This window comes from Proteocatella sp. QWL-06 (assembly GCF_058684135.1).
Genome location: NZ_CM178755.1, coordinates 519,042 through 576,712, shown reverse-complemented (window position 1 = coordinate 576,712; position 57,671 = coordinate 519,042). Strand labels below are relative to the sequence as shown.

The window sequence follows — 57,671 nt, the reverse complement described above, 5'->3', positions numbered from 1 at the left end:
CGATTGCAGGAAAACCATTTTCCAGCGTCCTTCTCATTGAGCATGCATTTCAGCTGCTGTAAAATCATCTCATTTGCAGAATTTTCCGGAGCGATGGCTCCCATATCAATTATATTGTCAGCATCTGTAAGCAGGTGATCCCTTGTAAGGGCGTCATATGCTACCAAGGTTCCGCTTCCTGCAGTCGCACTTATCAGACCCTTGAGTTCACATAATTTAAATGCCTTTGACACAGTGCTCAAATTAAGATCAAGAAAATCCGCGAGCTCTCTCTGGGGCGGCAATTTTGTCCCCGGCATAAGGATCCCGTTTTTGATATCACTTTCCAGTTTTGCAGCCAGGCTGCGATACAGCGCTTTGTCACTTTTGTTTATTTCCGGCTTCCATGACATATAATAACCTTCAAAAGAATTCACAGACATAAGCCTCACCTCCATACCATACAATTATAGAATTGCATGGTAAATATGTCAAGATTTTCAGAATGCTTATTTTCTAAAGGCTCCTGATTATTTTTAAAACTGCTTCATCTTCGCTTTCATCATTTTGGATTTCCATGTCTGAATAATCCTCATAGAGCTGGTGGCGTTCTTCATAGAGGATGTATACCCGTTCCCTTCCTTCTGCCAGCAGAGGCCTGTTTTCAATTTCTATGTCTCCTGCTATAGCTTCTATCGGTCTGTTGATGTATATTATCACCGAATTCTTCCTCAGGATTTCTATATTCCTGTAGTCCTTTACGATGCCTCCACCTGTTGAAATCACCCTTGGAGCCTCAGCAGAGACTTCCTCGAGCGCGCGGGTCTCTATCTGCCTGAAGTGAGCTTCCCCCTTTTCGAATATCTGTGGGATGCTCATATTCCATTTTTCCTCGATGTAAAAATCCAGATCGCAAAATTCAAGCTTCAAAATCTCTGCAAGTTTTTTTCCTATCGAGCTTTTTCCGCATCCGGGCATGCCTATAAGCACTATATTTTTATCAATTCTTTCCATAATATCTCCTATATAAGCTCACTGGTGCTCATGAATATGCTTTCTGTGACATCGTCATTTATTCTGATGTTATTCCATATTTCCTGTGACTTCACTGCCTGTCCTACGAGCATATAAAGCCCATTAACTGCCTTTATTCCGCTTTCATCCGCGTATCTGAGAAACAGGGTTTCTTTTGGATTGTATATGAGATCCACTGCCGATTTGAACCTGCTTACTACTTCCTTTTCCACTGGCGATGCCTCTGTCCTTGGATACATTCCTGAGGGAGTGCAGTTTATTATTATGTCTCCTGCTTCAATCTGCCTGAGCTCTTCATAGGATATGATGCAGCTGTCCCCAAAGCCAGTTATCTGCCTCGAGGAATCTCTGCTTACTACTTTGATTTCTCTGGCTCCGCTGTCTGCAAGATACTGCCAGACTGCCTTTGCCGATCCGCCGCTTCCCAGTATGACCGCTGATCTGCCCTCGGTCTCTATCCCATTTCGCTTCAGGAGCATCCCAAATCCGTGATAATCCGTGTTGTAGCCTTTCATCTTTCCATCTTCAAAAAATATCGTGTTAACGGCTGATATCTTTGCCGCCTCAGGTGATATCTCATCAAGATATTCCATCACTGCAATCTTATATGGTATCGTGACATTTATTCCTCTTATTCCAAGAGCCCTGAATCCATACATCGCGTCCTTCAGGTCGCTCTTTTCCACTTCAAAGAGATTATAGCCAGCATCGATGCCCAGCTCTTCAAAAATCATCTTATGAATAGAAGGCGAAAGGCTGTGTCCAAGCTTTTCTCCAAGCAACCCATACATTGTTCTTCCCATATGTCTTCTCCTAGTCTATCTGTGTCTTCTGTAATTCCCAAGTATCTTGAAATAGGTGGTCCTGCTCCTTATCTCATCCATTATCCTGCTGACATGAGGGTCCTGCAGGTTGCCTTCAAAATCCAGATGGAAGAAGTACTCCCAGGATTTATCCATGATCGGCCTGGATTCGATCTTCAGGAGATTCAGACCCTCCTGCGAAAAGAGGCTGAGGACGTCGCACAGAGATCCTGCCTTGTGCTTGACCGTAAGCACCACGCTTATCTTGTCAGAGCTTTCATCAAGCTCCAGGTCCTTGCCTACGATTACGAAGCGCGTATAGTTTTTGCTGTTGAAGTTCAGGTTTTCCTTAAGTATATCGAGTCCATAGATGGCGGCGGCTCTTTCACTTGCGACAGCTGCCCTGGAAATGTCTCCAGCCTCGCTTACAAGTTTTGCGCCAAGAGCGGTGTTGTGATAGGGAATGAGCTTCCATGAGGGATGCTCTTTGAAAAATTCTGCAGATTGCTGAAATCCCTGGCTGTGGGAATATACCTCTTTTATGTCTTCCATGCTCGCGCCTTTTACTCCAAGCAGGTTCTGCTTCACCTTGAGCACTATCTCTCCATTTATATGGCATCCGTATTTTCTGAGCAGGTCATAGACTTCGTTCACGCTTCCTGTGGATGAGTTCTCAACAGGCAGTATCCCGTAATCCACGTATCCTCTGTCTATCGCCATGAAAACGTCCTCAAAAAACCTGAAGGAGGATGTCATGGCCTCTTTGCCGAAATAATTCAGGAGCGCCTCTTCGCTGAATGAGCCTTCGACTCCCTGAAATCCAACTTTGAGATTTTTTGCTTTTTTGCCTCCCAAAGCATTGCCGCCCGAAACATCGCTGCCAGAAGCTTCACCGCTGCCTCTTTTTTGAGAGACTAGCTTTTCATCGATATATCTGCTCTGATATTCCCTGCTTATCGCCATAAGGTCATTGAAGAATATCTCCATCTCCCTTCTGAGGGATTTATCTCTGAGGCTTTCAAGCGCTCTCTCTATTACCTGCTTTTCTCTTTCGCTGTTGAGTATCGGTATGTCATTTTCTATCTTGTATTCTGCCACCAGCGCCACCAGCTCCATCCTTTTTTCAAAAAGCTGAGCAAGGCTCTGGTCCACTTCATTTATTGATTCTCTTATTTCACTCAGGTCATTTGTCTTTATCATCTTGCCTCCATCATCAGGTCGAGCAGCCCTATCGCCGCAACCGCCTCTACTACCGGCACCGCTCTCTGCACTATGCACGGATCGTGTCTTCCCTTTATCTCAAGCTTTGCATTATCCATTTTTTGAATATCTACGGTCCTCTGCTTCCTGGATATGGATGCTGTAGGCTTTAGAGCGGTCCTGAAAACTACCGGCATACCATTTGTTATCCCTCCGAGGATTCCTCCGTTGTTGTTTGTATATGTCCTTATATTTCCGTCTTCGATATACATCTCATCGTTTGCCTGGGAGCCGTTCATCTCAGAAATGCCAAAGCCCAGGCCGAATTCAACTCCTTTTACTCCCGGTATGGAAAATAGAAGTCCCGCAAGCGTGCTTTCGACAGAATCAAAGAACGGAGACCCTATGCCCGGCTCAAGATTTATTATCGCCGTCTCGATCACTCCTCCTACAGAATCCTGTTTTTCCCTGGCCTCGAGTATCAGTGCCTTCATTAGTTCGCCCTTTTCCTGGGAGATCACAGGAAAATCCATGTGGCTCAGCCTGTTCAGAGTATCTTCTTCTATATTTGTGAGGCTGAAGCCTTCTTCCTTTACTTTGCCTGTGCTGATTATATGGCTTCCAATAGAAACTCCTTTTGATTTAAGTATCTGCCTTGCCAGCGCACCTGCAAATACGAGAGGCGCTGTCATTCTTCCCGAAAAATGTCCTCCCCCTCTGTAGTCATTAAATCCTCCGTATCTTACGTTTCCTGTATAGTCTGCATGGGACGGCCTCATCCTGCTCTTTATCTCAAGATAATCCTTTGAGTGCTCATCCCTGTTTCTGATGATTGCAGCAAGCGGTGTTCCTGTAGTCCTGTCATTGAAGTATCCGCTGAGTATCTCGAATTCATCTTTTTCAGACCTCTGCGTCGAAAGCTCGCTTTTTCCCGGAGCTCTTCTGCCCATCTCTCTCCTTACTTCATCCAGGTCTATCTCAAATCCCGGAGGAAGCCCGTCAATTGTTATCCCTATGGCCGGTCCGTGTGATTCTCCAAATATTGAAATCCTGATGTTCTTACCCCATATTCCACTCATGAATTTTTCCTCCCAAGCTCTCAAAGTCTTTCCAGAATCCCGGATATGATTTATTTACCGAACTGCTGTTTCTTATTGTTACCGGACCTTCGCATCTAGTGGATGCTACTGCCAGCGCCATTGCTATCCTGTGATCATTCCAGCTGTCTACCTCTGCGCCCCTCAGCTTTTCGACTCCGTTTATTATGAGCCCGTCCTCAAGCTCCTCTATGTCAGCTCCAAGCTTTCTGAGCTCCTCAGATATGGCCCTCAGCCTGTCTGATTCTTTGATCCTCACCCTCGCTGCGTTTATTATCCGGGTTTGCCCATAGCTCACCGATGCCAGCACCGCGAGCACAGGCACAAGGTCCGGACACTGCGAGGCGTCTATAACGGTTCCTCTGGTGTCAGATTTAAGTACGCTAAGAGCGTCTCCTTTTGCTTCAAATCTGCCTCCCATCTTCCTGACTATGTCAAGAATGACTCTGTCTCCCTGAAGAGACTCCAGATTGAGGTTATTGCACTCAAGGCCATTTCCGATTGTTGCTGCTACGATCCAGAATGCAGCCTGCGAAAAATCACCTTCAACGCGATAATCAGTTCTTGAGTATTTCTGATTTCCTTTTATCATGAATTCCCGGTAATCCCTGTTTTCAATCTCTATTCCATATCTTCTCAGCATATCGAGCGTGAGATCCACATACCCCTTTGACTCGAGCTCCGTGGTTACAATTATCCTTGAATCCCCGTCGAGAAGCGGAAGCGCGAACATCAGCCCTGTTATGAACTGTGAGCTTATATTGCCCTCAAGCTCATACTCTCCGCTTTTCAGCATCCCTTCTACCGTAAGCGGCAGGGTGTCATTTTCATGTGTATATTTTATGCCCTGAGCATCAAATATCTTCTTGTATATCCCCAGGGGCCTTGTTTTCAGCTTTCCTCTTCCGTCAAAGGTAATCCTTCCCCTGTCAAGGAGGGCCAGAGGTATCAGAAACCTTATAGTGGATCCCGATTCTATGCAGTCTATATGATCTCCTGTCTTTCTGTAGCCCCCTTTTATTTTCAGCCTGGAATTACCCTGCTGCATATCTGACTGCTCTTCAATACTCGCTCCGAGAACCCTCATCCCGCCTATCGTAGCTACCATGTCCTCAGACATCACGAAATCCTCTATGACGCTCTCTCCCTCACTCAGGCAGGCGCATATTATGGCCCTGTGGCAAAGGCTCTTCGATGGTGGTATTTTTATATTTCCTTTCAGATCAGATGGATCCAGCTTTACATATTTCATTAGTCAAATCCTTTCTCATGAATCACAGATATCTCAAGATCTCCTCTTTTTTTATCTTCTTTAAAAAAGCATTTCCAATCTCGCTCAGCACTACTATATTCAGTTCATCCCCATCACTTTTCTTATCGAGGGCTATGCTGGCAAGAAGCTCATTCTTGTCAGCAGCCTCTGCATTTAGAGGGAGACTGTATTTATTAAGGAGCTTACTTATGCGCTCCGAAGTGCCTTTTTCCGTAAGGCCTTCTTCCTCAGTTTTTAGAGTCATCATGTGCATTCCTGCTGCAACCGCTTCTCCGTGGCTGAATTTTTCATAGCCGTGATATGTTTCGATCGCATGTCCTATGGTATGCCCAAAGTTCAGGAGCATTCTGTCTCCTTTATCCCTCTCATCCCTTTTAACGATTTCGCTCTTTATTCTGCAGCAGGTATATATTATGTCTTCCATTTCATTCATGAGGCTCTGGCTGCAATCTGCCTCTGAAAGCCTTTCAAAAAGATCCCGGCTGCTTATGCATGCGTATTTTATGACCTCTGCAAGGCCATCGCTGAAAAATCGCGTTTCAAGAGTCTTGAGAAGCTCCGGATCTATGAATACGGCCTGAGGATGGTAGAAGCTCCCAAGTAGATTCTTTCCCCTCGGATGGTCTATTGCCACCTTGCCCCCAACACTGCTGTCCACCTGTGCCAGGAGCGATGTCGGAACCTGAACATATTTTATTCCCCTCATAAGCGTAGATGCTGCAAATCCCGTAAGGTCTCCCGTAACGCCGCCTCCAAATGCGACTATGAGGTCTGATCTGGTTATCCCAAAATCCATAAGCTCATCACATAACCTCGAATACTGCTCTACGCACTTGCTCTGCTCTCCGGCTTTTATTACAATCAGTCTTGCCTCAAAACCGCTGCCAGTAAGGCTTTTTATCAGAGCTTCCCCATAAATCAGGGCCAGGTTTTCATCTGTAACTGCCGCGATTTTCTTTCCTTTGTGGATGGCTGAGATTTCCTTTCCGAGCCTTCCAAAAAGTCCTTTTTCTATATATATCGGATATCTTTTGTCCGAAAGTTCTACAAACAGCTCTTTCAATCTACAGAATCTCCTTCCTTCTCATGCTTGCCTGCTGAAACTGTTTCTCAAGCAGTTCTGAGTCATCATTTCTTATCGCAGCTTTTATGTTTCTTATATTCTCTTCAAACAGCTCAATCTGATCTATCACATTCTCCTTGTTTGAAATGAGAAGCTGCGGCCAGAGCTCACAGTTTATGAGCGCTACCCTTGAGGCGTCCTTGAAGCTTCCTCCGATGAACAGCTTTGTGTCCACGTCGAGCATGTTGCTGTTTACCAGCGATACCGCAATTATGTGAGTCAGGTGGCTTGTAAGCGCTATTATCCTGTCATGTTTTTCAGGAGTCACTCTTATAACATTTTTGAACCCTATCTTTTTCATAAGAGTGCTTATGAGCTCGATGCTCTCTTCCTTGTTTTCTTCCAGTGGCGTTATTATATAATTTGCATTTCGAAACATCTCTCCGTCAGCATGCTGTATCCCTTTGTGTTCATTTCCTGCCATGGGATGCCCGCTTATGAATTCGAAATTTCTTCCTTCGATACTGCTTATTTCTCTTACTATTTCCGATTTTATTCCTGCTATATCTGTAATTATAGCACCCTTTTTAAAGAAATTCAGATTGTCTTTTATATATTTGACAATTTGATCAGGATAAAGGCATATGATCACTATATCAGCCTGCCTTAGCGCAGTTTCTGAGTCAGTGTGTCCACTGTCTATTATACCTGATTTCAGTGCAAATTCTATTGCCGTCTCATCGCAGTCTATTCCTGACAGATTCCCCGGTCCAAGAGCTCTGAGCGCCATTGCCATCGACCCTCCAAGAAGCCCGAGGCCCACGATTGTTATGTTAAAGTCACTGATGTCCAAGCTTTCACCCCCTGTCTAAATATCTCTTCCGACTGCAAGCGCTATATCCTTAAGTGATTTCATGAGATTGCTGAATTTTTCAGGCTTTATTGACTGAGCTCCGTCACACAGCGCATTCGCAGGGTCATTGTGAACCTCTATTATGAGTCCGTCTGCTCCTGCCGCTACGGCTGCCCTTGAAAGGGATTCTACCATCCACCATGCTCCCGTGGCATGGCTTGGATCCACTATCACAGGAAGATGGCTCAGCTTCTTGATCACAGGTATTGCGCTCAGATCCAGAGTGTTCCTTGTGCTGGTTTCAAATGTCCTGATTCCTCTTTCGCAAAGGATGACTTCATTGTTTCCCCCGGCCATGATGTATTCAGCTGACATCAGCCATTCCTCGACAGTTGCCGACTGGCCTCGCTTGAGAAGTATCGGCTTTCTTATTCTGCCTATTTCCTTGAGCAGGTCGAAATTCTGCATGTTCCTTGCCCCGATCTGTATTATATCTACTTCCTCTATGAATTTTTCGAGCATGTCAGCAGACATCAGCTCGCTCACAACCGGAAGCCCGGTCCTTGCTCTTGCCTTAGAAAGAAGATCCAGTCCGCTCTCACCAAGTCCCTGGAAGGAGTATGGAGAGGTTCTCGGCTTGAAGGCACCTCCTCTTAGGAATTCCGCACCAGCGCCTGATATGTCCTCTGCTATCCCCACTATCTGTGCCTCGCTCTCAACTGAACACGGTCCCGCGATGACCGCAATCTTTTTGCCGCCTATGAGCCTGCCATTGACGTCAACTACTGTATTTTCAGGATGCATGAGCCTGTTTGCTTTTTTATACGGCTGCATTATGGTCAATACGTCGTCCACTCCCGGAAGTGCCTTCACTGCGTCTATGCCTATTCCCTTCGTGTCCCCGACTATGCAGAGCACCGTCCTGCTTGTTCCCCTTGTTATGTCTACGCCCAAGCCCTTTGATTCGAGCTTTGCCTTTGCCGCTTCAATGGTTTCCTGAGATGTTCCATCTTTGATTATTGCTATCATCTGACTTCCTCCTGAATTTAAGTAATAAAAAAGCAGGCTCATACAATGAGCCTGCCAGTATACAGATAATCTACATGTTCCGGGTAAAACGATACACGTATCTTATTTCCTCATCATAAAGGGATTCCTATTTTTTTGTAGAACAAAAAGCCGTAGCTATAAAAGTAAAAGCTAAAGCTAAAATAAAAGTTAAATTGTTCTACGAATCTCTTTATTGTAAGGTTGTGCATGATACGTCTCCTTTCCCCGGATATTTCTCTGTTTTTGTGTTAAGGCATATTTTATACCAGTTTTTTAAGTGTGTCAACATAAATTTTTAATTTTCTGAATAAATTTTTTATTGATTCCAAATTAATTCCTGCTGAAAACGTTTCCTGGAAATAATTCAGGGTTAATTTTAATGCTCCAAATAAGCCGGTATGTTCTTGCCATAACGAAATGGTATTGCTACTTTTTTATTGAAAAACGCAATAATCGGCCCCATGAACAACGCGGTTATCACTGTACCTATTCCAACTGTTGCGCCCAGGAAAAAACCAGTCAGGGTACAAATCAAATCCGTTCCCATTCGGCAATACTGAAATTTTGCGACCTTCTTCTCTTCCATGATCAATGCAACAGCATCATAAGTTGAAACGCCCATATCTCCTGTGAAGTACATGGCCGATCCAAAGCAGATTATAACGATTCCTATGATCAGCGCAATGCTTCGAATTATCAGCGAAGGCCCCGGTATAAGGACGTTGAACATCCATGACGAGAATTGAACCACATATCCAAGCAGAAAAATATTGATAAGAGTACCCAGGCCTATCTTTGATTTATCAATGAAGAATATCCCTATCAGCATCAATAAATTTATAATAGTATAAAAAGTACCATATCCCATAGGCGTATGCATCCAGATTCCATGAGCAAACACTTGGAATGGATCCATTCCAAATAGAGCTAGATTAAAAATCCCAACACTGAATCCAGAAATCAAAACCCCGGAAACTGTCATAAAAATTCGTCTTTGTTTCTCATTCATATACTTTTCTCCTTTGAAATTACTCTATTGCCATTGGCATTATTGAACATGCAAATGACTATTCTGCATCAAAATCGATAAAATACTTTTTGTCTGGCGCATATATCGTAAGTGTTGCCAGATTAATGTTGTCCTCTAAAATATCCACTCTGTATTCGAACATGATGTCGTCATCCTGCTTCTTCATGAATAAGTAGCTTCCCTCTTCCTGACTCTCAGCCTCGTCACTTATTTCATCGTAGATTTTTTCGCCACTGATATCTCCGGGATATCCTGATTTTCTTATCTTTTCTTCTATTGCCTTAAAAAACTGTTCCATATTTTCATCTCTTTCCTTTTATTCTAAAGTATACTTTCGTCCGGGAATGTAAGTAAGACTGTCGAGAAGCCACTGATCAAGACCTCTTAAATTTGTGAACTACCCACCACTTAAGAAGTGGGGGCTTCCTGGTCAATGCTTCTGATGAAGCAAGATTCTCCAGGCTCTAAGGGCGGTACCCTCCCCGACTGACAATGCATCTTGTATTTACATTGTCAGTTTCAGCAAGTTCAGACTTGCATTGTAATCTCTGTCTATCTCAAGACCGCACTCTGGACAGACATATACTCTGCAGGCAAGGTCCTTTGTCTGACTCGACCTGTTACCACAATCAGAGCAAAGCTGCGAACTAGGGTAGTCCGGTGGGGCAATTATGAGCTCCCTGCCATACCACCTGGACTTGTAATCCAGCATTTCCCTGAACCTGCTCCACGAAACCTCGGCAATGGACTTCGCAAGATTATGGTTTTTCATGAGATTCTTCACTTTCAGGTCTTCGATAACTATTGCTTGGTTTTTGCGTATTATCTCTGTACTCTTTTTGTGAAGAAAGTCCATTCGCTGGTTGGCTATTTTCTCATGGAGCTTCGCTACCTTGATTCTTGCCTTGTTGCGATTGCTGCTTCCTATCTGCTTTCTTGAAAGGTCTCTTTGAAGTTTGGCAAGTCTCTTCTCGGATTTCCTGAGATGTTTCGGATTTTTGTATGCCTCTCCATTTGAAAGTACGGCAAAATCTTTGATCCCGACATCTATGCCGACTCGCATGTCCGATGCTGGGAGTTTCTGTATTTCAGTTTCAACCAGAATGGATATGTGATACTTACCGGATGGGGCTTTTGAAATTGTGCATGACTTTATTACTCCTTCAAAGCTTCTGTGCTGCCTGATCTTTACAGGTGACTTCAGTTTTGGGAGTTTTATGTATCCGTTTTCAACATATACCGTTCCTTTCTGGTTGTTGGTGGTATAGCTGAAATTATTGTTTTTTTTGCTTTTGAATTTTGGAAATCCATTGGACTTGTCTCTGAAGAAGTTTCTGTATGCTGTATTGAGATTCATCTGAGCATTGGCGAGAGCCAGGCTGTCAACCTCCTTTAGCCAGGTGAATTCTGATTTGTACTGGGCAGGAGTGTTATTCAGGCTTTTTCCCGTGAGATTGTAGTGCTCTATCCTGTCTGAAAGCATCCGGTTGTAGACAAAGCGCACACATCCAAAGCATTTTGCAAAGAACTGCATCTGCTCTGCATCTGGATATATTCTGTACTTGTATGCTTTCAGCATAATGTTCACCTCACTTTTTCACCCTGCGTCTCGATGTAATCTCTGATTATATCTACAGAAGACTCTCCTGTGGTGATAAGAAAAAAACTCTGAGACCAGAATGCTTCTTTCCATAATTTTTCTCTTATGCATGGAAATTCTTTCTTAATAAGTCGGCTGCTTGCGCTTTTATATGCATTTATGAATTTGCTGATTTCACTGTTTGGATGTGCTTTGAAGAGTATATGGACATGATCCATATCGTGGTTCCATTCCAGCAGTGTAATATTATACTTTGGACAAATGTATTCAAATATGTTCTTAGCTCTGTCTGAAATATTTGAATCAAACACTTTTCTCCGGTATTTAGTAACCATAACCAGATGATAGTATAAGGAAAATACTGAATGTGCATTATTATCGAATCTATACATATTATAAGTATCCTTTCTTATTACGACTGATTATATTATACCCCTACAAAAGTATTATAAACACTCATAAACCGATTCATCCCACCGCCTTCACTCTCGTTAATACGAGCAAGGTAGTTTAGAGGAGGGGGAATTCTCGGTACATGTATTAAATTTTTAAATTTTCAATTTCCTGTGAAGTCAGATTTCTCCATTCCCCGGTATTTAATCCCTCAAGAGTCAGGTCCATGATTTTAACACGCTTCAAATTAATTACTTTATATTCAAGAGCTGTGCACATCCTTCTGATCTGACGGTTAAGTCCCTGCGATAAAATTATTTTAAATGTCCTGTCATTGATTTTAGATACGTCACATTTTTTGGTTACAGTATATTCATTTCTCACGGGATTGTAGATTTCTACCCCCTCAGACATCGACCTTATAAAATTTGATGTTATTGATTTATTAACAGTTACTATATACTCTTTTTTCTTGTCGTTTCCTTCACGCAAAATCTTATTCACAATATCTCCATCATTTGTTAATATGATCAGGCCTTCAGAATCTTTATCCAGTCTTCCCACAGGAAATATTCTTTCAGTATGATTTACAAAGTCAATTATATTTCCCTCTATGTGACGCTCCGTTGTACAAGTAATTCCTCTTGGTTTATTTAAGATAATATATACATTATTCTCATTTATTTCCAGTGGCTTTCCATCTACATATACCTTATCATTTTCATTTACATCCTGACCTATTATTCCGGTTTCTCCGTTGACGCTCACTCTTTTATCTTTAATCAGTTCATCTGCTTTTCGCCTTGAATACAGTCCTGTAGAACTGATAAATTTATTTAATCTCATTACATTCTCCCTAAAGTGATAATATATTGTTACTTCTCCTGATCTGCTGAACTAACTATTCAAACATGATCAACTCTTCTCCTTGTCTTGGCATAAGTGGTGGAATAATCTCTGCATCCACTGAGCCCTCACCAAAATGCTAATGCTTTTTAACCTCAAATCTTTCTGCCAGCATTTTCCAGTCACTGAAATCTGCCTTGTACTCTGTTTTAATATTGACAACCAGCATCTGGCGCTCCTCCTCCATATTGCATATCTACTATAAGCAATGCAGTTTCATTCTTATTTAACATTCTTAAGTCTCTTTTTATTTTGACTCCTTTTATTTTTTATTTTCTTCTCACCTGTATTATAAACTAACTATATGATTTTTAACATATCTTTTTGACTTTTATTCTCTTTTCTTCCCTCTGTGAAAGCATTTTTGACAGGTATTCTAAAAAAAATCTCCAACCACATAGGATACATATGGTTGAAGATTTTAAATTTATATTTACATATCAGCTTCCTGGCCCGATTGCGCAGGTTTTGGCGCTTCCATTTTTCTTCTCAATGTTTTTACAAACATCATTGCAAGAAGAAGTATTCCTACATAACCATTTATAACATATACCACATTCACCAGTTTATTGAATGGAACCTTAAGTCCTACAAATACTCCAATTATTGCAAGAACTACGGTAAGAATCTTAAACTTAGTAGATTTTTCATCCAGGAATCTTGCAGAAACAGACCATAAAAGAGGGACTGCTGTAGTATATATTCCAGCTACTATTATTACCGAAAATGCAGTTGCCAGTAACGGGTGTATATTAGCTGCAAGATAAAGTGAAGGAATCATTGTTCCTGCAACCTGCTCTATATTAGCCATTAGCCCCAGCGCCACTATTATTACCGCAAGTGAAAATCCCGTTGCCCCATATATCGCTCCCAGTTTTGCTTCTTTTTTGCTGTTCGCGGTAGCTCCCATTGCTGCCATAAATGATGCCAGCCAGAGCATACAGAATCCCACATAAGAGCCTGCAGCAAAAAACCAGTTGCTTGAAGCCTTCATGAGATCAAGCTGCGGTATAATATTGTTTGCCTCTGCCAGTCCTTGCGGATTTTTCAAAATCGAAGCTATTCCAAGAAATATTGACATAACTACTATTGCCGGTCCAATTTTTCCTATTACATCTACGATTTTTCCAAGTCCAAAGATTACGGTACCTGCTGCAAGTACTCCCATGAGGATTCCTCCTACTGATACACTGAGTCCATACTGCTGGTTTATGGTCGCTCCCGCTCCTGCTATCATTACTACAAAAGACATGTATATAAATACTATTGAAAAATAATCAAAGAATGTCCCAAGTGATTTTCCACAGTAGTATCTGAATATATCACTGCTTCTGGGAAATTTTTGTTCCTGTCCTACAGTTATAAAGTCAATTCCTACATACAGAAATAGTACAAACACTACTAATGCCCCTGCTATACCCAGGTATCCATATGATGTGAAATATTGAAGGACTTCCTGGCCGGTAGCAAATCCCGAACCTATAAGGAATGCTATAAAGGCTCCGGCAAAAGACATTACTTTACTTCTCGATACTGTCTGCTTTTCCATATAAATCTCCCCATGGTTTCTTATTCAAAAACAGTCTGTTCTTCAATTTCAGTCTGAAGCGCTCTAAGAGCTCTTTCAACCAGTTTCCTTCTTATTTTGTAACTTGCTTCTTCTCCAAGAGTTGGATCTCCAAGAGGATATGGAATTCCTATTGCCGGGATTATTCTATTTGCTCCTATGGTAAGCGATATTGGCACTACTGTACACATATGAACTACTGGTATTCCTGCTCTTTCAATTTCTTTAACCATCGTTGCGCCGCAACGAGTACAGGTACCTCATGTAGATGTAAGGATTACTGCATCGACTTTATCTTCCAAAAGTTTTTTAGTGAATCTTTCGCCAAAGCCTTTTGCATTCCCCGTTGATGTTCCAGTTCCAGTTGTTGATATAAAGTAATCTGCAAGTTCCCCTATCTCACCTTTTTTCTCCATATCTCTCAGTACGTCCAAAGGAACAACCAGGTTTGGATTTTTGAGCACGAAAGCTCTGTCATAGCCTCCATGTATTGTCATAAAGTCTTCAGGACTCATTGTATCCATGCCTTCTATGCTGTACTCCCCATATTTTGTAGCACTTGATGACTCTATTCTGTCAGGATTTCCCTGAGGAACTATTCCCCCTGATGTGACTACTGCTATTTTTGCTTTTGTGATATCCTTAATTGCCTTGTTTGGTGCAACCCTGTCAAATACAGGCATCGGATACTCTGTTGTGTACTCATCTCCAGCCATTTTTTTAAGAAGCATGTCCACGGCTCTTTCTGAACCTCTTTTTTCGTTGAAATAATTTACCCTGATTCCTCTTTCGATGTATCCTTCTTCTGAAGGTGAGAGTATTTCTTCATTTTTAGCCATTTTTTTTGCAAGTTCTGATATTTTAGCTATAGCATTTCTCATATCGGCTGCCGATATTGCAGTTTCAACTATATGAATATCTTTTCTATACATATCAACTCCCGGATTTTCCGGATACATTCCTGTTATTACAGGAATCCCCAGTTCGTCTTCAACGGCTTTTGAAATGGCCCCACATGCAACACCGTATCTTCCGGCATTAAATGCAGGTCCAGCTATGAATAAATCCGGCTCATAGCTTTTTATCATTTCGATGAGGGCAGCTTTGGCATCTGCAAGATTTTCTCCAAAATAACTGTCCCCGCATACAGCTGTTGCCACAACTTCATATTCATCCCCCAAATGCTTCTGGAGAGATATTCCCGGACCAATTACTCCAGGTTTGATTTCAGGCTTTATGTGAGCCATCTCTTCGCCCCCAATACCCGCAAAGAAGTTATTTATATAGTGTACAACTCTAATTTTTTCCATTGTAATTTCTCCTCTCTTAGTATCCTCTTGCAGCAAGTTTATTGTATCCATTCGCAATGGTTGATGCTATTATTATCTGCAGCTCGGCTTCTATGCTTCCATCCGGCTTGAGACTTCCTTCATATCCACCTATCATTGTTTCTACAAATTCGAGCGTTCCTATTACTTTATCCATTTTAGGAAAATTCACTATTATATTTCCCTGTCCGCATGAAACGAGAGCATCCCCTTCTGGAACAGCATCTGCAAGTGATTGGGATTTTCCGTCTCTTCCAGGGAATTCATCCGTGATAAGAACTACCTTAGTTCCTGCGTCTGTTACTTTTTTGCAGTTCATCATAAGATCTGTATCCGGATTTCCGTAACCCTCTTCTGTTATGATGACACCGTCAAGTCCAAGAAACTCGGCCATTTTTGCAACCATATCTGATGATCTTTCTTTATCCATCAGGAATACATTTTCATTCGTAAGTATTACTGTAACGAAATTCAAATCTTTTCCATGGCGTTTAAAGAGATCTTCTATTACCGGATTATTAAGATGATGGAATGTCGTAACCTTATCACAAGGCGCAACACAGTTGCCGCTTATAATTGCTCCATCCATGATTTCAGTCGGATACATTAATGTAGGCACCATCTGTTTTGCATCTACACCATAGTAGTATGTATCATGCAAAAGTCCCTGTGACTGAAGCATATGAACATATCCCACCTTAGGAAGATTCGGAAATTCTTTTATCTGATCAAGCAATGGTTTTGTCTCATAGGTAACAATTTCATCTGGTTCAATATTTCTTGCTGCTTCACCTATAAACGTAGCCACCTTTAGTCCCAGCATTCTTCCAGCCTGTTCATAGTCATGTGTTTCAAGACCCTCTTCCGGCTCCATAACTACACATATATTATTAGTTTCTGAGAAAGGCGTGTATTTTGCGGTTTCTCCCGACATATCTATAATGCCTTCCTGGAATCCTACAATTTTACCTACAGTCACAACTGCTGCCCCTACAAGAGCATGTGTTCTTCCGCTTCCTACACCCTTGACTTTTCCCATTACTCCCGGAAAAATACATCCAGGGCCTGATACCTTGACTCTCGGCTCTATAACGTCTTTTACCGGAGCAATTCTAATTGATTCACCCGGCCTTGCAAGTTCTATTGTCGCACTCTTAATTCTGTCATCTGATGCAGCAAGCTCCTCAAGCTCTGCTTTGTTCACAAAAAGAACGCTATTTTTAACCTCCGTCTTATCACCGAACTGAATGTCCTTAATGTAAATTTTACCTAATTCAAGTTTCATTCTTTATTCCTCCTTTTTTTCTGCCTGTTTTAACTGATTAAAAACATCGGCTTGTTAACAACTCCATCAATGAGAGACATATCAACCGTCCTGAAGTCATCTGTGATTTTATCATCCCAGTCTGGAATTTTTTTAAATTTTAAAAATTTCTCTGCACTTTCTACTGCACGTTCAATCATCAGAACACTTTCCATGTCAAGACCGCTTTCAGTTTTCTGAAGCATTATGCTTCGAAACTTTGTCTGATTTGGTTTCAGGCTGCTGCTCATCGGATGTGTAAGCAGTCTGTATCCTTTATGTATCAGATTTCTTGCTTCAATGAGGATATCAATATATCCCCTGTCTTCCATGAATTCAATTTCAAATCTGCATTTGTATTTTGCATGTACTTTGCTGTTATTTGTAAGTATTATGGCATTCATAGGCTTCACCTCCTTGATCTTATATTATTGCAAATTTCATGCCAAAAAAATAACACAATATTAGTTTTCTTTATTGACTTTATAAAAAATAGTGATTATAATACTTTTAAAGGTAAAATTAATCTAATAATTATATTTTTACTTCCATAACCAGTCATTGCCTTTTAGAATAACCGGGAAATTTTTTTCACAGTCAGGAAATGGTTTTCACGCTTATATGTAGACTGTTGCTGTTTGTTGTTAAAATGCTGTCTAAAAATATGATCATATTTGCTATTCTGTCCAAAAAGAAAGGGAAATTATGAAAAATATGAATATCAATATTGAAAAGCAAGGTTCTCTTGATATTTCAAGTAAAGCTGATATGTTTGACAAATTTTTTCTGAAAAGTAAAAGCCCTGCTTTCAACAAGTGCCTCTCTGACTGCGAAAAGGTTGCCAAATCGAGTGTTAATGTGCTTCTTGTGGGAGAATCAGGAACCGGTAAAGATGTGGCTGCTAATTACATACACCTGTGCAGCTCCCGTTGTGATAAAAACATGGTTGCAGTTAACTGCAGTTCCTATACAGAATCTCTTCTGGAATCGGAGCTCTTCGGCTATAACGAAGGTGCCTTCACTGGTGCTACAAAATCCAAAGAAGGCAAAATTGAGCTTTCCGACAAAGGAACTCTTTTTCTTGACGAAATAGGAGACTCAAGCCTGGTTACTCAGCTCAAGCTTCTTCGTGCAATAGAAACCAGGAAGATTGAAAGAATTGGTTCAAATATGTCACGCTCCCTGGATTTCCGACTCATATGCGCTACTAACAGAGATCTGAAAGAAGATATACTTAATAATCTTTTCCGTGAGGACTTTTTTTATCGAATTAGTTCAATAGTAATTAAAGTTCCTTCTTTGAAAGAAAGAAAGGAAGATTTGCCTGACATGATTGATTTTTTTCTAAAAAAAGCATGTTCCTCATGTAATGTAGAGATCAATAAAATAGAGGAAGATGTTCTTGATTTTTTAAATAACTATGATTATCCTGGTAACATAAGAGAGCTTAAGAATATAATCGAAAGGCTTGTGGTGCTTTCGGAAAATGGTATTATAACCAAAAAAGAGCTTCCTGTAATTTATAATATCAACAAAAATATTAAAAGTGATCTGGCACCTGAATCCGAACCTTTTGATCAGATTATGACCTTACGCGAGTTTAAGGCAAGACAAGAGAGCTCGTATCTTCAGTGGGTACTGAACCAATTTGGAGGAAACGTAGCTGCTGCAGCCCGAAAACTTGATATAACCCCTCGCCAGCTTTTTAATAAAATAAATGACTATAGCCTCAAAAAATAAAAAGGTAAGAGGTTGGCCATGAATAAATTAATATCCATAACCAACCTCTTAAAAATCATATGTCATTTAACTTGATTAAATTGTCTAATTGCCGTTCTTATTTGTGGTAGGGTTCTCCATTAATTATCCTGAATCCTCTGTATATCTGCTCGACAAGCATCACCCTGAAAAGCTGATGCGGGAATGTCATCTTTGAAAAGCAGAGCTTGTAGTCCGCTCTTGAAAGGACTTCCTGCGATATGCCGAGGCTCCCTCCTATTATGAAGGTCAGGTCCGGCCTTCCCATGACTGCCTTTTCCGATATGAACTGGGCAAATTCTTCTGATGTAAGGTGTTTTCCCTTAAGATCAAGAGCTATTACGTATTCATTATCCTTTATTTTTGAAAGTATGTTTCTCCCTTCTTTTTCTCTTACTATTTCTTCTTCCTTTTCTGATGCATTTTCGCTGGTCTTTTCATCTGGAAGCTCAATTATATCCAGCCTGCAGTATCTACTGAGGCGCTTTGAGTATTCTGCGATCGCATCCTTGAGGTATTTTTCCTTCAGCTTTCCTACGGTTATTATCTTTATGTTCATATCTTCTTTTCTCCTGTGTTTAATTGATATCATTATATCAAAAAAACTGATCTTCCAGCGATAATTTAAATAAAAATATGGTATAATTACAAGTATTATATTTAAAAAACGCATTTATCTCGCTTTAAACAGCAAAAAAGCGAGAACATCATTTGTTCTCGCTAGAGCTTAACTTTGCCACCCACTACTGTTGATAAAGAGCCTAAATTCCATGAGATAGGCGTTCATTAAAATTTTAATTTATCAAATTTAGCTTTGACATTGGACTTGAATTCTTCAATTTTGGCTTGACGTTCGGCCTTGCGCTCTGCTTTCATTTGTGCACGTGCTTGATTGTAAAGATCAGCTTGGACTTTGAGAGCAGCTTCGACTTCAGCCGTTACAGTTGCAACATCCCAGCGAACGATCTCAGTGTCATATTTAGTGAAATAACCATCAATGACTTCTTCGTTAGTTTCTTGAACAAGAGCGATAATTGCTGTTTCACCTGCCACTAACTTGCGTGACACGACATCAATCAATCCTGATTCGGTTGTATCAACCGTATCACCAACAACTAACCCATAAAGACCGCCTGCTGCGCTACCATAGAGTGCACCAAGTGGACCAGCAATAAGTCCAACAAAACCACCAATAAGACCCCCTGTCAGTGTTGCATCAGTAGTTGAATCATCAAAGTCAAAACGCTCTTTTTCAACAATACGACCTTCTTGATTTTCAACAAGAGCAATCTGAGCAACTTTTGTATTTTCAGTTTGTCTAAAGGCTTTTAACTCAGCAAAAGCTTGATATGCTTGACTTTCAGTTTTAAAAATTGAAACAACTAGATTTTCCATAAGGTTGCACCTCTTTCTTTAGTATAATCTAAGTTTACGCTAATATTGGACCATTTTCAAGAAATAGCATGCGACAAATATTCAATTTTGTCGCAGATTGGTCTTGAAGTTTTGCCTTGCCTGCTGGTATAAGGTGGTCATATCTTTAGCTACCGATTCCTGTTGCTAAGGCCTGACGGGCAATCTTAGTATATCAAATTATATTTTGTTCGTCAACTGCTGGGGGAAAATAATCCTGTTTTCTAAGAGGCCACGCTTAATCTTGTTTTCTTCTTTCTTCGATGTAGGCTCTCATGGCTTCCACATAGGGGATCTTACGGTTTTCCATACGGGGGAAGGCCCGGATTAGTCTTCTTTCTGCAAAATTGAGGCTGGTTAGTTTTTTGTAAAAGGCCTTGTAGACGTCCTCAACGGTTTCAAACTCTGGCCTGGAGGGTTTCTTGCCTCTGAGGCTTTTGGCCTTGGCAGTGACCGCTTCTAGGCTCAGGCCCCGGGCTATCTCAGCGGACCGCATGGCCAAATCTATTTTTAATTCTTCTAGGGTGCGGAGTTTGTTGTTGAGTCCCAGTATGGTGTAGACCGCGTGGCTAAAGTCTGCAGCAAATAAGATACTAAAACCCATAGCCAAAATATTGAGGTTATTGGGATTGGCTGAAGTCACTAGGTTTTCTACAAAGGGGTGGATAAAAAAGTGAAGCACCACCACCAGCAGGCCAAACAAGAGAGAGTTTTGAAGGCATACCCGGCCGTTGATATTAAATGGGTAGGTGCTATAATCCCACCAATGGGTGTCAAAGGCCAGCTCTAGTAAATAGCTGCTTATGTATTCCAGTAGACTGGTAATCAGGATACCGGCTATAAAAATAGTAAAATAATCATCCGTAAAGGGGGTGAGAAACTTCAAGATGGCTAGGGCGCCAAAGCCATAGATGGGACAAAAGGGACTGGTTAGAAAGCCCCGATTGGTGATTTTTTGGTCTAGGACTGAGCAGTAGATCGATTCGCATACCCAGCCCAAAAAACTATAGATGATAAAATAGATATATATGTTTAGGTATTCAGTCATGATAAGCTCCTTCTAAGGTGAATGGTATGGATTATTATACCCTAAATTCCACGTGTGTTTTTTATTAGCTTCAAAAATCACTATTTCACGAAGAATTTAGACTGCTTCTCACACATTGTAACATTATTTACAACCACCTTTCAATCATTTTTGATAAATCATTGATTTCATCTTTGCTGCAATGATACTTAATAAACTCTGCAAGTTATCCACAGAGCAACACTCAATTTTATTGATGATATTCTTATTATACCAGACATTTTTCATACACTCCCTTGTACGGATAGTTTTCCGACAACTTCATGATTACATATCTTGCGGTTTTGATTATTTTTGCTGCAAGAAATACATACTTCAAACGAAAGGTCTTTATTTGCTGTCTGTATTCTGAAGAGTCCAAGGAATCAAACTTGAACAACAAAAATAGGTTATATGAAAGCATCATCATTTGAAACACGGCTTCATTCGCCCAAAATGACTTTAGCAAGAGATGACCCACCGCCATGTCGTATTTGGCTTCTTTGATATAGTTTTCAGCATTACCACGCTTTTCATAGTATATAACTACTTTTTCAGAAAGCAAGGTAGTATTTGTTACAAAGAAAAAGTAGTCGTATTCGGAACCTTCTAAAAGTGATAATTGTGCTCTTTCTTTTTCTGGTTTCAGTACGCGAGATACGACAAATCTTCTGTCTTTTTCCCATTTAACTAATTTTGTATACAGTTCTGTAGTTTCTCTACCTTCTTCTCCTTTAACGAATACAATTGATGAATTCGTTGCTTGTGAGGTGAGTGTAGAATAACTTTTGGCTTTAATTAAATATTTGCATCCAAGAGATTCTATCGTTTCGATAATTTTTTCATCAAAGTAGCCACTATCCATTCGAAATAAAATTTCTAAATCGTCTGATTTGATGTTAGCAACAATTTCTTTGATCATTTCCGCAGCACCGTTTGCAGTGTAAGTATTGCCACTTCTTACAAATCCGGTAACATATGCTTTTAATTCGTCGCAAAATGCAAATTGGATATTGTAGCATCGGTTTCCCAGTTTCTTAGGATTATATCCTTTTGACGCACCTTCTTGATGACCTTCTACGTTAATTACACTACTATCAATATCAATCGTAATGGATGTCAATTTACTTTTAGTGAGCAGTTTTTTAAAGACTTTAAAATTAATGTCTCTAAACATTTGGGTTGTCTTGAAGTTGAAGTTTCCTAGAAACCGTGACACTGTTTCAGGTTCTTTTACGGAAATATCAAACTCGTTGACGAGGGGATCATTTTGAAGTAGCTTTAGACGTTCTAACTTATCAATGCCAATGAAGTGACCGCAGAGCATGGTCTTTATATGATTCATCTTGATTTTATTTGTTGAGTCATTATCAAATACGAGGTCATTTTCAATAAAATCAAAAATCCCATTGCTTTTTGCATTCTCAAGGAGCAGAAAAAGACCTGCATTTGATGTTAGATTCTTAGCTTTGAAATCAATTTTATTAATCATAATTAGAACCCCTTTTTACTACTTTTCTTACTATTACGCAGAAGCTATGTACAACCACAGATACGAAGTGTAAAAATAATATATTTAACAAAGCAGAAAAACGCCTCCAGTATCCTTAAGATACCGGAGGTGTTTTTGTTAATTAAATCGCACTGTCAGCATCATCTGCTGTAGTAAATCACAGAGTGAATGGAGCACAGCGAAGAAAAGGGATTTAAATATGCATGATCCCTGTCGGCACTGAACTTTATCGAATCTCCTGCGCTCAGGTGGTACAGCTGGCCTTCAATATCCAGATTGAGTTCACCGCAGCATACATAGATGTACTCCTCAACTCCAGTTCCATGAGCCTCAGACCTGTGTATGCAGCCTGGCTCAAGGTCCACTATGAGAACCTCAAAATTCTTTCTGGAATCATACTTGAATGTTGGATATATTGTGTATCCTTCGTTTGGATCGGCAATGTGCTGCAGATCCTCCTTCTTTATTATCACGAGCTCCTCTGACTTTTCCTCGAAAAGAGAGGTTGAAGATATATGGAGCCCGTTGGCAATCTTCCAGAGCGTAGACACCGAAGGGTTTGTCTCTCCACGCTCAATCTGACCTATCATACCCTTGCTGACACCGGTCATCTCAGCGACCTTGTCCAGACTCAGCCCCATGCTTCTTCGGTATCTGTTGAGATTGCTGCCGATTATCCTGTTAATATTGTCCAAATTAGCCCCCGCTCCTTTATGTAACATATTGATCCATAGATATTATATATAGATACTGTTTAATAATTTTATCACAAATATTAACACTGCTCAATACATGATTTTTACGGATATTGATAAAAAATGTCCGTAATTAAGCTGGAATAAAAAAATGTTGTACAGTGTACAAACACATGTTATAATATACAACGTTGTTAGTACATAATAATGTACATAAAAAGCAATATATTAGATATCATGAAGGAGAATTATTTATGGAAGCAACCGTATCGAAAGGAAGAAGCGCACAAGCTTCAGTTCAGGCTTCAGGCGAACTCAAAAAGACACTGGGTCTTGTACCTGCGCTGGCAATAGTTGTCGGAATGGTAATAGGATCAGGAGTATTCTTCAAGCCAACAGCGGTATTTACAGCAACAGGAGCTCCAGGACTCGGACTTATAGCATGGATCATAGGTGGAATTATAACCTAAATTCCACGTGCATTTTTTATTAGCTTAAAAGAACACTATTTCACGAAGAATTTAAACTGATACTCCCACATTGTAACATTATTTACCACCACCTTTCAATCTTTTTCAATAAATTATTGATTGCAACTTTTGAGTAAAGATACTTATTAAACCCTGCAAGTTATCCACAGAGCAACACTCGATTTTCAAGATGATATCTTTATTATACCAGACATTTTTCATACACTTCCTTGTACGGATAGTTTTCTGACAAATTCATAATTACAGTTCTTGCGGTTTTAATGATTTTGGCTGCAAGAAATACATACTTCAAACGAAAGGTCTTTATTTGCTGTCTGTATTCTGAAGGCTCTAAGGAATCAATCTTGAACAACAAAAACAGGTTATATGAAAGCATCATCATTTGAAACACCGCTTCATTTGCCCAAAATGATTTAAGTAAAAGATGACCCACCGCCATGTCGTATTTGGCTTCTTTAATATAGTTCTCAGCATTGCCACGTTTTTCATAGGATATAACTACTTTTTCAGAAAGCAATGTAGTGTTTGTCACAAAGAAAAAGTATTCGTACTCAGAGACTTCTAAAAGTGATATTTGTGCTCTTTCTTTTTCTGGTTTCAGTACCCGAGACACAACAAACCTTCTGTCTTTCTCCCAGTTATCTAATTTTGTAAACAGTTCTGTAGTTTCTCTGCCTTCTTCACCTTTAACGAATACAACCGATGAATTCGTTGCTTGGGATGCAAGCGTAGAATAACTTTTGGCTTTAATTAAATATTTGCAACCAAGAGATTCTATCGTTTCAATAATTTTTTCATCAAAGTAGCCACTATCCATTCGAAATAAAATCTCTAAATCATCTGTTTTGATGTTGGCTACTATTTCTTTGATCATTTCAGATGCACCGTTAGCTGTGTAAGTATTGCCACTTCTTACAAATCCGGTGACGTAGGCTTTTAATTCGTCGCAAAATGCAAACTGGATATTGTAGCATCGGTTTCCTAGTTTCTTGGGATTATATCCTTTTGATGCACCTTCTTGATGACCTTCTACGTTGATTACACTACTATCAATATCAATCGTAATGGATGTCAATTTACTTTTAGTGAGCAGTTTTTTAAAGACTTTAAAATTAATGTCTCTAAACATTTGTGTTGTCTTAAAGGTGAAGTTTCCTAAAAATCGTGACACTGTTTCAGGTTCTTTTACGGAAATATCAAATTCATTAACGAGTGGATCATTTTGAAGGAGCTTTAGACGTTCTAGCTTGTCTATACCAATAAAGTGACCACAGATCATCGTCTTTATATGATTCATCTTGATTTTATTTGTGGAGTCATTATCAAATACGAGGTCATCTTCAACTAGATCAAAAATCTCATTACTTTTTGCGTTCTCAAGGAGAAGAAAAAGACCTGCATTTGATGTTAGATTCTTAGCTGTGAAATCAATTTTATTAATCATAATTTAAACCCCTTTTTCTGCTTTTGTTACTATTATTGTACCATATATCGACTCATAAAAGCTGATAATTCAACACATTTTTGAGCATTTTTCTTTCACCCAATGGGTGAAAGCTGAATTTTGAAGGAACGTATATTTATCAATGCTTTGAGGGTGGTTTATAAAGTACTGACGTAGAATCTCAGTATTATTTTACCATATATCGAGTCATAAAAGCTGATAATTTAACATATTTTTGAGCACTTTTCTTTCACCCAATGGGTGAAAGCTGAATTTCGAAGGAACGCATATTTATCAAGGCTTTGATTATGCTTTTTGAAGTACTGACGTAGAATCTAGGTTATAAATATCAGTGAACTCAGACAGGAAGGGACAATCAGATGATTCCTTACAGGATATATTCGTTTTTAAAAATTATTTTGTTCATTTTAACTTCACATAGCCTCCTTACAAGAAAAAAACCAATCCGGTTCTGTATTGCCGCTTTTATATTAAACAGCTCATTCGTTTTCTTGAGCGGAATCTATCTTTTGGATTATATACATAATGAGGGAATATATAAAATTATAATGTATCTTGTTACATTTTCTTATATTATATATTTTAGTCTGGTTTTCAAGGAATCTCTGTCGAAAAAAGTTTTTACATTCTTCAGCATCCTCATGTTTTCTACGATAACGCTCTTTATAGCGTCTCCGGCTGCTGAGCTGATTTCCCGAATTAATGGTGTCAGCTATACTCAAGATCTCATATATATTTTCAGGAATATCATTAACTTTTTCTTTCTGCTGACAGCTTATTTCTGGGCAGGCAGGCATTACAAAAACATTCTGAATCTCGTGTCCGATAAAACAATCAGGTATATGGCGCTGTATCCGGCGCTTGCCTTTCTGCTCCTTGTCACCAACTTTACGACCCCTGCCCGTATCTCACAACTGGATAATTTCAATACTATATATCATATGATATTGTTTCTTCTGTTCATTGTAGTGGGTTATATACTTGTACTACTTGGAATAGCTTCGGCATCCAAGATAGTTTCCATGCAGTACAGCATGGAAAAGCTTGAGATAATTTCAAAAACAGACTCACTGACTGGTCTGTATAATAGAAGATATATTATTGAAAAGCTTGAAAATGAACTGATGAATTATAATGATACCGGAAATAAATTTTCAGTTATACTTGCAGATATCGACTATTTCAAGAATATAAACGACAGTTTTGGACATGACTGCGGAGACCAGGTTTTGAAAAGGGTATCACAGAATTTAAGAGATACGGTTCAGGAAAAGGGCGTTTTATCAAGATGGGGAGGAGAAGAGTTCCTCATACTGCTGCCTGAAACTGAACTCGATGATGCCATGAGACTGGCCTATGAAATGAGAAGGATCTGCGAAGAAAAAACCATTGATTATTACGAGCTCCAGATACCTGTTACCCTTACCTTTGGAGTGACTTCCAACGGAGATAACGAAACCATCGATGATACAATCAAAAAGGCAGACTATGCACTGTATGAAGGAAAAAACAGGGGCAGGAATTGTGTTTTCTCGTCATGATCATTCATAAAAAGCAATTTTAAATCGAAAAGGCCTTCCAGAAGTAAGACTTGTGGAAGGCCGGTTTTCAATTGGCAAAATTCAGTTGTTTATACTTATAAAAGAGACTTATCAGGCGTCACAAGTATCTTTACGTGATTTTTCTTATCCGGTCCTGTGAGCGATCCAAATCCTTCTTTCACAATGTCATCCAGGCTTATTTTCTTTGTGATGTAGCCTTCTGCCTTTATTCTTCCGTCATTCATAAGTGCCATAGTAGCCGGGAATTCATTTCTGTATGCGATTGTACCCACTATTGTTTTTTCAGAGAATATGAATGTATTCGGATTTATGCTGACCTCATTTTCCCATATGCTTGTCACTACCATTGTTCCATTGTGTCTTATGCTCTCCATTCCTGCATCAAAGCCTGCTTTTGACCCTGTAGTCTCAAATGATATGTCTGCTCCGACTCCTCCTGTGAGGCGCTTTACTTCTTCTGCCACATTTACTTCATTTGGATCTATCACTATATCTGCTCCGGCTCTGAGCGCATAATCCTGTCTTACTGACTTTCTCTGCATTACTATCACAAGGCTTGCTCCGGCAGCTTTGAGAGCTTCTATCGTTGCAAGTCCTATAGGGCCTGCTCCAAGCACAAGCGCACTCTGACCTGTCATGAATTTTCCAGTTCTGAGTGAATGGACTGCTACTGCTATGGGCTCTATAAGCGCCGCCTTTTCATATGAAAGTCCATCTGGAATCTTGTGAACGAATTTTGCAGGGAATACCGTGTATTCTGCAAATCCTCCTCCGCCTCCGCATAGTCCATGAAAACCAAGGCTGCTGCAGAGATTGTACTTTCCTTCCAGGCAGGCTGCACAGGTTCCGCATGCCACTATAGGTTCTACTGCAACTCTGTCTCCGATTTCAAGCCCTGCAACTCCCTCGCCCACTTCTGTTATCTCTCCTGAAAACTCATGACCAAGCACCACAGGAGCCACGCATCCGCTTATAGGATGCGGGGTTCCCTGTGGTATGAATATCGGTCCTCCCAGATATTCATGAAGGTCTGAACCACATATTCCGCACCATTTCACTTTTATCTTCACGCTTCCGGCAGTTACCTCTGGCTCTTTGATATCCTCTAATCTTACATCTTCTCTTCCATACCATAATGCAGCTTTCATATTATTCCTCCATATCGTATTTGTTTATAAATTATCAACTCATCCAATATAAGAGCAAAATCCGTTCCAATGCTGTGCTGCTACATATGATTTTCTTAAAAACCGCCTTATAAGCCCCGGAATCTGAAGCTTCTATATTTGTATTAACCTCCGGCCAGGCTACGGTAAAAGTTGGGTATATTCATATTTTCTCAAAAACGATATGAAAACAGTCTCGAAAATGAGAAATTTCCTTGGCTCCAGTGAAGCGATTCGGAAAATCAGCGACAAACTCTGCCTAGAGAACGGACTCTCGATTATCGAAGCTCCAAAGCAGGGACCGTCTCATTACGGCAAGTGGCTGGGCGACAAAAAACCGCTATCCTGGCAGGAGAAGCTGAGACAAATCATCGATGCTGTCATGGCGCAAAAGCCAGCAGATTTTGATGCTTTCCTGAAGTTAATGGCGGAGAATGGTGTTTTTTGCAAGCATAAATTCCTCACTTTTGCTAAAAGTTTTTCCTCAGGCATCGGTGAGGAATTTTTATGTCAATCTTATCAAAGAATTTTTCATTCTTTCACTGTCACCCTTAAATATCAGCAGGTAACAATGATGGAGTAGTCTATCAAGAAGTGCATTTGTCATCTGCTCATCATAAAGCACTGTTGCCCACCTTGAAAATTCGATATTTGTCGTTACAATGATGCTTTTTTTCTCATAGCATTCTGATATTATTTCAAAAAGAAGGCGAGAGCCGTCCCGATCGAGAGGGACATAACCCCACTCGTCTAGAATAATGAGGTCAGCCTTTTGTATCTGTTTCATAAAAATACTAAGGTCTCTGGATTTTTTTGCTTCAGAGAGCTTGTTTACAAGCGCTGCAGTCCTGTAGAATTTTACATTCATACCTTTTTTACACGCTTCAAGCCCAATAGCTTGAGCTAAGTGCGTCTTTCCTGTACCAGTATTTCCATAGAATACAAAGTTTCTTTTTTCCTCTATGAATTCACATGAACTCAAATACCTTGAGTCTATGCCTGACGGCATGTTTATATCATCAAACATGAAGTTGTCAAAACTCTTCATTGAATAGAATCCCGCATTTTTAATCAATCTTTGAATTCGCGTATTTTCTCTATGTTCCACCTCAAGTTGCAGAAGATTCAAAAAATACTGCTGTTCATTAAGAGATCCTAGATTCATGCTGTTATCAACCATATTTTGGCTGAATCTTAGAATTTTTATATATTCAGCTATCTGATCTCTAATCATTATGTCCACCGTTTAAACCCTTTAAAATTCGGTCGTAGGCATCGATATTAAGCTTTATTGGCGGCAAATCTGGAACACATTCCGGAATATATTGTGAAAGTTTAAAGTCAGGCATAAGGATTCTATTATGAATTGCAAGTAAACTATCTTTATCCAGTGCACCAATTACTTCTGCATCTGAAAAAGCTTTTACTGCCGAGTCAAAACTGTCCTTTTTTGTCATTTCAGAAAGCGTTTTAAGGATAATTCCTCTCTCGCTTCTATCACATTTTTCTAAGTGATTTTTCAAAGGATCAGGCAACATCTGATATATTCCAGTATATTTAAGTGCCGCAGGCCTGTATGAGAGTTGTTCTAAATATGGAATCCATAGCATGCTCTCTTTTTTTGTATTTCCATATAGTCTCTTATGCTCGACTACTGTCCTTAGACTTTCGTCTAAAACAATTACGGAAAAAGCAGTTATGCAGATCTGCACTGTACTCTTTGCATATTTTGGTGATGTCGAATACTGGTGAATACCTTGATTAAGCTTAAATTTGCCATACGCGTCAGTCTTTACAAATTCATATCTTGAGGCCTCGAAATTCACATTTGGTAAAACCAATAAAGCCTGCATATCCTCTTTAAATAGCTCTGATATATATGTTTCTTTCTTGTAATGTCCCCGTAAAGCATCTTTTTCACACTCTCCCAGCAGTTCTTTATTGAATTTATGAATATCCAGGAATTGAGGTACAGGAACAAGCAGATTTCTTCTTAAATAACCAACTTTATTTTCAACAGCTCCCTTTTCCTGACCTTTTGCAGCATTACAAAAAGCTGCTTCAAATCCAAAGTGGTTTTTAAATCTTATGAAACCTTCGGTGAGAGTACGTTCTCCATCCTTAAGTATTGTTGATACCATCGAAGATGCATTGTCAAACCACATTCTTTTTGGAACTCCACCGATATGATTGAATATGTTGATAAGTCCCTGCATAAGACATTCCAAGGTTTCTCCATGAAAAAGCTGCAGATACCCCATATTGCTGTGTGGAAAATCAACACTTAGATATTTACCAGTAATTCTGGTTCCGTTTTCAAAAAACTCCGCTTCACCAAAATCAACTTGAGCCTCTCCTGCAATATGTTCCAGAGGAAGTGAAGCTACGCTTTTAGAAAAAATCTGTTTTTTTCTTTCTGCCACATAGCTTGCAACAGTTCTGTAGCTACAATCGAAATCAGTTTTAAATTTCTCACACAACCTTACATAAACTCTTTTTGCAGTATGCCTCTGTTTTTTCTTGAACTTTTTGTCCTCTTCAAGCCAGGAATCGATAGTACTTTTAAAAGGATCAAGTTTTGATTCCCTGTATTCTTCCTTTTTAACCTCCGGTTTAGGAGACCAGTCATCTATTTCAATATATTTTCTTATTGTTTTCCTGTCATTACCAGTAATTTTAGAGATCTGACTGATATTATTGCCTTGTTCAAAATACAATTTTCTGATATCATTTTGTTGAGTCATTGAAAGCATTCTCCGTTTCCTCCCTGCAATTGATGTGGTGTTAATTACAAGGATAATATGAAATTGTGATGCCATCAATGACTTTTTGCAATTTTGAGGAAAAGCTATATGCACAACTGGGGAATTTCGTTCTGCAATATTGGGTAATTATATCTTACAACAAACAGAGAATGGTTATGAAGTGAAACAAGGGCAGTATCTGGCTTTCAAAACCAGTGGTCAGCAAAAATTCACCAGATTACGATCCCTGGGTGAAGGATATTCTGAAGATGAGCTAAGATCTGCAATTTTAGGAAAGACCGTCCACACTCCAAAAGTCAAAAGACCTTATCGAAAAAATCCGGACAAAATTAATCTCCTTGTGGATATCCAGGCCAAGCTTCAAGCAGGAAAAGGTCCTGGTTATGAGCGCTGGGCGAAGGTGTTCAATCTGAAACAGATGGCTCAGACCATCAACTTTCTGACGGAGAATAACATCACGGACTATGAAACCCTGGTTGAAAAAACAAAAGCTGCAACGGATCGTTATCACGAGCTGTCACAGCAGATCAAGGAAATTGAAAAACGTATGTATGAAATTACTGAGTTGAAGAAACATATCATCAACTATGCGAAAACGAAGGAGATATATATCGCATATCGAGAATCCGGATATTCAGGAAGGTTTTACGATGCAAACACAGAGGATATTTTGCTTCATCAATCTGCGAAACAAGCATTCAGTTTGCTCTCAGCAAAGCAAATACCTTCCATGAAAAATCTTCAATTAGAATACCAGGAGTGCTCGAGCGCGAAAAAATCGCTATCTGCAGACTATAGTTCTGTGAAGAGCATTATGAAACAATCTGTAATCATAAAAAACAATGTCGATCTTATTATGGGAACCTCGGATTCAAAAGTCATAGAAATAGACTACCTACAAGAAAAGGCTCGTTAACAGAATTGTTACACAAAATTTCAATTGGAATCAGTAGCCATACAACTCCATTTGTAACAAGACAAAACTCAATTAGGTGCATTTAGCTTTCTTGCAAGGTATTCGTGTATAAGTAATTAGTTTTTTACTAACTATCCGTCATTGGTCCATTATCACCGTTCCATAGCTTATTACCATCTAATTTTGACCATCGTATGTGCTCATAGTTTTTTTTCAACATATAATTATCGCAGCTTTGAAATGAATCAAACTGGAAAAATCCCATTTTTAAACCTTCGGAGGACAATTCGATATCCCTATGAATTCGATAATATTTTGCTCCTTTAAGTAACGCTGCTTGCCAGTACTCTTCATCAGTATCAATTTCCAGATTCTCCTCCGGAATGGAAACAGCAACTACAGTCAGTAGTCTACACCCAGAATTCAAATAATCGTTTGACCAACACCTCGACCCAAATTCAAGAGCAACTAATGGATCATCCGTCAAATAAACATACCCAAGTCTTGTCTTTGCATGACCCTCAGAAGGGAAGTGAGACAAGTCATCTGATGTTACTTTTAATTTACCCGTTGCTTTTACAGATATATACCGGTTATAGGTCGTACCATGATACAGAATAATATTCATATATTCTCCTTGTATAATGAAAACATAGTAAATTCTAAGTTTCCATTTCTTTTTTTATTTACTATAATTTAACTAGATGCTATGGATTAGTGTGATCTCCTACAGCAGCTTCGCTGACTGGTTCGTAAAGGCTCTAACCATGGCTCTATGTTTAATTGTTGATTAGTTAGATAACGCATAGACGTTTTATATTGAGCAAGGATACATTTAACATAGAGTTCGTGGAACGTAGTATCAAATCTATTATAAATGAGTTGTTTTCTATGTTATTCGTAGGTATCGATGTCGCTAAAAACAAACATGATTGCTGTATTCTAGGATCTGATGGCGTAGTCCATAATGATTCTTTACGTATTGAAAACTCAAAGATAGGTTTTGATTCTCTAATTGAATCTATCTATTTGGCGTTGGATTCAAAAGACATTTCTAACGTAAAAATAGGACTTGAATCAACAGGTCATTACAGCACAAATATCACTAACTTTCTGATTTCTAAAGGTTTCCAAGTCACAACCTTGAATCCTTTATCAACCAATCTTTTTCGTAAAGCCCATACTCTTCGAAAAACCAAAACGGACAAAACAGATGCGAAAGTGATTGCTTCTATGCTTTTTACTGATGATTCTAAATCCTATTCACCAGTATCATACCAAATTTCTGAGCTAAAGTCACTAACTAGACACCGTTTTCGTATGGTTGGATATCGCTCACGCTTAAAAATTTCAATTACTCGTTTGGTTGATATTATTTTTCCTGAATTACCTTCATTAGTTTGGTCTATTCATCAAGCTTCTTCCTATGCTGTGCTTTTAGAGCTGCCATCTCCAACTGATATTTCAAGTTGCCATCTCACAAAGCTCACCAACCTTCTGTCAAAGTCGTCAAAAGGCAAATATGGTAAAGAAAAGGCGATTGCTTTTCGAAATATTGCTGCTAATTCAATTGGTTCTTCAAGTCGTTCAGTTAGCTTCGAACTTCAACAAACAATACGATTAGTTAAGTCTATCCAGGCTGAAATTGATGCCCTTGATGCTCAAATCAAGATAGTTATGCAAGAACTCAATTCTCCTATTATGTCAATACCTGGTATATCGTTTACTTTAGGAGCTATTATATTAGCTGAAATCGGCGACATTCAGCGATTCTCTAATCCATCTAAATTGCTAGCTTTTGCAGGTATGGAACCTTCCACTTACCAATCTGGTAAGTTTAATGCTTCACATACGCCTATGGTAAAGAGAGGATCAACCTATTTACGTTGGGCAATTTTGCAAGCTGTCCGTCTTGTTGCGATGAGAGATATTACATTTAAGAACTATCTTTCTAACAAACAAACTCAAGGCAAGCATTATTATGTTGCTATAAGTCACACTGGAAAAAAGCTAATTAGATTGATACATTCTTTATTGAAAAATAATCGTTCCTATTTACCACAATATTAATTGATTCATTCTAATTTTGAGCAACTACGTTGTTCTGTTTGCCATGCTCATATTTCTAATCAAAATTCTTTTTTGATTAAAACTAAATTTTTGCTATTTTTTTCTTGACTTCATATAGTTAGTCTTTTCAGGATTGCCACAAGTGCTTCGCCTTTTTCGTTCAACCGATCCCAATATTTTCTACACTATTTGTTAGGGTAGTTGTGATGATTTAAAAAAGTTGATTTTTTGTATAATATTTACTACACTAATAGGGATGTTATAATTGTAACACCGCATATGTTTTTTTCAATGCAAATCCAAAGGGATGCTACAAAAGGAGTTCTTATGTCACTTACTTCAAACCTATAAATTAAAAAAATAACTAAAGAAAGTATCCAAACTGCATTAATACTACTTCTAAAAGAAAAAAATGGGAAGACATTACAATCAATAATATTGTAGAAAAAGCCGGCGTCTCACGTATGGCTTATTACCGTAATTACAAGTCTAAAGATGATATACTAACGGATATTTTTGATGATTTTATGACAAAGCTCACTGAAATATCTCTCCCTTATATGCAGACAAAACAGTGGTATGATTATTGGAAAGTTCTATTTGATTTTTTTCTGAGCATATAGAAAGTATCCGGCTATTATTCGCCTGTAACTATAAGTTATTCATCCTGAATTATTTAAATAATTTTTACATTAATAGCATAAAAACACCTTCACTCCCAGACCGTTATCGCATTTACGGCCGAGTTGGCTTGTTCTTTAATATGCTTGTTGAATGGATTGAAAACGATATGCCAATTAGTTCTGAAGAATTAGCTAAGGTGTGCTTTGAGTCAATTAATTTTTAACGTTTTTTCTCAAGGCATATATTTTTACCTTATCCATTAACGACTCAAAACCACGCACTTGCCGGATTTTTTCCAGTTCTCCCAGGCTAGATCTTATGCGAACTCACCTTTCAGTGATTATCAAAAGCAGACTGCATATTTTTCCCTACTGCTTTTAGCAGTTCTTTAGGTAGCCTTTCTATCTGTTCGCCGATCATTACTCCATGGGGCTCTCTGTAGCCTTCATTCCATACGAAATTAAAGATTTTTTCATTTGTATTGTTGCTTTTTCCCATTTGGAACGCATAGATTTCTACATTTTTAGATAGTAATTCTTGCACAGCTTCTTTTGCTGCTCCCGGAAAACTTGATGCACCATCTGTAATTTCAAAGACTATCTTTATTAGTTTTCCTTTTTTAAGTTCGCTTTCCTGCATGGACGTAATTCTATCAGATATTTCTCTAAGGCAACTTGCATCATCTGTCGCTCCATCTGTTGCATCTAACTTTACAATTGAGCGAATTATGTCGCTTTTTTCTTTTTCTTTCACATTTTTATCGTTAAATTCTTTAACATTATAAAACTTACTGCCAAAAAACCACGTTTCGCTTAAAACTTCAACTTTTTGATTCAGTTGTTCTGCATTGCTTTTTAAATATCGATTAAAATCATCAATTGACAACAATGTCACTGCCAAAGCTTTTCTTGCTGCTTCAATTTTTGACGCATTCATTGAGCCTGAATTGTCTATCACAAATGAAATCTCTATTCTTTCAGGCAAAATATCTGTTTGAGGCTCTAATAAGTACCTATTAAAAATTGGGAGATTTTTGTAATTTCCATTTTTTTCAGCTTCTATAAAATCCGGGTAGGAGTTAATGAAACTGTCAACATCCATTTTTCCCTTTAATTGACAATCCCTTTTTACACTTAACTCCTTCTTTGCATTCCCTATCAGCTTTTTCCAAAATTGACGCATTTGTTCTCTTTCCGATTTCATTTTATTTGAATAAAATTGAAACAATTGTTGATCTGTCTGGCTGATCCCATAGCGCTCTAAATCAACCTTGCCTTGTATTGTGTCTTGTATGTTTGAGGTTATTTGGTCCTGTTGCTCCAACATTTCTTCCAAAATCTTTTTTTCTTCTTCCTGGGTAGATTCCAATGAATCTGCTATCTCATATGCTTTAGATTGCTCAAAAGGATTTTCACTTCCATTTACCTGCTCTTTTGTTTGTCCTTCTGATTTATAAAATTTCATTTCATTAATTTCTTTTTTCCACAATTGCTCAAAAATCGGAAATATAAAGGAACGAATGAATGGATCTCTTTCTATAATTCCTTGATTACTATTTATCTGTCTAACTAATTGATAATGAATAAAATCAAAAAAAGGTTGATTGAAAATTTTTATGTCAAAAGGATTCTCAATACATTCTTCGATTTCAGGCTTTATTTTATATAATTCAATAATCAAGAAACTATTCGCAAAAGCTCTATGTTTAGGCATTTCAGAAATTGATTCAATAGTTTTACCTGTTTGTTTCATATATGATACAATTTTCTCGAAATTTTCTTTATCCCTGTATATAGGGCACATCTGCAAAACTCTCAGAAATGAAGCCTGTTTATCCATTAGAAATAACATATTAAGAATTTCTTTTCTTACATAATTTGAAATAATTCCGGGTTGATAAGCTATGTCTTTTTCCAAACCTTCTTTTTTTATCCTGTTTAAAATATAGCTTGTCATGTGATCAATTTCTTTTTGCCAATCTTTTTTTCTGTTCAAATATTTTTTAGTTTGCTTTTTCCAATCAGGGTATAGGGCTAACTCATAGTAAATATGCCACATAATTTGGTTGTCATCTAATTTTTCATCTAAAAAGCTTTGAAGGGGCAAGTATAATACTCCCTTGGAAGGATCTAACAGAAATCTTTCCAATTTTGGATCAGGAATATACATCAAACCAAGATCTCCTGTAAATGTGGCTAATGAGCGTTGTTCTTTTTGCAAAAATTCTTCGCAGTGTTTTTTAGATTCTTCAATTAGAGTTTGTGCATCAATATTAAACATACTCATCCCTCCTATTGATACAGTGAAAGATCCCACAGGTATTTTGGTGTGTCAATCCGATCAATGTCCAGCAGATTTAATTTACCTTCTACATCCATAAGCAAATATTTTGAAATACCTAATTTTAGGACATTTGTAAAAAAGATATCTTTGATATCCACCTCATCATTTAGATACCAATTTCCAAAATTTTCTTCAAGTAGGTATATGATTCCATCCTCACTTAAAACTACAGCAGTGCCTTTTTTAGATTGAACGTCAAACAAATTACCCTTTAAATCATTCAATTCTATTCTTACAGGTTTTGAGTCTTCTAATGAAAGTATCTTAAGATGCCCATTATTGCCTAGAACTATAATTGAACTCTTGCTGCCATTTTCATCCTGAAGGCATCTAATTCCCCTTATTTCATCATTCAAACATTTTATTTTTTCCGTAATAGTAAGTTGCTTGTTCTCGTATTTGATAAAATATAATTCTCCCATTTTTGTTCCAACTGCAAAATAATCTTCATTTACCTTCTCAAATGCAGTCCAATTTTGAATAGTGATATATATATCTTTATGAAAAACGATATCATATTCATCTTTCTCTTTTATTACTTCAAATAAACTAAACTTTTCGTCTCCATTTTCCACTACAAATAAACCTTCATTAATTTCCAGGCATCCTCCAAATCCATTAAAATCATGATCTGATTGAATACTTTTAATCTTAATCTGTCCGTTGACGTCTGGCATTTGGCTAAAATTATTGCATGAAAGAAGATAACATCCCCCTCTGACTCCAAAGAGCATAATTTCTTTATCACTCAATTTATATATATACGAAACCCTTTCCTTTATTTCTTTAATAGGAGGGCTCCACTCTCCCTCAATTTGATTACGATAAGAAAAATTATCAGCAACGTCTATATATAAAAATTGAACCTTTCCGCCTATACTGCTTGTAATAAAAAGATTTTCATTTATTCTCAATGCAGTTTGTAAGAAACTATCAAACCTAAATGCTCCCAATTGTTTTAAAGGTTTTATTTGCATTGAAGTTTTTTTTATACTATTTGCATAAACCCTGTAATAAGGAATTAATTCAGCCAATAACTCTTCTTCTATTTGTGAAAGTTTATTTAATTGTTCTTCAAAACCATCATCCAAAACCCCATTTGTTTGGCATTCATTTAGCTTCTTTCTTAAATCTATAACCTGATTCTTGAAATTCTTTCCGTCTACTGACAAATTCAGTTTCATTTTTCTCCTTCATTATCCTCCAGGTATTCAAGCAGCTCCTTTGAATGTTCTAAATGGGATAATTGCTGGTCTAGTTTCTGATATTTTTTCACATCAATCCGCAGTGAATCATCAATATCAATTTCAAAAATTTCTTTTAGTCCCTTTGTCAAAACTCTCCTTAGAGTTCCTTTTCCAAATACCAGATGAACTACATCTAAACAGCTTAAAGTTTCTATTGATGGGCGGACATAGTGATATGGGCGGGTACGAATTTCTTCGTATGTTGCCGCTGCTTCTCCTATGCCTTTTATCTCAATATTCCATCCCTCTCCTGTAGGGAAAAATCCAAAACGCACCGCTTGTGAGAGAATATAATTTTGATCGTCAGGATAAGTGATTGAACTAATAAAACCATCCCACAAGGCTTTACTCAAGTCTTTTTCTTCGCCTAGATTCCAATTATCTAAAACGTGCAAAATATTACGGATTGATAATACAGACTCTCTAAGCTCAGGTTCATCCATTCCAGAATCTTTTAGGATTTCATTATCTTTCCACTTACCCATAAAAACATTCTGAGTAACCCTACACAGTTGAGAAAAGCGGAACAATTCTTCTAATGTCCTTTTGGAATCAGGAATGTGAATATTTCCATTTTTGTCAGCCAATTGTGCTATTATTATTCTGAAAAGTTCGTTTTTTTCTGGGAACTCCTGATCTTCCAGGGAACCGGTTATTTTTTGAGGTACATAATTGTATTCAATTGTTACGAAACGTGATTTAAAGGCTGGATTCAGCTCATTTGTCCCTTCATAATTAACCATTTGAGTTGATAGATTCCCTGTACCGATAAATCCAAATCCAGGGTTAATCAAAACAGGGCCAACTCCTGTAATATAAGCTGTACTTCCTACATGACGCTGCAATATATCATTCAAAGCTATTAAGTTTTGCATGGCAATTGTATTTAATTCATCTACGATTACAGTGCGGCCTTCCTTTACTGCAATCAAAATTTCTCTTTCTACTTTTTTTATTACAGTACCAAAGCTACTATTACTTGCTACCAGTAAATCAGAAAAGCTCTTCCATATTTGAATCTTAAGCTGCAGCTGCTCTTCATCAGTCATCTGCTCCAGTCTTTCTTTGTGCTCATCCATCCACTTATAAAAATCTCCTATAATCATATTAAGGTAATCCGTATATGATCCCTGGGAGAAACTATGTGTAAGAGACAAGGTTTTTTCCACGAACATATCTTCATAGGTTAAATTATGTGAACCGGATATAAATAGCGGCTGCAGGGACTCTATTTCCCCTTTACTTCCATTGGTTAATATATTTTTATAATAAAGCTTTCTTTCTTCATTAAGTTCTTTAAATACTTGAATAGCATCTTTTTCTTTCGCATTTGGATTTTTAGAAAACCATTCCTCCATTTTATTTTCTAATTCACTTTGTATTTTATTTTGAATATTAAAATCCATGGCTGCTTCAGTTGCTAATTGTGTTTTCCCGCTTCCTAAATGTCCTACAATATATACAGGGACACCTAAATTCAACGAATCTATTACTTTTTGCTTTGCATTAACTACATAGGGGACAGCTACCAAACGTTGCTCGTGCTGGGTTTCTATATCGCTTATCAATTGACGTTTATAATAAAATTCCCATGCTTCAGGAGAGCTTTCCAGGATCTTCTTCAATTCCTTTTCCAATCCTCTTATGCAGTCAACGCGATATCTTGTAGCTGAATTACTACCAAAGTGGCTGTAATTATTAGTCTCGCTGCTTATCCTCCTTTCAAAGCGAAGAAAAAACCTTTCATATTCAATTAAATTCTCAATTTCCTGTATCTTTTTACCCTGGTTTGCTGTTTCCTCTTCTACATAAGCTTTATATTTTTCGTAAAAAACATTATCTTCTTTAGAATAGACAGGAATTTTATCATCTCTTTCTTCAAATTTTCGAAAAGCTTTAAAAAATGATTCTTGTCCTTCTATCTCTCTATTATATTCATATTCCAATGACCTTGAGGCTTCCCTGCGCAAATCATCTTCATACCGGCTTTGCATTTCTTCTATGGCAGGAATATAAGCTTGCTTAATGTTTTTTTGTTCTTTCACAGAAGTCTCCTCCATTTTATGATGTTTATTTAATAAGGGCTTTGCCCATCATTATAATAATTGAATATAATTGACTCATACTTCGCACTTCAAAAAGTGCCTATGGACCTTGAAAATTCAATAATATTTGACAAATAAAAAGCATGAAAGCCCCGTTTTTGGTATAATTGAGTTATCAGAAACAATAAATCAAAACCGGAGGTTCATGCTATGAAAATAATAACACAAAAATACGAAATTGATAATACAGTTTCTTCAAGAATATCCAATTTTTTTAAGACTTACAGGGTGGGTTCCATACTGAAAGCTTCCAATGGCTGTAAATCCAAGGGGGTTGCTTCAGTAGCAATTTTTCAGTACATCTTTTCTCTTGTCTTCTTCAACAGAAGCATGTATATGGAGATGATGTCCGAAAAACGTGTAAATGGCTTCGCTAAGGATTCCGTATATAGATTTGTAAAATCGGCCAACATAAACTGGCTCCGCTTTACGACAATGCTTTCATCAAGGATTGTAAGCACAACTATCGAGAAGCTTACAGATGAAGAACGCATTAATGTTCTGATCGTTGATGACACTATGTTTGAAAGAAACAAGTCCAAGCATGTTGAACTTCTTTCGAAAGTATATGATCATGCAAATTCAAAATTCAGAAAAGGCTTCCGCCTTCTCACGCTTGGCTGGTCTGACGGCAATACATTTCTTCCCGTAAACAGCTGCCTGCTTTCTTCTGAAAATATGAAAAACAGGTTTAACGAAGCTGAAACGATGGACAAGAGGACCTCAGGTCATAAGCGGAGAGCTCTTGCTCAGACAAAAGCTACACTAGTTATGCTTGAGCTGATTAAAGAATCCATGCAGCATGAAATCTCTGCAAAGCATGTGCTTTTTGATACATGGTTCTGTTCGCCGTCATCCCTGACTTCAATTAAAGGCATGGGACTTGACTCTATAGCAATGACCAAAAAGACACCCAAAATGCATTATCAATACAACGGTGAGATGCTTCCGGTCACTGAGATATACAAAAGGAATCGCAAACGCAGGGGGCTTTCAAAGTACCTGCTTTCAGTAGATGTCAATGTAGTCAAAGACGAAGTCTCTATTCCGGCAAAGCTTGTATTTGTAAGGAACCGAAATAAGAAGAAAGACTATCTTGCAATAATTTCTACAGACATAACCCTGGATGAAAATGAAATCATCAGAATATATGGCAAAAGATGGGACATAGAAGTATTTTTCAAGATCTGCAAGTCATATCTGAAACTGACTAAGGAATGTCGATCTTTGTCTTATGATGCAATGACAGCTCATGTAGCTGTTGTATTTACAAGGTATATGATGCTTGCTGTTGAAAACAGGGCATCTTCCGATAAACGAACTCTTGGTGAACTGTTCTATCTGATAGCAGATGAAATGGCTGACATAAACTGGATGCAGGCATTTCAAATGCTTATGAATGCATTTTTATCAACTTTAGCAGATAAGATTTCGCTTACATCAAGTCAGCTAGAGCAATTTATGGATTCTTTCTTTGAGGCACTTCCTTCATCAACGAAAAAGTGTCTTGGTTTGTGTATCTAAGATAGTTGATTCATGTCAAATATTGAATTTTCAAGGTTCATAGAATAATATTCATGTGCGAAGTATGAGTAATTGAATATAAATTAAAATCCCGTTTTTTTAAATTCGGGATTTTAATCAAATTATCAATTCAAAATGTCACTAAAAAATGCCATATTCTTTTAATAACTGTTCAATTTCTGTTCCTGCTAGTTGTTTCATAATTTTACGTTTAGTCAATGGTGGTAAATCAATTTTTAGTTTTTCGCCATCTAATAAACTTGCACCTGCATTTAACAAATAGCGGATATCATATCTTGAAGCAAATACCTCAGGAACTCCTTTTTCAACTCCAGTCAGTACATATACTGCTTCCATAGCTGTACGTCCCGAGTATTCGATAGTAAATACAGTATCACGTCCTGGATCATCCAATGTTTCAGCAAATTGTCCAAGAAAAGCAAAGTTTACTGCATTCTTTGGCACAACATATGGACGATCTCCAAATTCACGAGGCATAAACATAGATGTGATAAATGGCATCATAACAGGGACTGCAGTACATGATTCTGCTAATTCTTCGATCTCATCTACAGGAACACCTATATGGTATAACCATTCCTTTGTGATTTCCTTACCAGTGCAATCTCTCATAGGCTTTTTAATGTAATCGCCAGGAACATCAGAAAATAAACCATATACCCAAACAACAACGTCTTTTTCAGGTTGTCCATAATATTGCTCTTGACGGTTTATTGTCCAACTCATTAACCATGAAGAGTCAACTGCTGTAACTATACCACCTGTTACAGTGCGTCCTCCATATGGTGAACGTTTTGTGATCTTTTCAATGTACTTAGGAACACGTTCATCATGACAAGTTACTGTGCAAGACTCCCAATTGGATTTTTCTGGATCTGTGCAGAATTTATCTGGATGTCCAAATTCATCTGATTGAGCAGCTATGTTTCTCCATAATCTCCAACATCCCCCTAGTTCCTTGTTAAATGGAGCTGGAGTATTGTCATCTCCATATCCGGAACCTTCAGTCATAGAACCATTGGTGATAAATATCAGGTCGTTTTCCGTTAAGCTGATAGAAATATCATTTCCATTTCTATCTCTTGCAGCTATCCTCTTTGCAACCTTTTTATCATCTGAAATTGAGAACTCAACGTTATCGACAGTGACTCCATATTCAAATTTAGCGCCATGATCTTCTAAATATTTAACCATGGGTTTTACAAATGAAGTATATTGATCATGTCGTGAAAATTGTAAAGCTGAAAGATCCGGCAGACCCCCAACATGATGTATGAAGCGGTTCATATACAATTTCATCTCTAAAGCACTATGCCAGTTCTCAAAAGCGAACATTGTTCTCCAGTATGTCCAGAAATCAGAATTTAAAAGTTCCTCAGAAAAAATATCTTCAATAGCTTTATTTTGAAGTTCTTCATCTGGTATACTTACAAAAGCAGCTAATTCTTTTGCCAAGTCTTGACCTAAATTGAACTTTCCATTATCATAGCGTTCGCCTTGGTTATTTGTAATACGACAATTGCTAAAATTTGGATCGTCATGATTTGTATAATAAAAATGGTCTAACACAGTCATATTAGGATCTTCTGTAGATGGTAAGGAACTAAACAAATCCCATAAAACCTCAAAATGATGTCCCTGTTCACGTCCACCACGCGCCACATAACCAATATTTTGACGAACTTGGCCGTCCAAACTTCCTCCAGCAATATCTAATTGTTCTAAAAAAGTAATCTTACTTCCATCCATGTGAGCATCACGAATCAAAAAGCAGCCGGCAGCTAAAGCACCAATTCCTGTACCAATTAAATAGGCCTTCTTATCATCAATTCCTTTAGGCTTTCTTGCATTCACTAAAGAATGATAGTTCCCATTTGTAAGTGTAAGCCTGTCATCATGTGTTTTTAATTTCATTTTATCTCCTTCTTTCTTAATAGTCTTCTAAATCCTACTATTATGTTTAGAGTTCTTTTATGTGAACTCTACTAGCACTCCACATTTTGAGGGGTAATAAATAACAACACCTCCTTTAACTTTGTGAATACTTGTTATCTGTAGGATTTGTTTATACTTATAATATCGCTTTTTTATGTCTTTTACATTAGGCAAACAAACTGCAGTGTTCGAATTTCGAACACTGCAGTTTGTTTGCCTAATTTTTTGGCATTGAGATTAGAATGCCTTACAAAAAAAGATTTTGTTATTGTTTTTTATTAGAGTCATTTAAACCAGCACTTCGCTTAAGGGATAGGGCAATGTGTCCATCGAAGAGCCGCCCGATTCGTCTGATGATAGTATCAGGGTCTTCCTTCATTCCAGAAGCAATCCAGCGTAGTACCATTTCAGTAAGAGCACACTGATAAAAGGAAGCAATCAGTTTTTTATCCCCCGAAGAAGCTGAGATACCGTCGCTTACTTTTTCAACATACCGGCTCATGACATGTCCTGATACATTGTATATATAATCCTCTAATTCTTCTCTCTGCATGGAGTTATATACATGATTAATGGCTATTTTGTTTTCTAAAGCAACCTTAGTAGCTACAATAAAACTCTCCTCCCAGGAAAATGTATCATTATATTCATCAATTACTGTCTGGAGTTCTGTTTGAAAGAGCTCTGACAGAAGTGCATATACATCTGTGTAGTAATAATAAAAAGTATTTCTATTGATCTCACATGCTGAAGCAATATCCTTAACTGTGATTTTATTAAGTGGACGCTCATTCAATATCTTTATGAATCCTTCTCGAATCTTTTTTTTCGTATATTGCTGTGCCATGCCATTACCTCCTAGTATAATATTGTTATACCCACTAAGGGCTATACTTTAAAATATTTCTAAATATAAAATTATTCATTTCTTTTATTCTGTAACAGAAGAAAGAGTTCTTCCTTCATCAGATGTTAATTCTAAATTTAACATGTCTGAAGGTTCCCAGTAGACTCCAGACTTTTCATAAAGTATACTCTTAAAGGATAGGATAAAAAATGTTACCCCCCTTGGGAAGTCAGTTTCTACTGACCTATACATATGATTAAGTCAATTAGTCCATTCAATGAGGTTTTATGATTTGGCTGGTTTGGAACCTCAGGCTATACTCGTATCACATGCTAGGATGTGTACTCATTGCTTGGAAATGGATTCCTATCAGAAAGAGGCTATCGCTCATATCAAACAATATTAAATATGATTTATTATCTATCAAGAGAATATTATGACCTAATGGACAACCGTTCTTCTTACGTGAATAAGCTTCAAGGCGAATTATGGATGGTATATCCGCAATATTTATAAGTTTTTTCTAAAATTACTACAAATACTACAATAAAATTACTGGAAAAATACACTTCTCCAGATGCATTTTTAAGTGCACCTAAAGATGATATTATTAACTCCATACGTTCTACTGCACGCTTTGGAATTATTTATGCTGAAAACAAGTATAATGCCATTATTCAGGCTGCAAATAATGCAAAAGCTTTTGGTCATTCAGTAAGCAGTAATTTTAAACGCATTCATCTATATACTCGTTTTATACGTCAGTATGATGAAGAAGTCTCATCAATACTGTCTGATATGCATGAACTTGTGAACGCCTACAAAGACACTGAATTTGTTAAACAGATATATCTCATCGAGTCATTTAAAGGTGCAGGATTTCTTTCTGCAGTAAGCCTTACGATTATCGCTGTAGCTTTAATAGTTCTTTGTTTTGCTGTTTGCTTTATTAATCTTAGACTTCTGATGTTGGGTTAGTTTCCTATTGCTCTTGGCTTCAAGGTTTCTTATCTTCACTCCCTTTATTAGAATTCTCTATCATACTGCTCATCATTTTATTTTTCTGCTCAGCACTCATATGATTCATCATACGATTCATCAATCGCTCCATAATATTCATCTTAATTTTCCTCACGTTTTTTTAATCCTCCCCATTACCAATTTGCTGAAGCTCTTTTAAAGAACCTAAAAGCTGTGGCTTTGTAAGACTATAGTAGATAAACGCACCTTCACGTTCAGGCTCCAGCACATGTCCCTCCTTCAAAACACGTAGGTGATGTGATACCAAGGGTTGCGGTAACTCTAATGACTGTATAATTTCTGAAACCGACTTTCGTTCCTTTCCAATGAAATAAACAATACGTAAACGATTAGAATCAGCCAAAATTTTTAAAAACTGTTGTAAAAATTCAAAATCCAGTGTCATTACCTCCTTTCAAATACATTTATGGTTATTTATATAAATTGAAGTTTATATCAATTATCATTTATATTAATGTTTGTTTATATTGTACTTCTGGATATATTTTTTGTCAATAATTATTTTTATAAAACTGACTTATGGCGAGTTGTAGAATAAAGTGAAAGAAAGTGGCCCAGAGTATCTGCGGTATAATGTAGTGAGCTAAACCAACACTATAAGGAGCAGAACTATGAGCCATCTTCATTCTACCATCGAGCCGACCAGAAAGAAATACAACCACCTCACCTTCTGCGAGCGCCAGAAGCTCGAGACTCTGATGGAGGGCAACCGCAAACTGGCCAAACGCAACCGGCTAAATCAGGGCCACCTAGCCCTGATGCTCCAGTGCAGCGAGGCGACCATCAGCCGGGAACTCAGGCGGGGCCAGGTCGAGCTTCTCTCGTCGGATCTGACAAAGTATACCTCCTACTCGGCGGTGATCGCTCAGGCCGACTATGACTTCCAGGCCACGAACAAGGGGCCGGAACTCAAGCTGACCGATGACCCGGTATTCATCGAGCTGGTGGAGGAAAAGATCCTGGAGCAGAAGTGGTCCCCCGACGCGGTGGTCATGTACCTGGAAGGTCTCCCCGAAGCGCCCTGCAAGACAAAGGTGTGCACCCGCACGCTCTACAACTACATCGAGATGGGACTCTTCTTCCACATCGGGCTGAGTGATCTGCCCCGGGAGGAACGCCCGCGCAAGAAGCGCAAGCGGCACGTACGCCGAGCGTTCAAGGCAGGAGATGCGCCCCTGATCAGCGAGCGGCCCTTAGAGAGCACTGAGCGCCTGGAGCCGGGGCACTGGGAGATGGACTGCATCGTCTCAGGAAAAGGCAAGGGCAAGGCGGCGCTCCTGACGATGAACGACCGCTGCACGCGTGGGACGCTGATCTTCAAGCTCAAAGCCCAGACCCAGAAGGAAGTGTTCCGAGTGCTTAACACTCTGGAGCGCGGAATGGGGCTGGCCGAGTTCCTGGAGCGGTTCAAGACCATCACGGTGGACAACGGCAGTGAGTTCCTTAACTGGAAGGGGCTGCAGAAGTCCGTGACCAGAACCAGCCAGTCCAGGACCAAGGTCTACTTCTGCCATCCCTACAGTGCCTTTGAGCGGGGGACCAATGAACAGAATAACGGCGTGATCCGCTACCATATCCCCAAGGGGGCCTGCATCGGCGACTACAGCAAAGCCCAAATCCAGAAGATCCAGTACTGGCTCAACAGCTATCCCCGACGGGTCCTGGGGGGCAAGACCGCCAACCAGGCAAGGGAAGCCTATGAGAGGGTTGCGTGATCTTAGCCCATTTCAAGTGCTCGACCCCATCAGCCCACTAACCTACGCCCGGTCAGTCCCCTGTAAATTCTCTTTCACTTTAACTTGCAATTTGTTATAAAACTGACTTATATTGTATTACATATATGAGAGTAGAAGAATGTAATTCGTACTTTTTGAGACTGTTGTTCTTTTCTCGGTGTTACTGAAACAAGGGCAGCATCTCGCTTTCAAAGCCAGTGGTCAGCAAAAATTCACCAGATTACGATCCCTGGGTGAAGGATATTCTGAAGATGAACTGAGATCAGCAATACTCGGAAAGACCGTCCACACTCCAAAAGTCAAAAGACCTTATCGAAAAAATCCGGACAAGATCCATCTTCTGGTGGATATCCAGGCCAAACTTCAAGCTGGCAAAGGTCCTGGTTATGAGCGCTGGGCGAAGGTGTTCAATCTGAAACAGATGGCTCAGACCATCAATTTTCTGACGGAGAATAACATCACCGACTATGAAACACTTGTTGAAAAAACAAAAGCTGCAACGGATCGTTATCACGAGCTGTCACAGCAGATCAAGGATCTTGAAAAACGAATGGCGGAGATTACTGAGTTGAAGAAGCATATCATCAACTATTCGAAAACCAAGGAAATCTATAGCGCTTATCGCGAATCCGGATATTCGGCCAAATTTAATTCTGATAATTCTCATGACATAATGCTTCATCAACATGCGAAACAAGCATTCAATTTGCTCTCGCACAAGCAAATACCTACTATGAAAAGTCTTCAACTAGAATACCAAGAATGCTTGACCATGAAAAATTTGCTAATGAAAAAATATAAGTCAATTAAGAGCATTATGAATCAATCTGTGGTCATAAAAAACAATGTCGACCTTATCTTGAGAGCCTCAGTAGCAAAAGATGGAAAAACAGAGCGGATCCTGGAAAAGTAGCCTATAACTGAATCCAAGTGATAAATGAATCCATATCTGCAAACAGGCTCGCCAACCTGTCGTGAACTTCCTGCAGATCATTCACATTCATCTCGTGCTCGATTCCATTGCGTAATAGCCTTGCAGATTTCTGTCCGCTGACAGTATAAATTCCACTTCCACTAAACAATCGTTCCATCAAATCTTCATCAAAACTATATCCTGCAATTTTTAGAGCTGCCTTCACCTGTGATAACTGGATTCTCATTTGCCCATCTGAAGTGTATTCTTTTTTTACTTGTAAATACTTTTTCAATACTATTTTATATGCAGTCCGCTGTGGAAGGATAACCGTTTCTTCAAGAACAAGAAAAAATCACTGACTCGCGAGGTAGCTGCTTCTCTGCTTCAGGAAGGCAGCATCCTGATGAAAAACCTTTATTCTCCCAAAACGCATAAGACCTATGATGCCCGGATCGTCATGGAGGATACCGGCGGAAAGTACGTCAATTTCAGGCTGGAATTCACGTCTGGTGAAACCAAGGATAAGGACAAAACGTCAACAAAATCCAAGGAAAGGATGGAAAAATCATGAATGTCAAAGATCGGATCAAGACTCTCCTCGGTATTGAGGTGAGCACGGATAATCTGCTGGAGCTCTGGGAGAATCCGGAAGAATATGTATCAACGCTGGAAGATGCTGACAAACTGAGAGATCTGCTTCTCCTTGTTGAGATGATGGCCGAGCTGGAGGTGGATAGCGATGAACAACACGGATGAACTTCGCTATGTCCAGGCCTTTGCCCGCATCATCGGCGTCAAGGAGGATGACGCGCTGGAATACGCCCAGAGAAAGGGCATCGGTGCTTTGGTGGAGAATGCCACCCAGCTATTGAGCACGCCAGCACAGCGGGAAAAGCATCAGGCCTTTCTGGATCTTTACCGGATGAGCAGCGGTATCAACACGAAAAACCCGGTCATCAATTCACCGGATACGGCAGCGGCCTTCTTTCGTTCGGTGATGGATCAGGTGCATGACAAGGAAGCCTTTGTCGTGGCCTTCCTCAATACCAAGAACCGCGTCATCGATCACGAGGTCGTATCACTGGGGACCATCAACAGCTCCATCGTCCACCCCAGGGAAGTCTTCCGAAATGCCATCGTCAATAAGGCCAATGCGGTGATCCTTTGTCACAATCACCCATCCGGCGATCTGACGCCAAGCTCCGAAGATCTCACCGTGACGAAAAGGCTTAAGGAAACCGGCAATCTTCTGGGCATCCAGGTGCTGGACCATCTGATTATCAATGGGATCAATCAGCAGGATCACTACTCCTTCCAGGCCCACGGCGTACTGGAAGCGCCAGCTGCTTACGGCCAAAAGGAAGCGGTCAAGGAATCCTCAGCTCAGGTGGCACCCGGTAAGAACATCAAGGAAGGCCTCAAGGAAATCACGGATAAGCTGGAGCAAGGCATCCGTGATTTTTTCACTGGTGACAAATACCAGGACTACCTGCGTACCATGTCGAGGTTTCATCATTATTCCCTGAACAATACGATCCTGATTGCCATGCAAAAGCCGGATGCCACACTGGTGGCTGGATACAACCGCTGGCAGGATCAGTTCCAGCGCAATGTCCTGAAAGGTGAAAAAGGCATCCGAATCATTGCCCCGGCCCCTGTTAAAACGAAAAAGGAAGTTAAAAAGCTAGATCCTGTGACGCAGAAACCCCTGCGGGATGTCACTGGCAAGACACTGACGGAGGAAGTGGAGATCAAGATCCCAAGGTTTCAGGTCGTCTCTGTCTTTGATGTCTCCCAGACGGACGGGAAGCCCCTTCCCCAGCTGGCAAGTACCCTGACCGGCGATGTCAAGCAATATGATATTTTCATGGAGGCTCTGAAGCGATCCTCCCCGGTTTCCATCTCTTTTGAAGCCATGCCATCCAGCACCGACGGCTATTTCAGCCAGGGTAGACAAAAGATCGCCATTCGTGATGACATGAGCGAGATTCAGACAGTCTCTGCAGCCATCCATGAGATCGCCCACGCCAAGCTTCATAATCTGCAATCTGACCAGGAAAAGAAACACGGAGAAGATGAGAAAGCACCGGAAAAGCCCAAGGATCGAAGAACCGAAGAAGTGGAGGCAGAAAGTGTCTCCTTTGCAGTATGTGCCTATTATGGCATCGCCACAGACGAGAACAGCTTTGGCTACATCGCTGCCTGGAGCAAGGACAAGGATCTGCCTGAGCTGAAGGCTTCCCTGGAGACCATCAGCAAGACCTCAGCCGAGCTCATTGATGACATCGACCGCCATTTTAAGGAAATCACCCAGGTGCGCGGGATTTCTGCAGCAGACATCGGTCAGCAGGACGTAAAAACGGGGACTGCTGAGAATCCTTCTCAACCCCTGCAAGAGGTGGAATTCCTCACCGGGCCGGATGACACGTATGCTATCTATCAACTGAAAAACGATGAGAATCTGCGAAACCACCAGTTCGAGAGCCTGTATCACCTGCAAAAGCTGGGTCTGACTGTGGACTATAAGAATTATGATTTGACCTACACCGGACATTTTGAGGTAGAAACTGACACCAATGGAACGCTGAACGGCATCTATGAAAAATTCAATGAAGACCGACCCAAGGACTTCACCGGACATAGCCTATCCATGAGTGATGTCATCGTCTTGAAGCAACACGGTGAGCACACGGCCCATTATGTGGATACCATCGGCTTCAAAGAAGTGCCGGAGTTCATCAAGCCCATCAATCCTTTGCGAAGCATCGAGGATACGGTGGAGCAAAATGACAACCAATTTGATGGACTGATCAATAACGTTCCTGTCAAAGACATGGATAAATCCAGAGAGGCTGCCGAAGGTCGTGAAGAGAAAAAACCGCAGAGGGAATCCGTAAAACAGCGGTTGAAAAAGTCTGCTGAGAAACCAGAACCCAGTAAAACGCTGCCTCACAAAACTGCAGAAATGGAGAGATGAAGATGAATAGATTCAGTATTGAAGAGCTTAACCTCATGTGTATTTATGATACCGGCACCAGGTCCGGACTGATCGCAGGACTTGAGAAAATCTCCACAGAGCTTGCTCCTGAAGACGCAGAGCTCTCCCAGCTTATCCAAAGTGCTTTGAGGAAGCTGGCAGCCATGATTGATCAGGAATATGGAGAGTTGATCCTGGTGCCCGATTATAAGGAAGAAGACGATTAAATAGGAGCATCTGAAGCAGAAAGGTGGTGGAAACTTGAGGAGGTGATAATTTGGCAAACAGAAAGCGTCAGATCCCCATTATAATCATGGTCAACGAGCGTGAAAAGGCGCTGATCGAAGAAAAGATGCGCCAGCTGGGGACAAAAAACATGGGAGCATACATCAGAAAAATGGCCATTGACGGCTATGTGGTCCGACTGGACCTCTCTGATATTTCTGATCTGGTATCGCTCCTTCGAAGAAGCAGCAACAACCTGAATCATTACGCCAAGCGGGCGCATGAGACCGGACGCATCTATGAAGCCGATATTGAGGATATCCAGAGCAGCCTAAAGAGTGTATGGGAAAAGGCGGATCAGATCATGACCCGCCTTTCCACCATAGACTAAAATTTTTTATCGACAACATGGACGATATTTGGATTCCTTGCTACGATCAGGGTAGAAGAAAATTATCGGATGAATGGAGGTGTGCAGCATGAGATTTCTCATCAAGCTGTTCTTATTCCCAATAACACTGGCTTTGACGATCCTTGTTGCAGCCTGCCGTTTGTTGTGTAAGCTGTCTACCATGGTGCTGGGGATCGTGGCTTTTGTCTGCTTTGCCATTGCTCTGGGAACCATGGTCCTGCTTCAGGATGTTCCGGAAGGTCTGAGATTGATGGGCCTGGCCTGGTTGATCAGTCCCTTCGGACTGCCGCTGATCGCAGCATTCCTTGTTGAGCTGATTGGTGTATTCAACGATTCTTTGAAAGCGATTTGAGAAAGCGAAATATGATCCTGTGACGGGCGCGGTGGAGCAATCTGCTGCGCCTTTTTCTTTTGGAAGGAGGTGTCCGCTGTGGCAACCACGAGATTAATCCCCATGCACGTCATCAAAGGGCAGACCGTGGCCCACACGGTGCATGAACGCCTTTCCTATGCCGTCAATCCTGATAAAACGAATAGCGGGCAGCTCGTCAAAGCCTATGGCTGCGAACCGGAAACCGCCGCCGGAGAGATGCTGCTTTGCAAGAAAGAATACGAGACCTACATTGGACGCAGTGATGAGAAGAAGAGTGACATCGTGCTCTATCAGATCCGGCAGTCCTTTAAGCCAGGAGAAATCGCGCCCGAGAAGGCTCAGGAGATCGGCTATGAGCTCGCCATGAGTTTAACCAAGGGCAAGTATCAATTCGTTGTCGCCACACATACCGATCATGCCCATATTCATAGCCACATTATTTTCAATTCCACATCCATAGACCATACTCAGAAATTTAGAAATTTCCTTGGCTCCAGTGAAGCGATTCGGAAAATCAGCGACAAACTCTGCCTAGAGAACGGACTCTCGATTATCGAAGCTCCAAAGCAGGGACCGTCTCATTACGGCAAGTGGCTGGGCGACAAAAAACCACTTTCTTGGCAGGAGAGGCTACGACAAACCATCGATGCTGTCATGGCACAAAAGCCAGCAGATTTTGATGCTTTCCTGAAGTTAATGGCGGGGAATGGTTATGAAGTGAAACCGGGGCAGCATCTAGCCTTCAAAGCAAATGGTCAGCAAAAATTTACAAGATTGCGGTCCCTCGGACAAGGATATTCTGAGGAAGAGTTGAGATCCGCGATTCTTGGAAAGACGATCCACACACCTAAAGCCAAAATACCTTATCGAAAAAATCCGGACAAGATCAATCTACTGGTGGATATCCAGGCCAAACTTCAAGCGGGTAAAGGCCCTGGTTACGAGCGCTGGGCGAAGGTTTTCAATCTGAAGCAGATGGCTCAGACCATCAATTTTTTGACGGAGAATAACATCACCGACTATGAAACCCTGGTTGAAAAAACAAAAGCTGCGACGGATCGTTATCACGAGCTGTCACAGCAGATCAAGTATCTTGAAAAACGGATGGCGGAGATTACTGAGTTGAAGAAGCATATCATCAATTATGCGAAAACGAAGGAGATATATACCGCATACCGAGAATCCGGATATTCATCAAAATATTATGAGTCAAACACTGAAAATATTCTGCTTCACCAATCAGCCAAGCAAGGTTTTGACTCGATTTCATCAAAAAAAATACCTTCAATTAGAGACCTTCAACAGGAATTCAACTCATGCCTAGATTCTAAAAAAGTCATTTTAAAGGACTATGTAAAACAAAAATATATTATGAAAGAATCACTGACGGTACAATCAAACGTCGATCATTTGTTTTCTCAAAGGTCAGAAGACAAGTTCATTAAGGGGCGTTAAAAACGTTTGGATGCGGTTAATCTTCGTAGAATATTCATATTGAATTCACTAGGCTTTTACGATTGTGGTTTTGCCTTATATTCCCAAGATTGTAAACATTCCCTCATTACGTAGTGCTTGATTTACCCAAACAGAGATTTCAATGAGGGCATTTTTTGCTTGAGTATTTAACTGAGAGACATAATCAAGTATAGCTTCCCACTGGGATTGATTGACTTGTGTTTCGCCATAGGGATCATAGCCCGGAATCACTGCTGCAAATGCTCTATATATTTCTAATTCGTTAAGAATATCATCGTGCAACAACATTGAATCTGATTTCCAGAAAGTTTTATTATCCCACTTTCCTATGTAGAATTCATGATAACATGATCCTACACGATCACTTACAGTACAAAAATATTTCAAAACCTCACCTCTCGAAAAATCTGTGATACAACTCCCACTAAGATTTATTAGGCAAAAGTTTATCCGAGTGCTATAGTTTGAGGCTATCCGGGCTTATTGGATAATCAAATTCACCGCCCGAAATCAAACTTTCTTGGAACCATCAGGACTAATCATTGACTTCTGTTCAGAAAATCCAAATGAGTATCACTATTTATTTTCACACAATAGTCAGCAATTGTTTTAAGTATATTATGATTAACGGCATAGTTGAGATCTCCTACAATATACAGTTTGTCGCGTGCTCTCGACAAAGCAACATTCAATCGCCTAACATCACCAAGAAATCTGAAAGAGCCAACAGTTCTGGTCAAACTGAATATTACTATGTCGCACTCTTTTCCTTGGAAGCCATCGATGGTGTCTACATTCACATTGAGACATCTAAAAGATTCTTTTTGCACTAATTCCTGCAGTGTAGTTACCTGATGTCTGTAAGGTGCGATTACAGCAACTGATGTTAAAATTTCAGCGTTGTCGTCGAGTTCTTTTAAAATACATGTGATGATCCGGCACTCATCGAGGTTGTAAATTTTCAGCCTTTCAACTCTATTTGCCTCATAGCGAGGCCACAGTTCAGAAGGAGTATAGTCAACCCATATAATGCTGTTGTCGCCTTTGATGTTTCTTCCATTTTTGAGCTCACCATCATAGAATAAGTCTCCAATTAACTTCCCGATTTGATTGGTCATACGATACTGCGTATCTAGTACAGAGACATTTTTAGACTTCAAGAATAGGTCATCAATGTATAAATAATTCTGCAAATTACACTTTTCGATACTTCTAATTACATCTATTTCCTCGGAACAGAAAACGGGTGGTAACTGCTTAGGGTCGCCGACTAATATTGCCTTTTGTGCAATGGTTAGCGGGGCCAAAATTTCTGGTAGCGTTGCTTTGCATACTTCATCTATAATCACGAGATCAAACATCTCCGACGACGATTCGAATTCGTAGGCATTAATTCGATTGCAAGTCATGCCAGCAATATTAGCCGATAAGGAAAGCGCCTTTTCAAGACTCCTATCATCATAGTCCGATAAGGTTTCTGAGATGATATTGATTGCGTCTTGGCTTTTATAATTTGCCTGTAGCCACTCTTTATATGTACTTATTATTGCTTCTGGCGAAAACTCGTCGACCGCGCTATTTTGCTCTTTGTCGCGGATACGAACGATCCTGATTGAATCGTCGTATTCTGAGATTCGCGAAATCAGGTTGTTCACGGCAATATGGGTTTCCGAACAAACCAGTATTCTGACATCTGGATTTTTACGATATAATTGTAAACAAATCTCGGCGATAACCTGCGTCTTGCCGGTTCCCGGCGGTCCCTGTATTAGGGAAAGGGCATTATTCCCCAAGGCAATCTCTACCGCCTTTTTTTGCGAGTCGTTGAGATTAAGGAAATAATCATAATCCTCCGCTTGGGGTAAAGGGACATCCGACGGATTAATAAACTCTATCAGCACTTTTGGATTGATTACCGCAGCGTAACGAACACGTTCTATGGTTTTGAGTTGTCGCTCAACTTTTATCTGTTCTCCGACGTCGTCAAGAGAAGTGAGCCTTTCGGATAAAAACGTCCTCCAGTGAGATAAATGTTCTGTCCAAGTGTTATCAGTCATAACTCTCACCTCCCGCACAAATCCTAAAGTCAAAGCATTTCGCTAAACCGATTAAGAAACTACGTTTGACCTTTGGTAGCAATTCAACCAGTATTGCGGTTTTGGCTTCAATAGCAGTTTTTTCTATACTATAGTCAGCATTGTCGGCAACAAGCAGAATTTCATTGGGTATATCTATTTCAAATGAGCTGTGCGAACAAATTTCAATAAGTGCAACAACGGCATCCGAAAGCGAGAGTTTGCGGGACTCTATATCAACACTAATAATTTGCTGATTGACCAGTTTTCGAAGGGCATTTGCAATCACCACGTCAGAGAAAACCCACAGCAAATTGCTTATTTGCTTGGCATCTGTTAGCCCGTTCAGAACAAGGCGGAAGATAGTCTGTTCAACAACGCCAAAGCGTCGGCCAAGGGAAAAATCAATTTTGACTGTCATAAAGCCCCTCCTTTCGTGTAGCTTTCTTTTGCCTGCGTGTGTCCAACAACTCAGTTCTTCTGCCTTCAAGTTTTTCTCTTTCTTCACTTTCGGCAGATGATGGACGGTAGGGTTTTGGGAGGCAGGCAACTAATTGCCTGTCAAATTCCTCTGCGACTTTGGCGAGTTCTGTTTTTAATGTCGCCAACTCGGTATCGGCTCTTTTCTTTTGAACGGTTGCCAATTGTAAAGCCTGTTTTGCACGACTGACTTCCTCTGTTTCTGAGAACAGCTTTAATAAGAAGAATCTCGCATCTCGGCTTTTGCTGTTCGATAATTGCTTTGACGCTTGGTCAAAGACTACATTTGTTTTAGCTTGTGTGGCTTCGGCGTTTGCTATTTGGGAGGATAGGTCGTCTGTCTTCGATTTTCTTTGCTGTTGTATCTGGGCTGACTCTCGCTTGAACCGCTCCTGCTCTCGCTGATTGGCATCGTTTTCGATCTGATATAGTTCTGTTAGTCTGACATCTATTATTCGGCATTCATCAGACGACTCTGCTTTACCATCAGGAATTAGGTACACATCATTCTTCTTACAAAGCGAATAGAGCATCTGCTGCCGCGCATACCACTGTTGCCGTTCAGATTTTAATGATGTAAGCGTAGATTTATCTTGAATTATTTGTATTTGAAGCATATCAATATATTCCTTTGCCGATGATATGCTGTTTCGGTAGATAGATTTTTCACTCTGGAGGCGTTCCCATTTCCAATTATCATCAGAGTGTGAGTTAATCATTTGCTGTATTTGTTGATTTGTATCTTTCAGCATGACAAAAAGGTTGTCTAGCTCCGCTTGGCGGTCTTTCACATCAGCAAAACGTAATTTCAATTTTCTATCAAAAAAAGATATTTGTACATTTAAGTTGGAAATTGGGACAGCCCAAAACGCCCTAACTGTTCTGGCTTGCTCATCAAGCGAACGGCTAAGGGAGTTTATGCTTCCGCTAATTTCCATCAACTCATCCGTTTTGTATTTGAAATCGTCTTTTGTTTTGTCTCGGTCGCTTTTCAGTTGAGCCGAAAATAGCTTTTTCTGCTGAATCGTCCAAGAAATGTACTGGATGACTGGGAGTAAATCAACTCGTTCTTGCAGGACAGCACGGAGTTTCTGTAAGGCCTGTTTTGTCAGTTTTTCAGATCCCTCACTGACAGCCACCAATTCGGAGACTTTCTCTAAAAGTGAAATGGCATCTTCGTTCTCAGTAACGGTGACTTCACATCCAGTCAACCTGACCAGTTCCTTAATATCTTCGATCTTGGCTTGAGCGACCAGCTTGTCCTTTCGTGCTTCAAGGATATCGATCTCCTCGCCTATCAAACTCATTTGCGCTGTCAGGAAATCTCTATACTCGACAAGCGCTTGCTTTTCAAGTCTTTTGGCTTCCTGCATTTTATATAGGCATTGGCGACGTAGGAATAGGTCTACATATTCCAATAACCCTGCCCGAACCTTTTCGAACAAATCTGCATCCTTTGATAATTCATCTAACAGGGACAACTTTACTTTTTCAAAATCTATATCCTTGTCGGCTCGCGCCTTTTCAATCTCCGCTGAGCAACGCTCAATTGTGAGTTCGTAGTTGGTCTTGTACTCATCAATTCGAGACCGCAAATCCGCCGATGCCTTACGCAATGAACGATTAACAAGCAGACGGTGTGGTAAAACAATATCCGGAGCACTCATCATTGACCTCCATTCACAAGAAATAAAGCCTCATCAAGTGACAGATATTGCCTCCCGACCATCAGTTCATCTTGTTGCATAAACCATTCCAGTTTTTCCACAAACGGCTTAAGTAAATACGCAGATTCTTGGTCATTCATTATGTCTGTAAGTGTTTCATTTAATTGTGCATTAACCATGTTGCGGTTTCGTGCATAGTCAAGAATTGCGTTATGGGTAGATATGTTGTCATCAAGACGAGCCTTAATGGTCTCGATGTCTCCTGACAGAACCTCAAACAAACCAAT

At 39.6% G+C, this 57,671-nt stretch carries 55 protein-coding genes and 1 pseudogene (2 of these 56 cut by a window edge); 16 read left to right on the top strand and 40 right to left on the bottom strand.

Features of this window, described 5'->3' with window-relative positions:
- The 18 genes from AC4PGZ_RS02825 to AC4PGZ_RS02740 form a co-directional block, all read right to left on the bottom strand.
- Positions 1-422: the start of an aminotransferase-like domain-containing protein gene (locus AC4PGZ_RS02825; protein ID WP_492159528.1), read on the bottom strand. Its footprint begins 952 nt before the window's first position; 422 of the gene's 1,374 nt are visible here — the first part of the coding sequence; it begins with the start codon at positions 420-422; the stop codon falls past the left edge of the window.
- Positions 423-495: 73 nt separating this feature from the next.
- On the bottom strand, positions 496-993 hold the full coding sequence (locus AC4PGZ_RS02820; protein ID WP_492159527.1) for a shikimate kinase: 498 nt from the start codon (positions 991-993) through the stop codon (positions 496-498).
- A gap of 8 nt (positions 994-1,001) precedes the next feature.
- Positions 1,002-1,817 carry a shikimate dehydrogenase gene (gene aroE, locus AC4PGZ_RS02815; protein WP_492159526.1) on the bottom strand — a complete coding sequence of 272 codons (816 nt, stop codon included), beginning with the start codon at positions 1,815-1,817 and terminating at the stop codon, positions 1,002-1,004.
- Positions 1,818-1,832: 15 nt separating this feature from the next.
- Positions 1,833-3,017 carry a prephenate dehydratase gene (pheA, locus tag AC4PGZ_RS02810; RefSeq protein ID WP_492159525.1) on the bottom strand — a complete coding sequence of 395 codons (1,185 nt, stop codon included), beginning with the start codon at positions 3,015-3,017 and terminating at the stop codon, positions 1,833-1,835.
- Positions 3,014-4,096, bottom strand: a complete 1,083-nt coding sequence (gene aroC / locus AC4PGZ_RS02805) for a chorismate synthase (RefSeq protein WP_492159524.1) — start codon at positions 4,094-4,096, stop codon at positions 3,014-3,016. Before aroC ends, pheA begins: the two co-directional genes overlap by 4 nt.
- Positions 4,077-5,366, bottom strand: a complete 1,290-nt coding sequence (gene aroA / locus AC4PGZ_RS02800) for a 3-phosphoshikimate 1-carboxyvinyltransferase (RefSeq protein WP_492159523.1) — start codon at positions 5,364-5,366, stop codon at positions 4,077-4,079. The genes aroC and aroA overlap by 20 nt, the downstream gene beginning before the upstream one ends.
- 22 nt (positions 5,367-5,388) lie before the next feature.
- The gene (gene aroB / locus AC4PGZ_RS02795; RefSeq protein WP_492159522.1) at positions 5,389-6,450 is read right to left on the bottom strand and encodes a 3-dehydroquinate synthase; all 1,062 of its coding nucleotides are present in this window, start codon (positions 6,448-6,450) and stop codon (positions 5,389-5,391) included.
- A 1-nt stretch (position 6,451) separates the two neighbouring features.
- On the bottom strand, positions 6,452-7,303 hold the full coding sequence (locus AC4PGZ_RS02790) for a prephenate dehydrogenase (protein ID WP_492159521.1): 852 nt from the start codon (positions 7,301-7,303) through the stop codon (positions 6,452-6,454).
- Between the two features lie 15 nt (positions 7,304-7,318).
- A complete protein-coding gene (aroF, locus tag AC4PGZ_RS02785) occupies positions 7,319-8,332 on the bottom strand; it encodes a 3-deoxy-7-phosphoheptulonate synthase (RefSeq protein ID WP_492159520.1) in 1,014 nt (337 codons plus the stop codon).
- A 397-nt stretch (positions 8,333-8,729) separates the two neighbouring features.
- Positions 8,730-9,362, bottom strand: coding sequence for a YczE/YyaS/YitT family protein (locus AC4PGZ_RS02780; protein WP_492159519.1), 633 nt, complete (start codon positions 9,360-9,362; stop codon positions 8,730-8,732).
- Between the two features lie 58 nt (positions 9,363-9,420).
- Entirely contained in the window at positions 9,421-9,681 is a 261-nt protein-coding gene (locus AC4PGZ_RS02775; protein WP_492159518.1) for a hypothetical protein, read from the bottom strand.
- 207 nt (positions 9,682-9,888) lie between these two features.
- The gene (tnpB, locus tag AC4PGZ_RS02770) at positions 9,889-10,962 is read right to left on the bottom strand and encodes an IS200/IS605 family element RNA-guided endonuclease TnpB (RefSeq protein WP_492159517.1); all 1,074 of its coding nucleotides are present in this window, start codon (positions 10,960-10,962) and stop codon (positions 9,889-9,891) included.
- Between the two features lie 5 nt (positions 10,963-10,967).
- Positions 10,968-11,375 (bottom strand): IS200/IS605 family transposase, encoded by a 408-nt coding sequence (gene tnpA / locus AC4PGZ_RS02765; RefSeq protein ID WP_492159516.1) that lies wholly within the window; start codon positions 11,373-11,375, stop codon positions 10,968-10,970.
- A gap of 148 nt (positions 11,376-11,523) precedes the next feature.
- Positions 11,524-12,222, bottom strand: a complete 699-nt coding sequence (locus AC4PGZ_RS02760; protein ID WP_492159515.1) for a pseudouridine synthase — start codon at positions 12,220-12,222, stop codon at positions 11,524-11,526.
- Positions 12,223-12,715: 493 nt separating this feature from the next.
- The gene (locus AC4PGZ_RS02755; RefSeq protein ID WP_492159514.1) at positions 12,716-13,831 is read right to left on the bottom strand and encodes a YkvI family membrane protein; all 1,116 of its coding nucleotides are present in this window, start codon (positions 13,829-13,831) and stop codon (positions 12,716-12,718) included.
- Positions 13,832-13,851: 20 nt separating this feature from the next.
- Positions 13,852-15,159, bottom strand: a complete 1,308-nt coding sequence (gene grdF, locus AC4PGZ_RS02750) for a sarcosine reductase complex component B subunit beta (protein ID WP_492159513.1) — start codon at positions 15,157-15,159, stop codon at positions 13,852-13,854.
- Between the two features lie 16 nt (positions 15,160-15,175).
- On the bottom strand, positions 15,176-16,462 hold the full coding sequence (grdG, locus tag AC4PGZ_RS02745; RefSeq protein WP_492159512.1) for a sarcosine reductase complex component B subunit alpha: 1,287 nt from the start codon (positions 16,460-16,462) through the stop codon (positions 15,176-15,178).
- A gap of 29 nt (positions 16,463-16,491) precedes the next feature.
- Entirely contained in the window at positions 16,492-16,884 is a 393-nt protein-coding gene (locus AC4PGZ_RS02740) for a GrdX family protein (RefSeq protein ID WP_492159511.1), read from the bottom strand.
- A gap of 301 nt (positions 16,885-17,185) precedes the next feature.
- Here AC4PGZ_RS02740 and AC4PGZ_RS02735 point away from each other — a divergent pair, with 301 nt between their 5' ends.
- Entirely contained in the window at positions 17,186-18,220 is a 1,035-nt protein-coding gene (locus AC4PGZ_RS02735) for a sigma-54 interaction domain-containing protein (protein WP_492159510.1), read from the top strand.
- A gap of 97 nt (positions 18,221-18,317) precedes the next feature.
- Here the strand turns inward: AC4PGZ_RS02735 and rlmH are convergent, their stop codons facing one another.
- The 5 genes from rlmH to AC4PGZ_RS02710 all read right to left on the bottom strand — a co-directional run bounded on the left by rlmH (position 18,318) and on the right by AC4PGZ_RS02710 (position 22,925).
- Complete coding sequence (rlmH, locus tag AC4PGZ_RS02730; protein WP_492159509.1) at positions 18,318-18,797, bottom strand: 23S rRNA (pseudouridine(1915)-N(3))-methyltransferase RlmH; 480 nt, start codon at positions 18,795-18,797, stop codon at positions 18,318-18,320.
- Positions 18,798-19,024: 227 nt separating this feature from the next.
- Complete coding sequence (locus AC4PGZ_RS02725; protein ID WP_492159508.1) at positions 19,025-19,633, bottom strand: DUF1269 domain-containing protein; 609 nt, start codon at positions 19,631-19,633, stop codon at positions 19,025-19,027.
- 256 nt (positions 19,634-19,889) lie between these two features.
- Positions 19,890-20,699, bottom strand: a complete 810-nt coding sequence (locus tag AC4PGZ_RS02720) for a putative ABC transporter permease (RefSeq protein WP_492159507.1) — start codon at positions 20,697-20,699, stop codon at positions 19,890-19,892.
- A gap of 247 nt (positions 20,700-20,946) precedes the next feature.
- On the bottom strand, positions 20,947-22,209 hold the full coding sequence (locus AC4PGZ_RS02715) for an IS1380-like element ISEcp1 family transposase (RefSeq protein WP_000608644.1): 1,263 nt from the start codon (positions 22,207-22,209) through the stop codon (positions 20,947-20,949).
- Between the two features lie 161 nt (positions 22,210-22,370).
- Entirely contained in the window at positions 22,371-22,925 is a 555-nt protein-coding gene (locus AC4PGZ_RS02710) for a helix-turn-helix domain-containing protein (RefSeq protein ID WP_492159506.1), read from the bottom strand.
- A 254-nt stretch (positions 22,926-23,179) separates the two neighbouring features.
- Here AC4PGZ_RS02710 and AC4PGZ_RS02705 point away from each other — a divergent pair.
- A pseudogene (locus AC4PGZ_RS02705) lies at positions 23,180-23,392 on the top strand (hypothetical protein); the annotation flags it as partial.
- Positions 23,393-23,597: 205 nt separating this feature from the next.
- Here AC4PGZ_RS02705 and AC4PGZ_RS02700 read toward each other — a convergent pair.
- The gene (locus tag AC4PGZ_RS02700) at positions 23,598-24,860 is read right to left on the bottom strand and encodes an IS1380-like element ISEnca1 family transposase (protein ID WP_492157829.1); all 1,263 of its coding nucleotides are present in this window, start codon (positions 24,858-24,860) and stop codon (positions 23,598-23,600) included.
- Between the two features lie 662 nt (positions 24,861-25,522).
- Here AC4PGZ_RS02700 and AC4PGZ_RS02695 point away from each other — a divergent pair.
- Positions 25,523-26,422 carry a GGDEF domain-containing protein gene (locus AC4PGZ_RS02695; protein ID WP_492159505.1) on the top strand — a complete coding sequence of 300 codons (900 nt, stop codon included), beginning with the start codon at positions 25,523-25,525 and terminating at the stop codon, positions 26,420-26,422.
- Positions 26,423-26,517: 95 nt separating this feature from the next.
- Here AC4PGZ_RS02695 and AC4PGZ_RS02690 read toward each other — a convergent pair whose 3' ends face one another.
- Positions 26,518-27,591, bottom strand: coding sequence for a 2,3-butanediol dehydrogenase (locus AC4PGZ_RS02690; protein ID WP_492159504.1), 1,074 nt, complete (start codon positions 27,589-27,591; stop codon positions 26,518-26,520).
- A 220-nt stretch (positions 27,592-27,811) separates the two neighbouring features.
- Between AC4PGZ_RS02690 and AC4PGZ_RS02685 the strand changes: the two genes are divergently transcribed.
- The gene (locus tag AC4PGZ_RS02685) at positions 27,812-28,192 is read left to right on the top strand and encodes a relaxase family protein (RefSeq protein ID WP_492159503.1); all 381 of its coding nucleotides are present in this window, start codon (positions 27,812-27,814) and stop codon (positions 28,190-28,192) included.
- On the opposite strand, the gene istB is transcribed toward AC4PGZ_RS02685, so the two are convergent.
- Positions 28,115-28,843, bottom strand: a complete 729-nt coding sequence (gene istB, locus AC4PGZ_RS02680; RefSeq protein WP_492159502.1) for an IS21-like element helper ATPase IstB — start codon at positions 28,841-28,843, stop codon at positions 28,115-28,117. The two genes, AC4PGZ_RS02685 and istB, sit on opposite strands and share 78 nt — an antisense overlap.
- Positions 28,836-30,353 carry an IS21 family transposase gene (gene istA, locus AC4PGZ_RS02675; protein WP_492160241.1) on the bottom strand — a complete coding sequence of 506 codons (1,518 nt, stop codon included), beginning with the start codon at positions 30,351-30,353 and terminating at the stop codon, positions 28,836-28,838. Before istA ends, istB begins: the two co-directional genes overlap by 8 nt.
- A 139-nt stretch (positions 30,354-30,492) precedes the next feature.
- On the opposite strand from istA, the gene AC4PGZ_RS02670 reads away from it, so the two are divergent.
- Complete coding sequence (locus AC4PGZ_RS02670) at positions 30,493-31,290, top strand: hypothetical protein (RefSeq protein WP_492159501.1); 798 nt, start codon at positions 30,493-30,495, stop codon at positions 31,288-31,290.
- Between the two features lie 127 nt (positions 31,291-31,417).
- Here AC4PGZ_RS02670 and AC4PGZ_RS02665 read toward each other — a convergent pair whose 3' ends face one another.
- On the bottom strand, positions 31,418-31,918 hold the full coding sequence (locus AC4PGZ_RS02665) for a hypothetical protein (RefSeq protein ID WP_492159500.1): 501 nt from the start codon (positions 31,916-31,918) through the stop codon (positions 31,418-31,420).
- Between the two features lie 263 nt (positions 31,919-32,181).
- Between AC4PGZ_RS02665 and AC4PGZ_RS02660 the strand changes: the two genes are divergently transcribed.
- Entirely contained in the window at positions 32,182-33,360 is a 1,179-nt protein-coding gene (locus tag AC4PGZ_RS02660) for an IS110 family RNA-guided transposase (protein ID WP_492159499.1), read from the top strand.
- 957 nt (positions 33,361-34,317) lie between these two features.
- On the opposite strand, the gene AC4PGZ_RS02655 is transcribed toward AC4PGZ_RS02660, so the two are convergent.
- From AC4PGZ_RS02655 to AC4PGZ_RS02645, 3 genes are read right to left on the bottom strand one after another with little or no spacing between them, the layout of a single operon-like run.
- The gene (locus AC4PGZ_RS02655; RefSeq protein ID WP_492159498.1) at positions 34,318-36,264 is read right to left on the bottom strand and encodes a vWA domain-containing protein; all 1,947 of its coding nucleotides are present in this window, start codon (positions 36,262-36,264) and stop codon (positions 34,318-34,320) included.
- Between the two features lie 11 nt (positions 36,265-36,275).
- Positions 36,276-37,511 (bottom strand): hypothetical protein, encoded by a 1,236-nt coding sequence (locus AC4PGZ_RS02650; protein ID WP_492159497.1) that lies wholly within the window; start codon positions 37,509-37,511, stop codon positions 36,276-36,278.
- Positions 37,508-39,619, bottom strand: coding sequence for a P-loop NTPase family protein (locus AC4PGZ_RS02645; RefSeq protein ID WP_492159496.1), 2,112 nt, complete (start codon positions 39,617-39,619; stop codon positions 37,508-37,510). The genes AC4PGZ_RS02650 and AC4PGZ_RS02645 overlap by 4 nt, the downstream gene beginning before the upstream one ends.
- A 210-nt stretch (positions 39,620-39,829) precedes the next feature.
- On the opposite strand from AC4PGZ_RS02645, the gene AC4PGZ_RS02640 reads away from it, so the two are divergent.
- Positions 39,830-41,203: an IS4 family transposase gene (locus AC4PGZ_RS02640; RefSeq protein ID WP_492159495.1), complete on the top strand. Its 1,374-nt coding sequence runs from the start codon at positions 39,830-39,832 to the stop codon at positions 41,201-41,203.
- A 141-nt stretch (positions 41,204-41,344) separates the two neighbouring features.
- Here AC4PGZ_RS02640 and AC4PGZ_RS02635 read toward each other — a convergent pair whose 3' ends face one another.
- The 3 genes from AC4PGZ_RS02635 to AC4PGZ_RS02625 form a co-directional block, all read right to left on the bottom strand.
- Entirely contained in the window at positions 41,345-43,138 is a 1,794-nt protein-coding gene (locus AC4PGZ_RS02635; RefSeq protein WP_492159494.1) for an oleate hydratase, read from the bottom strand.
- A gap of 286 nt (positions 43,139-43,424) precedes the next feature.
- Entirely contained in the window at positions 43,425-44,006 is a 582-nt protein-coding gene (locus AC4PGZ_RS02630) for a TetR/AcrR family transcriptional regulator (protein ID WP_492159493.1), read from the bottom strand.
- Between the two features lie 1,141 nt (positions 44,007-45,147).
- Positions 45,148-45,432 carry an ArsR/SmtB family transcription factor gene (locus AC4PGZ_RS02625; RefSeq protein WP_213238326.1) on the bottom strand — a complete coding sequence of 95 codons (285 nt, stop codon included), beginning with the start codon at positions 45,430-45,432 and terminating at the stop codon, positions 45,148-45,150.
- A gap of 226 nt (positions 45,433-45,658) precedes the next feature.
- Here AC4PGZ_RS02625 and AC4PGZ_RS02620 point away from each other — a divergent pair, with 226 nt between their 5' ends.
- Both AC4PGZ_RS02620 and AC4PGZ_RS02615 read left to right on the top strand, forming a co-directional pair.
- Positions 45,659-46,762: an IS30 family transposase gene (locus AC4PGZ_RS02620; RefSeq protein ID WP_492159492.1), complete on the top strand. Its 1,104-nt coding sequence runs from the start codon at positions 45,659-45,661 to the stop codon at positions 46,760-46,762.
- Between the two features lie 178 nt (positions 46,763-46,940).
- Positions 46,941-47,696 carry a hypothetical protein gene (locus AC4PGZ_RS02615; protein WP_492159491.1) on the top strand — a complete coding sequence of 252 codons (756 nt, stop codon included), beginning with the start codon at positions 46,941-46,943 and terminating at the stop codon, positions 47,694-47,696.
- A gap of 1 nt (position 47,697) precedes the next feature.
- Here AC4PGZ_RS02615 and AC4PGZ_RS02610 read toward each other — a convergent pair whose 3' ends face one another.
- Complete coding sequence (locus AC4PGZ_RS02610) at positions 47,698-47,943, bottom strand: hypothetical protein (protein WP_492159490.1); 246 nt, start codon at positions 47,941-47,943, stop codon at positions 47,698-47,700.
- A gap of 159 nt (positions 47,944-48,102) precedes the next feature.
- On the opposite strand from AC4PGZ_RS02610, the gene AC4PGZ_RS02605 reads away from it, so the two are divergent.
- From AC4PGZ_RS02605 to AC4PGZ_RS02575, 7 genes are all read left to right on the top strand, one after another.
- A complete protein-coding gene (locus AC4PGZ_RS02605) occupies positions 48,103-48,270 on the top strand; it encodes a hypothetical protein (RefSeq protein ID WP_492159489.1) in 168 nt (55 codons plus the stop codon).
- Positions 48,267-48,455 (top strand): hypothetical protein, encoded by a 189-nt coding sequence (locus tag AC4PGZ_RS02600; protein ID WP_492159488.1) that lies wholly within the window; start codon positions 48,267-48,269, stop codon positions 48,453-48,455. Before AC4PGZ_RS02605 ends, AC4PGZ_RS02600 begins: the two co-directional genes overlap by 4 nt.
- Complete coding sequence (radC, locus tag AC4PGZ_RS02595) at positions 48,439-50,676, top strand: RadC family protein (RefSeq protein ID WP_492159487.1); 2,238 nt, start codon at positions 48,439-48,441, stop codon at positions 50,674-50,676. The genes AC4PGZ_RS02600 and radC overlap by 17 nt, the downstream gene beginning before the upstream one ends.
- A gap of 2 nt (positions 50,677-50,678) precedes the next feature.
- Positions 50,679-50,903, top strand: a complete 225-nt coding sequence (locus AC4PGZ_RS02590; RefSeq protein ID WP_492159486.1) for a transposon-transfer assisting family protein — start codon at positions 50,679-50,681, stop codon at positions 50,901-50,903.
- Between the two features lie 50 nt (positions 50,904-50,953).
- Positions 50,954-51,292, top strand: coding sequence for a plasmid mobilization protein (locus AC4PGZ_RS02585; protein ID WP_492159485.1), 339 nt, complete (start codon positions 50,954-50,956; stop codon positions 51,290-51,292).
- Positions 51,293-51,380: 88 nt separating this feature from the next.
- A complete protein-coding gene (locus AC4PGZ_RS02580; RefSeq protein WP_492159484.1) occupies positions 51,381-51,665 on the top strand; it encodes a CD1845 family protein in 285 nt (94 codons plus the stop codon).
- 78 nt (positions 51,666-51,743) lie between these two features.
- Positions 51,744-53,141, top strand: coding sequence for a relaxase/mobilization nuclease domain-containing protein (locus tag AC4PGZ_RS02575; RefSeq protein WP_492159483.1), 1,398 nt, complete (start codon positions 51,744-51,746; stop codon positions 53,139-53,141).
- Between the two features lie 75 nt (positions 53,142-53,216).
- Here AC4PGZ_RS02575 and AC4PGZ_RS02570 read toward each other — a convergent pair whose 3' ends face one another.
- The 5 genes from AC4PGZ_RS02570 to AC4PGZ_RS02550 all read right to left on the bottom strand — a co-directional run.
- A complete protein-coding gene (locus tag AC4PGZ_RS02570) occupies positions 53,217-53,549 on the bottom strand; it encodes a hypothetical protein (RefSeq protein WP_492159482.1) in 333 nt (110 codons plus the stop codon).
- Between the two features lie 152 nt (positions 53,550-53,701).
- Entirely contained in the window at positions 53,702-55,219 is a 1,518-nt protein-coding gene (locus AC4PGZ_RS02565; RefSeq protein WP_492159481.1) for an AAA domain-containing protein, read from the bottom strand.
- A complete protein-coding gene (locus AC4PGZ_RS02560; RefSeq protein ID WP_492159480.1) occupies positions 55,212-55,658 on the bottom strand; it encodes a hypothetical protein in 447 nt (148 codons plus the stop codon). The genes AC4PGZ_RS02565 and AC4PGZ_RS02560 overlap by 8 nt, the downstream gene beginning before the upstream one ends.
- Complete coding sequence (locus tag AC4PGZ_RS02555) at positions 55,642-57,384, bottom strand: hypothetical protein (protein ID WP_492159479.1); 1,743 nt, start codon at positions 57,382-57,384, stop codon at positions 55,642-55,644. The genes AC4PGZ_RS02560 and AC4PGZ_RS02555 overlap by 17 nt, the downstream gene beginning before the upstream one ends.
- Positions 57,384-57,671, bottom strand: the end of a protein-coding gene (locus AC4PGZ_RS02550) for a hypothetical protein (RefSeq protein WP_492159478.1). Its footprint extends 1,656 nt past the window's final position; 288 of the gene's 1,944 nt are visible here — the last part of the coding sequence; its start codon lies beyond the right edge, outside the window; the stop codon is at positions 57,384-57,386. The genes AC4PGZ_RS02555 and AC4PGZ_RS02550 overlap by 1 nt, the downstream gene beginning before the upstream one ends.

What these genes read in the sequence shown, in the direction of transcription:
- AC4PGZ_RS02555 (WP_492159479.1), bottom strand. Translation starts at nt 57,384, where the DNA reads ATGAGTGCTCCGGATATTGTTTTACCACACCGTCTGCTTGTTAATCGT.
- grdG (WP_492159512.1), bottom strand. Translation starts at nt 16,462, where the DNA reads ATGAAACTTGAATTAGGTAAAATTTACATTAAGGACATTCAGTTCGGT.
- AC4PGZ_RS02735 (WP_492159510.1), top strand. Translation starts at nt 17,186, where the DNA reads ATGAAAAATATGAATATCAATATTGAAAAGCAAGGTTCTCTTGATATT.
- AC4PGZ_RS02720 (WP_492159507.1), bottom strand. Translation starts at nt 20,699, where the DNA reads ATGACTGAATACCTAAACATATATATCTATTTTATCATCTATAGTTTT.
- aroE (WP_492159526.1), bottom strand. Translation starts at nt 1,817, where the DNA reads ATGGGAAGAACAATGTATGGGTTGCTTGGAGAAAAGCTTGGACACAGC.
- AC4PGZ_RS02760 (WP_492159515.1), bottom strand. Translation starts at nt 12,222, where the DNA reads ATGAGATTAAATAAATTTATCAGTTCTACAGGACTGTATTCAAGGCGA.
- AC4PGZ_RS02740 (WP_492159511.1), bottom strand. Translation starts at nt 16,884, where the DNA reads ATGAATGCCATAATACTTACAAATAACAGCAAAGTACATGCAAAATAC.
- aroF (WP_492159520.1), bottom strand. Translation starts at nt 8,332, where the DNA reads ATGATAGCAATAATCAAAGATGGAACATCTCAGGAAACCATTGAAGCG.
- AC4PGZ_RS02620 (WP_492159492.1), top strand. Translation starts at nt 45,659, where the DNA reads ATGAGCCATCTTCATTCTACCATCGAGCCGACCAGAAAGAAATACAAC.
- AC4PGZ_RS02725 (WP_492159508.1), bottom strand. Translation starts at nt 19,633, where the DNA reads ATGGAAAATCTAGTTGTTTCAATTTTTAAAACTGAAAGTCAAGCATAT.
- pheA (WP_492159525.1), bottom strand. Translation starts at nt 3,017, where the DNA reads ATGATAAAGACAAATGACCTGAGTGAAATAAGAGAATCAATAAATGAA.
- AC4PGZ_RS02780 (WP_492159519.1), bottom strand. Translation starts at nt 9,362, where the DNA reads ATGAATGAGAAACAAAGACGAATTTTTATGACAGTTTCCGGGGTTTTG.
- aroA (WP_492159523.1), bottom strand. Translation starts at nt 5,366, where the DNA reads ATGAAATATGTAAAGCTGGATCCATCTGATCTGAAAGGAAATATAAAA.
- AC4PGZ_RS02820 (WP_492159527.1), bottom strand. Translation starts at nt 993, where the DNA reads ATGGAAAGAATTGATAAAAATATAGTGCTTATAGGCATGCCCGGATGC.
- AC4PGZ_RS02560 (WP_492159480.1), bottom strand. Translation starts at nt 55,658, where the DNA reads ATGACAGTCAAAATTGATTTTTCCCTTGGCCGACGCTTTGGCGTTGTT.
- AC4PGZ_RS02715 (WP_000608644.1), bottom strand. Translation starts at nt 22,209, where the DNA reads ATGATTAATAAAATTGATTTCAAAGCTAAGAATCTAACATCAAATGCA.
- radC (WP_492159487.1), top strand. Translation starts at nt 48,439, where the DNA reads ATGAACAACACGGATGAACTTCGCTATGTCCAGGCCTTTGCCCGCATC.
- tnpA (WP_492159516.1), bottom strand. Translation starts at nt 11,375, where the DNA reads ATGTATAGATTCGATAATAATGCACATTCAGTATTTTCCTTATACTAT.
- AC4PGZ_RS02755 (WP_492159514.1), bottom strand. Translation starts at nt 13,831, where the DNA reads ATGGAAAAGCAGACAGTATCGAGAAGTAAAGTAATGTCTTTTGCCGGA.
- AC4PGZ_RS02700 (WP_492157829.1), bottom strand. Translation starts at nt 24,860, where the DNA reads ATGATTAATAAAATTGATTTCACAGCTAAGAATCTAACATCAAATGCA.
- AC4PGZ_RS02660 (WP_492159499.1), top strand. Translation starts at nt 32,182, where the DNA reads ATGTTATTCGTAGGTATCGATGTCGCTAAAAACAAACATGATTGCTGT.
- AC4PGZ_RS02650 (WP_492159497.1), bottom strand. Translation starts at nt 37,511, where the DNA reads ATGAAACTGAATTTGTCAGTAGACGGAAAGAATTTCAAGAATCAGGTT.
- AC4PGZ_RS02610 (WP_492159490.1), bottom strand. Translation starts at nt 47,943, where the DNA reads ATGAGAATCCAGTTATCACAGGTGAAGGCAGCTCTAAAAATTGCAGGA.
- AC4PGZ_RS02605 (WP_492159489.1), top strand. Translation starts at nt 48,103, where the DNA reads ATGAAAAACCTTTATTCTCCCAAAACGCATAAGACCTATGATGCCCGG.
- AC4PGZ_RS02600 (WP_492159488.1), top strand. Translation starts at nt 48,267, where the DNA reads ATGAATGTCAAAGATCGGATCAAGACTCTCCTCGGTATTGAGGTGAGC.
- AC4PGZ_RS02775 (WP_492159518.1), bottom strand. Translation starts at nt 9,681, where the DNA reads ATGGAACAGTTTTTTAAGGCAATAGAAGAAAAGATAAGAAAATCAGGA.
- rlmH (WP_492159509.1), bottom strand. Translation starts at nt 18,797, where the DNA reads ATGAACATAAAGATAATAACCGTAGGAAAGCTGAAGGAAAAATACCTC.
- AC4PGZ_RS02625 (WP_213238326.1), bottom strand. Translation starts at nt 45,432, where the DNA reads ATGACACTGGATTTTGAATTTTTACAACAGTTTTTAAAAATTTTGGCT.
- aroC (WP_492159524.1), bottom strand. Translation starts at nt 4,096, where the DNA reads ATGAGTGGAATATGGGGTAAGAACATCAGGATTTCAATATTTGGAGAA.
- AC4PGZ_RS02590 (WP_492159486.1), top strand. Translation starts at nt 50,679, where the DNA reads ATGAATAGATTCAGTATTGAAGAGCTTAACCTCATGTGTATTTATGAT.
- AC4PGZ_RS02640 (WP_492159495.1), top strand. Translation starts at nt 39,830, where the DNA reads ATGAAAATAATAACACAAAAATACGAAATTGATAATACAGTTTCTTCA.
- AC4PGZ_RS02635 (WP_492159494.1), bottom strand. Translation starts at nt 43,138, where the DNA reads ATGAAATTAAAAACACATGATGACAGGCTTACACTTACAAATGGGAAC.
- AC4PGZ_RS02695 (WP_492159505.1), top strand. Translation starts at nt 25,523, where the DNA reads ATGTTTTCTACGATAACGCTCTTTATAGCGTCTCCGGCTGCTGAGCTG.
- tnpB (WP_492159517.1), bottom strand. Translation starts at nt 10,962, where the DNA reads ATGCTGAAAGCATACAAGTACAGAATATATCCAGATGCAGAGCAGATG.
- AC4PGZ_RS02630 (WP_492159493.1), bottom strand. Translation starts at nt 44,006, where the DNA reads ATGGCACAGCAATATACGAAAAAAAAGATTCGAGAAGGATTCATAAAG.
- AC4PGZ_RS02690 (WP_492159504.1), bottom strand. Translation starts at nt 27,591, where the DNA reads ATGAAAGCTGCATTATGGTATGGAAGAGAAGATGTAAGATTAGAGGAT.
- AC4PGZ_RS02665 (WP_492159500.1), bottom strand. Translation starts at nt 31,918, where the DNA reads ATGAATATTATTCTGTATCATGGTACGACCTATAACCGGTATATATCT.
- AC4PGZ_RS02580 (WP_492159484.1), top strand. Translation starts at nt 51,381, where the DNA reads ATGAGATTTCTCATCAAGCTGTTCTTATTCCCAATAACACTGGCTTTG.
- AC4PGZ_RS02655 (WP_492159498.1), bottom strand. Translation starts at nt 36,264, where the DNA reads ATGTTTAATATTGATGCACAAACTCTAATTGAAGAATCTAAAAAACAC.
- istA (WP_492160241.1), bottom strand. Translation starts at nt 30,353, where the DNA reads ATGACTCAACAAAATGATATCAGAAAATTGTATTTTGAACAAGGCAAT.
- AC4PGZ_RS02565 (WP_492159481.1), bottom strand. Translation starts at nt 55,219, where the DNA reads ATGACTGATAACACTTGGACAGAACATTTATCTCACTGGAGGACGTTT.
- istB (WP_492159502.1), bottom strand. Translation starts at nt 28,843, where the DNA reads ATGATTAGAGATCAGATAGCTGAATATATAAAAATTCTAAGATTCAGC.
- AC4PGZ_RS02685 (WP_492159503.1), top strand. Translation starts at nt 27,812, where the DNA reads ATGAGAAATTTCCTTGGCTCCAGTGAAGCGATTCGGAAAATCAGCGAC.